Raw genomic sequence first — 56,434 nt, forward strand, 5'->3', positions numbered from 1 at the left:
CCTGAACGCGGTCGGGACGATCGCCATCGGTGGCCGGACACGCTCCGGACACGCCGATCAGGCGCTGGCCGAGGCGTTCCGGCGCCTGCGCAGCCTGCTTCCGGTTCTCGCCGATCCGCAGGCCACCATCCGGTCCGGCCGCGGCCGGTCGCTGCTGCTGACCGGTGCGATCCGCAAGGAAGGCACCACGGCCGTCACCTGCGGCCTGGCCATCGCGATGGCCGAGACGGGGGCGCGGGTGGTGCTGGTCGACGCCAACATGCGGACGCCGGGCATCGGGCGGTACCTGTCGCTGGACAGCTCCCCCGGCCTGGCTGAGGTGCTGGCCGGAACCGCGAAGGTGCCGGACGTGCTGCAGAACTCGCTGGGCGGCCGGGTGACCGTGCTGCCGGCGGGCGAGCATGCGCCGGACCCGGGTGAGCTGCTCGCCTCGCCCCGGCTGGGCGCGACCGTGCGGACGCTGACCGAGCGCTACGACATCGTGCTGGTCGACGGGCCGGCCCTGCAGGGTACGGCCGACGCGGCCGTGCTCGGGCAGGTCACCGACAGCGCCCTGCTGGTGGTGCGCGCCGGGCGGACCAGGACCGCGGACGTGGAGAAGTCGATCGACCTGCTCCAGCGGGTCGGGGCGAAGCTGGCCGGTGCGGTGCTCAACGCGCTGCCGCGCAAGCTGCCGGCGAACGGTTCGTGGCACGCCCCGGCCGGGGTGGGCACCGGGGCGGACAGTCCCGACCTGGTCTTCGGCCTGGATCCGACACAGTCGCCGCGGCTGGACGACACGTTCGTGTCGCTGCCGGTGGTCGGCACGGCACGCGGCCGGGCCCGGGTGGTGGATCCCGAGATCGAGTCCGCCGCCTCCTCGTCCTCCACCGATGAGAAGCCCGAGGTCCCGTCGCAGCGTTCGGCCGCGGCTGCGGACAGCGACGACCCGGCCCCGGCCACGAACGAGGAGCAGCGACGCGGTGAGTGAGCTGCGAGTCGAGAGCCCGGAGGCCGGTGAGGCAGGTCCGCCACGCTCGCGCGACCCGGTCGCCCTGGCCGGTAAGGTGCTGCGCGAGCCGAGCGTTCAGCTGCTCGCCTCGCAGGTGCTGACCGGCGCCGTCGCGATGGCCGCCAACATCCTGATGGTCCGGTCGCTGAGCCCGACGCATCGCGGTGAGGTCGCGCTGCTGCTGCAGGTGGTGTACCTGGCCACCCAGCTGCTGCTGCTCGGCACCGAACGCAGCTTCGTCGCCGCATACCACAACGTCTCACCCGCGCCGGCGGTCCGTGCCTACGCCCGCCTGCTGGCCGTACCGTGCGTGTTCTTCATGGCCGGAGCGGTGATCTGGCAGGTGGCCGCCCCGTCCCGCCTCACGCCGGGCCCGCTCATCGTGGCGATGCTCGCCTGGTTCGCGCTGATCGAGGCGACCAGTCTGGCCACCCGGTCGATCGCGATCGCGGTGGGCCGGGTCCGGGACTTCCTGCTGGCCCGGGTGATCGAGGCGCTACTGCTGCTGGTCATGCTGGTCGGCCTGTACGTGACCGGCGCCAGCCACCCGGAGACGTGGTTCCTGGCCTACCTGATCGCCGGGGCCACGCCGACGGTGATCTACCTGTTCATCTGGCTGCGGCTGCCGGTCGTGGCGGGAAGCACCCCGCTGGATCCGGAACAGAACCGTCTCGTACGCCGGGAGGGTCTGTCGCTCTTTCCCGCGGCGCTGTCCAACATGGCCATGCTGCGGGTGGACCGCCTGGTCATCCCCGCGCTGGCGTCGACCGCCGCGCTGGGCCACTACACGTCGGTCGCCACCATGACCGAACTGCTGGCGTGGCCGGTCCGGGCGTACGCCGACTCGCGTCTGGGCCGGTGGCGGGCCTCGCACAACGACGGCGGACTCAAGGCGGCGCCGATCGTGGTGTTCGCGGCCCTCTACGTGCTGGTCGTGGTCCCGCTCGTGGCCGGTGGCCTGTATCTGCTGATCGAGCCGCTGTTCGGGCACGAGTACGCGGACGCCAAGGTGGTGGTCCTGCCGCTGGTGGTGGCGGCCGGCCTGTACGCGGTATCCCGGATCAGTCTCGGACTGCTGATCGCCAAGGGTCACGGCGGGCTCGTCTCGGCCGCCGAGATCACCGGCTTCGCGGTGAGCTTCGTGGTCTACGTGGCACTGATCCCGCGCCTGGGGATCCTCGGTGCCGCCTACGGTTCGCTGGCCGGTTACGGCGCGTGCCTGATCTTCGCGATCGTGGCGAGCAGGATAGCGGGCCGCCGGTGAAACGCGCCTTCCTCGCCCCCGGCCTGCTGCTGATCGTCGTCGCGATCGGCGGGCGGTACACCCTGGACCGGGCCGGGCTGCTGGAGCTGGCCTGGGTCGACCTGCGGGTCATCGGTCTGGCCGTCGCGCTGGTCGTGCTCGCCCTGGACACCGTCCAGCGGGATCGGGCGGTACGGGAGGGTGAGGGCTGGCTCGTCGTCGCGGTGCTGTTCTTCGTGTTCCAGATCGCCTCGGCGTTGTGGGCGCCGCCGGCCGCCCGGGTCGGCCCGCAGGTTCTCGACCTGGTGCTGCTCATCGTTCTGGTGCTGGCCTTCTACCAGTACTCGGTCGGCGACCCGGAGACCGTGGTCCGCTTCACCTTCCAGCTGTTCTTCGTGGCCGCGATCATCTACGCCCTCGCCGCGATCTTCATCAGCGGCCCCGGTGAGCAGGGCCGTTACTCGGCGTTCGGCGGCGGTCCGAACGTGTTCGCCCGCATCGAGGTTCTCGGGGTGATCAGCGCGATCGCCCTGTTCATGCTTACCGGCCGGAAGCTGCCGCTGCTGGTGATCCCACTGTTCCTGCTGGCCACGGTGCTGTCGGGCTCGCGGGGCACGCTGGTGGCGGGCGGGGTGGTCGGCTTCTTCGCCCTGTTGAAGCTACGTCACCGGATCAGCGCCGGGGCGATCGCGGCGGCCGGGGTGGTGGCGGTCGTCGCGGTGGGCGCCATCTGGGCGCTGGCGCCGCCCGAGTTCACCGACCTGTTCCAGGAACGGTTCGTTGAACAGACCGTGCAGGAACAATATCTCTCCGGGCGGACCGACATCTGGATGGCCGCCGTACGCATGTTCGCCGACTACCCGGTCGCCGGCTCCGGCCTCGACGGCTTCTACGGCCTGATCGGGGTGAACCAGGCCGTCGAATATCCACACAACTACGTGCTCGCGGTCGCCGCCGAGGGCGGGCTGGCCGGGCTCGGCCTGATGACCGCCTCGATCGTGCTGTGGACCCGGGTGGTCCGCGGTGGCGGGGCGCGTCCCCAGCTCACCGGCCTCGCCGTTGCGGCGGCCGTCTTCGTGGCGCTGAGCGGCCTGTTCTCCGGCGACTACTACGACTCCCGGCTGGCGTGGATGTTCGCGGGCCTGGCCGCCGCGGCGGCGCTCTCCCAGCCGGTTGACCACGAGCGGCGCAGTCTGGCGGTGGCCCGATGAGGCGGCGCACGGTGCTGGTCGCGGGGCTCGGTGGCGTCACGATCGCGGGTGCGGCCGGTCTGCACCTCGTCCGCGCCGCCGATGACGTCCCGGAGGTCCGGCAGCCGTTGCCGGCCGCGCCGCCCGCGGTCGAGGAGGCCGCGAAGATCAAACCGGTCGCCTACTGGACCGGCATCTACCTGAAGAGCTGGGACTACTCGTACCAGAACGGGACGCCGCTGAGCCGCTCGAAGGACAGCCGCGACCACTACGACCTGGCGTACGACGTCGACGCGTGCACGGCCATGTTCCGGGCCACCGGTCAGTCCCGCTACCTGGACCGCGGCCTGACGTTCCTGGAGAACGTGATCGCCGCCGCGGTGCCGTCGGCGTCACTGGCGAGGAGTTCGTTCCGGGACCGCTACCAGGGCTGGGCGTCGAGCCGCGCGGGCGGGGGCGGCGACGAGTTCCCGCTCTACGAGTCCTACCTCTGGCGGTACGGCACGAATCTGCTCGTGGCCATGAAGGACCTCGCCGACGCCGGCCATCGGGCCCGCTACGACCGGCTGCTCGCCTTCGCCGAGACGAACATCTTCGACAAGTGGCACTCGCGCGGCCCGAAGAGCCACATCTACCGCGAGCGGACCCACATGGCCGCACACTGGGCGCTGATCGCGATGAACCTCGCCCATCTCACCGCCGATCAGGCCCGCAAGGCCCGGTGCAACGCGGTGGTCGACGAGATCAGCACCCAGTTGCGCGGCCAGTTGCGCCGCAACCCCGCCGAGCCGACCGCCTGGTTCTGGAGCGATGTCTGGGGCTCGGCGAAACAGCCCGGCCAGGACGTCGGCCACGGCAACGGGGTCGTCACCTATGTGGTCGAGGCCCACGACCGCGGCCAGGGGTGGTCCGGCTCGGACATGGCCGCGTTCTCGGCCCTGCTCACCAAGGTCGTCTGGCCGGGCGGGACCACCTATCGGGCTTTCGTCGACGGCACCGGCACCGACAACGGCTGGTGGTCCGACGGTTTCGTGAAGCTGGGCCGCTACGACCCGGCCGTCCAACTGCGACTGGAGAAACACCAGGTGGTGAACGATCAGTTCGCCGCGAACATGGCGCTCAACGCCCGCCTGTTGAAGGCGTGAACGCCGGAAGGAGAAACCCGACATGACGGCATCGCTGCTGGAACCGGCGGCCCGCGAGTGGAAGGAGACGCTCGCGCACGTCGGACACGACATGTACCACGTGCCGGAGTACGTCGTCCTCGACGCACGGCTCTACGGTGGCGCCCCGGCCGCGTTCCACTTCGAGCGCGACGGGCGGCGGCTGCTGATCCCGTTGATCCTGCGGGACATCCCGGACTCGGATCTGCGGGACGCGATCTCGCCGTACGGCTACCCGGGCCCGGTCGGCTCCTGCGAGGACGCGGCCTTCTGGGACCAGGCTTGCACGGCGTTCGTCGCGACGCTGCGGGAGCAGGGTGTCGTCTCGGCCTTCATCCGGATGCACCCGCTTCTCGGGGCGCCGTCGCCGGCCCTGAAGGAGCACGGCGTCGTCGTCCATCACGGGGAGACGGTGTCGATGGACCTGACCGTCTCCGAGGACGAGATGTGGAAGCAGACGCGCGCCGACCACCGCAACCACATCAACCGGGCCAAACGTGCCGGCACGGAGATCGTCTTCGACGACTGGGACCGGCTCGGCGAGTGGGTCGAGGTCTACCACGACAACATGCGCCGGGTGGGCGCCACCTCGTACTACTTCTTCACCCGAGAGCATCTGGCGGCCCTGCACGACGCGGTCGGCGACAAGATGCACCTGGTGGTGGCGCTGGAGGACGGTGAGGTCGTCGGGGGCAACACCTTCTTCTCGTACGACGGGATCGCGACCGGATACGTGTCGTCGACCCGGCGGGCGCCGAAGCGGTACGCCGACGAGTTGCTCTACGACTCGGTGCGCCGCTGGTGCAAGTCCCGCGGCGACGAGGTGTTCCACCTGGGTGGTGGCAAGGGCGGGGCGAACGACTCGCTGTTCTCCTACAAGGCCGGGTTCTCACCGAGCCGGCACGCGTTCCACACCTGGCGCGTCGTCGCCGACCGTGAGGCGTACGGGCGGCTGGTCCGCGAACGCCGCCCGGAGGCCGACCCGGCCGATCTGACCGCCACCTTCCCGGCCTACCGATAGGAGCCCGTCATGCGGATCACCTGTGTGGGCGGCGGCCCCGCCGGCCTGTACTTCGCGACGCTGGCGAAGCTCGCGGACCCCGGCAACGAGGTCACCGTGCTGGAACGCAACCCGGCCGGGGTGACCTGGGGCTGGGGTGTGGTGTTCTGGGACGACCTGCTCGACGACCTGTTCACCTACGACCCGGTCAGCGCCGAGCGGATCTGGGACGCCGCGTACAAGTGGGACGAGTACGAGGTGCGCGCGACCGGCAAACCCACCACCCATCTGGCCGGGTACGGCTTCAGCCTGGGCCGTCACCGGCTGCTCGAGATCCTGGCCGAACGGGCCGTCGAGGCCGGTGTGGAGATCAGCTACTCCGACGAGCTGGCCGACCTCGGCGATCTGCCGCCGTCCGACCTGGTCGTGGCGTGCGACGGCGCGCGCAGCCGGGTCCGGGAGGCGCACGCCGAGCACTTCGGCGCCGAGGTGGAGATCGCCCGCAACAAGTACATCTGGCTGGGCACGCCGAAGGTCTTCGACACGTTCACCTTCGGGTTCGAGGAGACCCCGGCCGGCTGGGTGTGGTTCCACGCCTACCCGTTCGACGAGCACACCAGCACCTTCATCGTCGAGTGCACGCCCGCGACGTGGTCGGCGCTGGGCTTCGACGAGCTCGACGCGGCCGCCGGGACCGAGAAGCTGCGGCAGATCTTCGCGTCCCATCTGGACGGCGCGGAGCTGATCGACCAGCGCGCCGACCTGGGCGGCACCGGCTGGCTCAACTTCCGCCGGGTCACCGCCCAGCGCTGGGACCACGGCAACGTCGTGCTGATGGGCGACTCCGCGCACACCACCCACTTCGCGATCGGCTCGGGCACGAAGCTGGCCATGCAGGACGCGATGGCTCTGGCGGACGCGGTCGCCTCCGGTGACGATCTGCCGGTGGCCCTGGAACGTTACGAGCACCGCCGCAAGGCGGCCCTCGCGCCCCTGCAACGTGCGGCGCGGGCGAGCAGCAACTGGTTCGAGCACATGCCCGAGTACGCCCACCTGCCGGCCCGCCGGTTCTCGTACGCCCTGTCGAACCGCCGGGGTGAGTACGCGACGTGGCGGTACCTGCTGCACATGGCTACGCAGAGCACGGTCCCCCGCACGGTGCTGCGGTGGACGCTGAGCGCCCGCCGGTGGAGCCGGGCGCGGCGGCGCACCGACGCCACGAACGTCACGACCGGACACGCGATCCTGCCCAACACGGCGTAGCGACGCCCGCAGCGAAGGGATGACCGATGGCCGAAGGCGCCCTGTTGGAGCCCGGCGACCCGGCGTGGGAGGACGCGCTGCGGCGCGTCCACCACGACGTCTACCACCTGCCGGGGTACGTGACACTCGACGCCCGCCTGTCCGGGGGTACGCCGGTGGCGTTCCGCTACGACGAGATGGGACAGGTGCTGCTGCTGCCCCTCGTGTTGCGGCCGGTGCCGGGTACCGGGCTGCGTGACGCGGTCTCCCCGTACGGGTACCCCGGCCCGGTCAGCGACGTCCCACCCTCGGACATCGGTTTCTGGACACGCGCCGTCCGGCACATGGCGGCGCTGCTGCGCACCCACGACGTGATCACCGTCTTTGCCCGGCTGCATCCGCTGCTCCCGGCCCCGGCCGGCGCTCTCGCCGCGGCCGGAGCCGTGGTGCACCACGGTGAGACGGTGTCGGCGGATCTCTCGCTTCCGCCGGATCAGTTGTGGCAGGACACCCACCGGACCCACCGCAACCAGATCAACAAGGCGAAACGGGCCGGGGTGCGGATCGTCTTCGACGACTGGGACCTGCTCGAGGCGTGGGTGGCGACGTACCACTCGACGATGCGGCGGGTCGGAGCGACCGACTTCTACTTCTTCGGGATGGATCACTTCCACCGCCTGCGGGCCGCGCTCGGTGAGAACGTCCATCTGGCCGCGGCGGTCCGTGACGGCGAGGTGCTGGGCGGCAACCTGTTCTTCGCCTACCGGCGGATCATGCAGACCCATCTGCAGTCCACGCGGAACGGGCAGATCTGGTGGGCCGACAAACTGCTCTACCACGAGGTACGGCTGTGGGGGCGGGAGCGCGGCAACCTGGTGCACCACATCGGTGGCGGGGTGGGCGGCTCGGACGACTCGCTGTTCCGTTACAAGGCCGCGTTCGCGGCGGGGCGGCAGGATTTTCACACGTGGCGGGTGGTGACCGACCCGCTGGCAGTCGAGAAGCTGTGCGGCACGCCGACCGCGGAAATGATGTCGGGGCGGTTCCCGCCGTACCGATAAAGCCGTCGTTTCTGGTGCAGTATGTCTTTTATGGGACCGCGCACCGTAGACGAGTACGCCGAACACAACGCCCGCCTGCTCGACCGGGCCCGGATCAGCCGCCGCTCGGCCCTGCTGGCCGTGACCGCGGGCGCCGGCGGGCTGGTGTACGCCCGGTTCCGCGAGGCCGAGGCGGTGTTCGCGGCCGCGGGCGGCCGGGCCGGACGCGACGGCGTGGTCGTCTCCGGGCGGCACCTGTCGTTCGTGCCCACTGCCGACGGCACACCGCGCAACGTCATGGCGGTGACCGCACAGCTGGTCAGCAGCACCGGCAAGCTGCCGTCGAAGCTGCGCGCCGTCGTCGAGGTCGGCAGCGAGCCGGGCCGTTACGGCACCACGCACGACGCCGAGATCCGCCATCTGACCGGTGCCGATGCGATCGCGGGCGGCCCGGTGTGCAGCCAGTTCTACATGAAGGCGGTGCTCGACCGGCTCACCCCGGGTGCCGTGCACCACTACCGGATCCGGCTCTCCGACGGCACTGTCAGCGGCGACGCCCACTTCACCGCCGCACCCGCCCCGGCCGCCGCGGCGCCCTTCACGTTCACCGCGTTCGCCGACGTCGGCACCCACACCGCCCCCACCGACCCGCGTCACGCCTGGCACGAGCAGCCGGCCGTCGTACGCCGCGACGGAGGCCGCTGGCCGGCCGGTGTCTTCGACAACAACTCCTACCTGAGCACCGACCCGGTCGCCGGGGCCCACGGCACCGACCCGTGGCCGGCCGTCACTCAGATCGGCCTCATGCGCGCCCAGAAGCCGGCGTTCACGCTGCTCGCCGGGGACATCTGCTACGCCAACCCGACCGGCTCCGGCCTGCCCGCCGACGACTCGATGGCCATGTCCCGTACGGCGCCGCCGGGAACGAGCATGTTCAACCCGTACGTCTGGGACGTCTTCCTGAACCAGATCGAGCCGCTCGCCGCGTACGTGCCGTGGATGTTCGCGACCGGCAACCACGACATGGAGCCCATCCACGGCGATCACGGGTACGGCGGTCACCGCGCCCGGCTGGACCTGCCGTCGAACGGTCCGGGCGGCTGCCCGTCGGTCTATCGGTTCGTGCACGGCAACGTCGGTTTCGTCTCCGTCGACGCCAACGAACTGTCCGCCGAGTTGCAGACCAACACCGGGTACTCGGCCGGGGCACAGGCCCGATGGCTGGAGTCGGTGCTGCGTGAATGGCGGTCCGGCACCGCCGTCGACTTCATCGTGGCGTTCTTCCACCACTGCGCGTACGCGACCTCACACAACCACGCCTCCGATGGTGGCGTCCGCGACATTCTCGACCCGCTGTTCTCCCGTTACCGGGTCGACCTGGCCGTGCAGGGACACAACCACCAGTTCGAACGGACCGACCCGATCAGGTTCGGCAAGAAGACCCGTTCCGCACCGGACGGCTCCACGATCCGGCCCGCCGAGGACGGGGTGACCTACATCTGCGCCGGTTCCGGTGGACGGCCGCGCTACCCGTTCCGCCCGGCGCCCGGTCACGGGGCCCCGGCTCCCGACGGCGTCACCCCCCGCGGCCCGCAGGCACTTCCCGAGGGTGAGCGGTACCGCGGTCACCGCCCGACCGGCCGTGACAACAACACCGAGCACGTGGCCAACAGTTACGTGTGGGCGGCCACTCCGGCGACCACCGCGAAGGGCGGCCAGCGAACCGGGACGAGGGTGCCCGAGTCGGTGAACTGGTCTCAGGTCCGCTACGACGCCTACGCCTTCCTGGCGATCGACGTGGTCCCCGCCGCGCCCGGCCGGACGACCACGATGACGGTCCGCGCCGTGGCCGACGCTCTCCCCGGAAGCAAACAGCCCAGCAGCGAGATCGACCGGATCGTGCTGAGCCGCACCGCGGGACGGGGTCGCCTCACCTCCGGCCTGGTCGCGGCCACCGGGTCATGATCGGCCGCCGCCGGCCCCCTTGATCGAGGGAAGGAAGACCATGCCGTTCACTCACATCGCTCTCACATTGGCGCTGTTCCCGGGCTCTCTGCCGGCACCGCCGCCGGACGGGCTCGCCGACCGGCTGCTCACTCTGAAGGATCTGCCGACCGGCTACCGGCCCGCGCCGCACAATCCGTTCGGCTTCGGCATCGACGCTCTTTTCGACCCGGTCCACAACGCCGGAGATCGGTGCCGTCTGCCGATCGAGACGCCCGCTCGTGACACGGAACCCCGGCGCTCGGTGAGCGCCGTCTTCCAGAACGATGCCGAGGACACGCTGAGCACGGAATCCGTCACCGAGGTGCTCTCCGCCCCGGGAGCGAAGGACGCGACGGCCATCGTCGGCACCGCCGCGGCCCTGCCCGGCCGGTGTCCCTCCTTCGAGACGCCGGGATTCACCGTCTACCTCAAACCGCTGCCGCTGCCCCGCATCGGCGATGCCTCGGCCGCTTTCCAGGCGAACCTCAACCAGAAGGCGATCGGCTCGGAGCATTCCTATATCGATTCGTACATCGCCGACGTCGCCGTCGTGGCGAAGGGCGACGTGTCCGTGACCGTCGTCGTGTTCGGATTCTTCACCGAACACGAGATCTCACTGGCGGAGGTCACCCGCCGAGCCGTGGAGCTCGCCGGCTAGTGGCGGGTCGTCCACCGCGATCGTGTAGTTCTCGACCAGGCCGGCGAGGATCTCGTGGGTTCGGCGGAGTTCGGCCATCTGCGCCTCGATCCGCCGCAGCTCCTCGGTCAGGCGCGCGGACAGCCAGGGCGTGCGGATCGCCTCGTCGGCTACGCACGGCAGCACGTCGGCGATCGCACTGGTGGACAGGCCCGCTGCGAGCAGGGTCCGGATCAGGCCGACCCGCTCGGTGGCCGACTCCGGGTACCGGCGCTGACCACCCGGACCCCGGTCGCTGCTGAGGAGCCCCTGCTCCTCGTAGTAGCGCAGTGACCGCGCGCTGGCCCCGGTCGCGGCGCTGAGGTCACCGATCCGCATGCTGTCTCCCCGGTCACGTCGCCTTGACCCTTACATCAGTGTCAAGTTTTAGCGTCTTCCCATGACGACGACAACCCGCCCCGCCCCCACAGCCGGCCCCATCGCCCTGGCCACCCCGGCCCGCATCGCCGGCCTCGATCTGCCGAACCGCTTCGTGATGGCGCCCATGACGCGGTTCCACTCGCCGGGCGGTGTACCCACCGACGAGGTCGCCGCCTACTACCGCCGCCGGGCGGAGAACGGCATCGGCCTGATCATCACCGAGGGCACTCTCGTCGGACATCCCAGCGCGAGCCACGAGACCACCGTCCCGCGCATGACCGCCGGTGCCGCCGAGGCGGGCTGGCGCAAGGTCACCGACGCCGTCCATGCCGCCGGTGGCCGGATCGCCACCCAGCTGTGGCACCTGGGCAGTGAGCGCCGCCCGGTCGACGGCATCGCCGCCTGGACACCGTCGGGAACCACCGGCGCCCCGGAAGCAGGAGCCGCCGCGGAGTCGCTACCCATGCACACCATGACCACCGGCGACATCGACGTGATCGTCGCCGCCTTCGCCGAGTCCGCCCGGGTCGCGGCCCGCGCCGGGTTCGACGCCATCGAGATCCACGCCGCCCACGGCTACCTTCTCGACGAGTTCCTGTGGCCGGCGACCAATCGCCGCACCGACGCCTACGGCGGCTCCCCCGCGCGGCGTGCGGCCCTTCCGGCCGAGGTCATCCGCGCGGTCCGGGGCGAACTCCCGGTAATCATCCGCTTTTCACAGTTCAAAGAACGCGATTACGAAGCCCGTATCGCCGACTCCCCCGCCGAACTCGAGGCGATCCTCACGACTCTGGCCGACGCCGGCGCCGACGTCTTCCACGCCTCGCAGCGCCGCTTCTGGGAGCCGGCCTTTCCCGGCTCTCCGCTCAACCTGGCCGGCTGGGCCCGCAAACTCACCGGCCGTCCCTCGATCACCGTCGGCTCGATCGGCCTGAGCGGCGACCTCCCCTTCCCGCAGGCCATGTCCCGGCTGGGTGAAGGCCTGTCCGGCGGCGAGTTCGACCTGGTGGCGGCGGGTCGCATCCTGCTCGGCAACCCTGCCTGGGCCCGCCTGGTCACGGAGGGCCGGTTCGCCGAGATCCGTGATTACGAGAAGGCCCACGAGGACGTCTACTACTGAGCCGCCCCGGCCGCCGGAGCGTCGGCGCTCGCCGGCACCTCACCGGGATCCCCGTCGAGAGCGTTGCCGAGCAGCGTCCTCAGCGCTGCGGCATGTTCGGCCAGGGCCCGGCGGCCCGTGCCGGTGAGTCGTGCGGTGGCACGGCGGCCGGTGCGCCGGACCTCGACGTAGCCGGCGTCCTGCAAGCTGGTCAGCTGCTTGCTCAACGCCGAGTCGCTGAGGCCGGTGGCCTCCCGCAGATAGCTGAACTCGACGTGCGCGGCAGGCGCCAGCAGCGAGACCAGCGACAGACGGACCGGGAAGTGCAGCAGCTCGTTGAAACCGGGCGGCCGCCCCCCGGTCATGATGGGTCTCGCGTCGCGGCCGCGGCGCCCTGCGTCCAGCCGATCCCGATGATCCAGACCAGTGCGGCCGCCAGCCCGCCGATCGTGCCGTCCAACGGGACGTCATAGAGCCGCATCACGGAGCCGACGAAGATCGCGGCGACCAGCATGGCACCGATGAGCAGGGCGATCGGCAGGAACCGGAGAGCACCCATCCGCAGCCGCACGCCGGTGGCGAGCTCGAGACGCCGGGTCAGCAGGAGGGTCGCGGCGACACCGGCGACCACCATGCCGGACGCGGCCCAGCCGTGCGTGTCGGCGCTGGCCCACACGAGCGTCAGCGAAGCGGCGGACCCGAGCCGATACCAGATCGGGACGCGGCGTGGGCTCCCCCGTCGCAGCGTCTGCTCGGTGCGGCGGCGCATCTCGTCGAGCGCTTTCGAAGCCTCGTCGACCTCCATGTCGAACACCTTCCCCGTAGGCAACTGTTTCCAGTGAGGAAAATGTACACCCACTCTTTCCTCGAAGGCAAGAGTCCGAGGCGAGGAGCCTTCAAGGACAGGCGGGCCCAAAGTTCAGGCAGGCCCACAGGGGCGGCCCCGAACGACAGGCAGGCCCACGGGAGGCCGACCCCGAGGGCAGACGGGCCCCAGTGACAGGCCGGCCCCAGGCGGGGGCGAGGCAGGCAAGGGAGACCCGCAGGCGGACGAGGGATGACCCAGCCGGTATGACAAGGCGCAGATCAACCACAGGTCATTCATAGAGTTCGATGTTTCGATGCGGTTCCCCCAACGGCAGAAGGAGGAACCACATGCGGGACAACGAAGCCTTCGTACGCGAGGTCCACGACAAGGGCCTGGCCTACGACCTCCCCGTGATGACCAGACGGCGGATGCTGACGATCGGCGGGGCGGGCGCCCTGACCGTGGCCGGCGGCGGCACACTGCTCGGCGGCGCCGAGAAGGCCACCGCGGCCTGCGCCGCCGAGGTCGACTCGGAGACCGCCGGACCGTACCCGGCCGACGGCTCCAACGGCCCGAACGTCCGCGTGCTCTCCGGCATCGTGCGCAGTGACATCCGGTCGTCGTTCGGCACGTCGACGACCACCGCTCCGGGCGTACCGCTGCAGTTCTCCCTGACCGTCCTGAACGCGGCGTGCACGCCGACGGTCGGCGCGGCGGTCTACGCCTGGCACTGCGACCGGGCCGGACGGTACTCGCTCTACTCCTCCGGCGTGACGAACCAGAACTACCTGCGCGGCATCCAGGTGACCAACTCGACCGGGACGGTGACCTTCACCAGCATCTTCCCGGGCTGTTACGCGGGCCGCTGGCCTCACATCCACTTCGAGGTCTACTCGTCGCTGGCCGCGGCGACCAGCGCGTCCGGCCCGATCCGCAAGACGTCGCAGATCGCGCTGCCGGAGGCCGTCTCCAGGACGGTCTACAGCAGCGCGACCGGCTATTCGCAGAGCGTCGCCAACATGAGCCGGCTCACCCTCGCCGGCGACATGGTGTTCGGCGACGACCTGGCCGCGACCCAGATGGCGGCCGTGACCGGTTCGGTGTCGGCCGGTTACACGGCGCGCCTGACGATCACGGTTCCCTAACGCAGGGTTCCGTGCGGGTCCAGCACGTACTTCCGCGCCGCCCCCTGGTCGAACTCCTGGTATCCCCGCGGAGCCTCGTCCAGGGGGATCGGCGTGGCGTTGACGTTGCGGGCGATCGACACCCGGTCGTGCAGGATCGCCATCATGAGCTGATGGTTGTACTTCATCACCGGGCACTGGCCGGTGACGAACGAGTGCGACTTCGCCCAGCCCAGACCGAGCCGCAGCGAAAGCGAGCCGACCTTCGCGGCCTCGTCGACGCCACCGGGGTCTCCGGTGACATAGAGGCCGGGTACGCCGATCGCCCCGCCCGCCCGGGTCAGGTCCATCAGCGAGTTCAGCACGGTGGCCGGCATCTCGGTGGACGAGTCCCGCCCGTGCCCGCGTGCCTCGAAACCGACCGCGTCGACTGCCGAGTCGACCAGCGGCTGCCCGATCGCGGGAGCCGCCCGCCCGAGGATCTGCTGCACCTGCTCGACCGGGTCGCCGTGTGACACGTTGATGGTCTCGCAGCCGAAGCTGCGGGCCTGGGCGAGCCGTTCGTCGTTGAGGTCGCCGACGATGACGACCGCGGCCCCGAGCAGGAACGCCGAGGTGGCGGCGGCCAGCCCGACGGGCCCGGCGCCGGCGATGTAGACGGTGGAGCCGGTGGTCACGCCCGCGCTCACGCAACCGTGGTAGCCGGTGGGGAAGATGTCGCTGAGCATGGCCAGGTCGAGGATCTTCTCGAGTGCCTGGTCACGGTCGGGGAATCGCAGCAGGTTCCAGTCGGCGTACGGGACCATCACGTACTCGGCCTGTCCACCGACCCAGCCACCCATGTCGACGTAGCCGTACGCCGATCCGGGTCTGTCGGGGTTGACGTTGAGGCAGACTCCGGTCTTGCGCTCCTTGCAGTTGCGGCACCGGCCGCAGGAGATGTTAAACGGCACCGACACCACGTCGCCGACGCGCACGTATTCGACGTCCGGTCCCACGTCGACGACCTCGCCGGTGATCTCGTGGCCCAGCACGAGCCCGCCCGGGGCGGTGGTCCGCCCGCGGACCATGTGCTGGTCGCTGCCGCAGATGTTGCTGACGACGGTCTTGAGGATCGCGCCGTGCGGGGTGCGCCGTCCCACGTTCTCCTTGTTGACGCCGGGGCCGTCCTTGACCTCGTAGCTCGGGTACTCGATGTCGCGGACCTCGACGCGTCCGGGACCCTGGTAGACAACCGCTCTGTTGCCCATGGTGCCTCCTTCCGGTCTCCGCCAGTCTTTACCGGAATGTCCCAAGAACAGAACCGTCGGTAGTCGCGGATGATGAGACCCGGCGGATCGGCCGGAGCCGGGCCATGCCCCGCCGCCGGCAGGACCATCCCCGGCCGGTGCCGGCGGTGACGGCGGTCGTCAGCGTGACCTGCATATGGCTCGCGTCTCCGTACGGCCCGGCGCCGCTGCCGTTCGCGGTCGCCGGCCACACCGTCACCCGGCGGCTGCCGTGGCGGTCCGCCGCGATCGCCGCGCCGGTGCTGGCCGCGCACAATCTCAGCGACGGCCCGCAACTGAACGATCCGGCCGCCAGATCTTCGCGGCTGGCCCGGACCGCTGTTTCACGGGCGTCGAGACAGCGGTGCGGCACAGCCGGTGAACATGGACGTCCCCGGCCGCGGCTGGCCGGGGACGTCCGGGGCGGAGGGGGCGTTCGGGTTTTCAGACGGTTACCCCACTTGTGGTCGGGGCGGGCTCGGGGCTGGCGAGCGTGACGCGGGGGCTCGGCTCCTCGCGTGGGATCGGGACCGCACCGGCTCCGGCGGTCGGGCGGGGACGTCGCGGCAGGATGCCTCCGGAACTGCCGCCGCGTCCTGGGTAGATGTGCAGGCCGTGAACCGGATCGGGCACCGCGTCGAGGGCGGCGCGAACGACTGGGAGAGCGCGGAAGGCCGGCCAGATCTCCTCGTCGGCGAACGCGATCTCGAGGAGGACGCCCCAGGAGAAGGCTCGCCAGTGCCACTCGCGGGCACCGAACGAGATGCCGGAGGAGACGATCGTCTCCTGATGCATGTCGCGCCAGCGGCCCGCGGACGAATGCGGCCCGTCAACGATCTCGATCGACCACCAGTGCAGAGTCATATCGACCACCATCACGCCTTCAGGGTGCCCTCGATGCTACTGCCGCACAGAGATCGCCCGGGCGTATTCGGCACATCCGACCCTCAGATTGGCATCCGGAGCGGCCGCTCACCGAGATCTTGAGGACTTGCGGTGGCATTGAAGGCCAAACCTCACAAGATCGCCAAAAAACATGAGGTGAGGCGGCGGCGGGGCGGGGCGGTTCAGGCGGCGGAACTGCCGGAGTGGCGGCCGGACGGCAGGGCCGCATGCCGCCTCGCCGGTAACCGCCGCGCCCGCCGGACAGCGGGCTGTTCCCCGGCCGCCGCACGGGTCTCCGGCAACTGCGGCCCCGCCCAGGCGGGCAGGGCACCGGGCGCGCTGAACGTACGGTCCGGCGGTATCCACAGCGGCTGCGGCGCGTTCGGCGAGCCCCACCACAGGAACGTCCCGTACCCGCGGACCAGCGGCGGCTGCAACGCGGGCCAGTGCGCCTCCGGCGGGATGGCCAGCCGCCACGCCTCGGCGGGGAGCAGCGCTCCGGCACGGGGCGGCGGGACCACGACGGCGCCGGTGCCGGCGGGCACGGATTCGTCGCCGGCCGGTGCGACGGCGGCGGGCGCGGAGGCCAGGACGATGGCGGAGCCGACGGTGACGAGGCCGGCGGCGAGAGCGGGCAGTTCCCAGCCGGACCGTACGGTGTCGCCGATCAGGGTGAGGGCGATGATCGACGGCAGGACGACCTCGCCGGTCCAGTGGACGGCGGTGACCCGGCCGACCTCGCCGCCCTGGAGCGCGCCGGCGTACAGCAGCATGCCGGTCATCGCGAACGCGATCATCGTCCAGGTGACCGGCTCGGTGACGACGGCGACGAATCCGGTGGTGAACTGCCGCATCTCCTCCTCGGGGAACTGCAGGGCGCGGCCGGAGATGGCGGCGCCGCCGAGGGAGAAGCCGCCGACCAGGGCGATCAGCCCGGAACGGCCGGTCTTGGTGGCGCCCCAGCCGAGCAGCCAGAGGATGAGCAGCGCCGACACGAGTCCGATGCGGACCTGTGTGGACGGCAGCATCTCGTGCTGCTGGCCGGCGGAGAGGGCGAGGACGCCGAGGGCGGCGGTGGTGCAGACGATGGCGAACACGTCACGGCGGCGCAGCTTGGAGCCGAGGAACAGCCAGGCGGCGACGGCGGTGACGGCCAGCGAGGAGGCGAGCACCGACTCGACGACGTAGACGGCCAGGTGCTGCAGGGCGACGATGGCGCCGATCCAGGCGACGATGTCGAAGACGATGCCGATCAGGTAGAGCGGATGGCCGAGCGTACTGGCCGTGCTGTGGCTGCGTTTGGCGCCGATGGCCTGCAGGATCGATCCGGTCGCGTAACTGAACGCGCCGAACACGGCCATCCCCAGCGCGAACCAGCTCATGGAGGTCATAGCCCACCTCCCACATGATCACGCTCAGTGGATCGATCGGTCACTCTCGGATCATAGGACCCCGGAAAGATCCATGCGAGCGAATCCTTCGATCGTCTCCACCATCCGCTGCAGATCCCCCGGCGAGCACCGGTGATCGGCGGGCAGCGTCAGCACCCGGTCGGCCAGATCGGCCGCCTCGGCGTCACCGCTCCAGAATCCGTTGCGGTCCTGCCGCCAGTGCACCGGCGCGTAGATGCCGTGCCGCGCGAGATGCGCGAGCAACCCGTCCCGCGACGAGGCGGAGGGGCACAAGAGCTGCAAACGAAAACCTCCGACCCCTAATTTTGTACGGCTGTCGAGCGCCGCCCCCAGCTGAGTCGCATTTCGCGCGCTCGCCTGGCGTACAGCAGAAATGTCGAGAAGCGGCAGCACCGCGGCCGTGACCGCATGGGCCGAAGCCGCACTGCCGAGAAGTTGACGTTCGCCCTGCTGCTGCAGTGTCCGGAACTGATCCTTGGGAACCGGCTGCCCGTCCCGCCAGGCGGCCTTGAGCAGCATGGCCGCGAGCTTGAGATCGGCGCCCCTGGACCCACCGGCGACCGGGCGGGGCAGTTCGAGACCGCGCGGCGACCACAGCAGTCCCCCGTCCGGCAGCGGCAGCGTCTTGCGCAGCGAGGCGACGGCGTAGTGCGCCGCGCTGTCGCGGGACCAGTCGCTGAACGGGTCATGCGAGTGGTCCTCGATCACCGTGACGCCCGGATGTCCGGTGATCCACCCGGCCCAGGGCGCGCCGTCCTCGCGTCCGAAAAGGTTCTGCGTGAGGACCACGTCGCCCGGCCGGGGACGCAAGGTCTCCCAGCGCACGCCGCCGGAGTCGGGCAGGTGCCGGTACCAGGCGATCGACACCTGCCGGGACAGGTACTCGGCGACGCCCATGCAGAAGTACGACGGCACGTGCAGCCGGCCGGCCGGCGCGAGCAGGCGCAGCAGTTCGCTGAGCGCACCGCATCCGGTGGCGAAGAGCTCGCGCCGTCCGGGCAGCCAGCCGGGCAGACCGCCCCGCTCGGGATCGAGCAGGGCGGCCGGGTCCCAGTGGAACTCCGAGCCGATCTCGGACATCGGCTCAGGCGGCACGGCTGACTTCCGGCTGCTCGACGGCAGCCTGCTGGCGACCGATATTGATCTGGTCGACGTGGACCGGAGGCTCGTCCCGGTTCAGGCTGATCGCGGTCCGCCACATGATCTTCAGGTCGAGCAGCGGCGACCAGTTGTCGACGTACCAGCGGTCGAGGACGAAACGCTGCGCCCAGTCGATGTCGTCCCGCCCGTTGACCTGGGCCCACCCGGTGATGCCGGGCTTCACCTCGAGGCGGCGGGCGTCGTCGGCCGAGTAGCAGGCGACCTGCGGCAGCACGTCCGGGCGCGGGCCGACCAGGTTCATGTGCCCGGCCAGCACGTTGAGCAGCTGGGGCAGCTCGTCGAGGCTGGTACGCCGCAGGAAGCGCCCGCACCGGGTGATGCGCGGGTCGTTCTCGACCAGGCCGAACGGGTCGTCGATGCCGAGCTGGGCGCTCATCGCGACCGAGTTGTGCACCATCGAGCGGAACTTGAGCATCCGGAACGGGACGCCTCCCTTGCCGGCCCGGTCCTGGACGAAGAGGACGCCCTTGCCGTCGGCGATCCGGATCCAGGCGGCGATCGCCAGGATCACGGGCGCCAGCAGGATGATCATGACGAGTGCGGTCAGACGGTTGAGACCGTTCCAGATCAGACGCACGATTGTTCTCCCCTTACAGCGACGCTTGCAGCGGCGCTCGCAGCGACGGTCACAGCGACTCGACGGCCGGCCCGGTGAGCCGATGCCGGGTGTCCAGCACGTAGGGCGCGTGCTCGAGCACGAGGTCCAGGTCGAAGGCGTCGTGGTCGGCGAGCAGGACCACGGCGTCGGCGTCGGCGAGCTGCTCGGCGGTGAGCGGCACCATCGCGACCCGGCTGTCGACGTGGGCGTCCTCGACCACATGGGGGTCGGCGGCCCGTACGTCCGCCCCCATCTCCAGCAGCAGCGAGGCGACACGCCGCGCCGGCGACTCCCGGGCGTCGCCGGTGTTCTTCTTGTAAGCCAGGCCGAGCAGCAGGATCGTCGAGCCGTTGACCGACTTGCGCCGCTTGTTGAGCGCGGCCACGAGACGGCGCGCCACGTAGTCGGGCATGTGGTTGTTGATGTCGTTGGCGAGCTCGACGAAGCGGAAGCTCTGGCCGAGCGTCCGCTGGACCCGCCACGACAGGTAGGACGGGTCGATCGGCAGGCAGTGCCCGCCGACGCCGGGACCGGGCACGAACCGCATGTAGCCGAACGGCTTCGACGATGCGGCGTCGATCGCCTCCCAGACGTTGATGCCGAGCTCGTGTGCGTACACCGCCAGTTCGTTGACCAGGGCGATGTTGACGTGCCGGAAGGTGTTCTCGAGCAGCTTGGCCAGCTCCGCGACCTTCGGGTCGGAGACCGGCACGGTCTTCTCCACGACCGACGCGTAGAACGCCTGCACCATCGCCAGCGACGCCGGGTTCATGCCGGACACCACCTTCGGCGTGGTGACCAGGTTCCACTCCCGGTTGCCCGGGTCGATGCGCTCGGGGCTGTAGCCGAGGTGGAAGTCGACCCCGGCGATCAGGCCGGAGCCCTCCTCCAGCAGCGGCGCCACCAGCTCGGTGGTGGTGCCCGGATAGGTGGTCGACTCGAGGGCGACGGTCGCGCCCGGCCGCAGGTAGCGGGCCAGGGTGCGGGCCGAGTCCTCGATGTAGGTCAGGTCCGGGCTGCCGTCGCGCAGCGGCGTCGGGACGGCGATCACCGCGACGTCGAAGCCGGCGCACGAGCGCGGGTCCGACGACGGGTGGAAGGAACCGGTGGCCAGGACCTTCTGCAGGTCGGCCGAGGAGACGTCGTCGACGTAGGACTCCCCGGCGGCGAGCCGCTTGATCCGCTCGTCGTCGACGTCGAAGCCGACCACGGTGTGCCCGACCTCGGCCGCGCGGACCGCGAGCGGCAGCCCCACGTAACCCTGACCGGCGATGACGACCCGCATGGGGGTTCTCTCCTTAAGAATTCTCTTGGCCCGGGGCTTGTGCCTGCGGCTCATGAGCGCCGGCCCGGTGGCACGGCGGCGGTCTCGGGACGGCGCTGCTTGGTGGTGATCACCGGGTGCGGCTTCTTCGGCAGCGCCGGGCTGTCGGCCAGCCAGTGCAGGACGGCGATCAGGTCCTCACGCGGCGACGACGGGTCGAGCAGCGAGAGCACGGCGCCGTCCAGCGGCGGCACCGGCGCCTGTGAGATGAGCGGGTGGTTCGGCCGGTGGTCCGGCTCGTCCGGCCCGAGCAGCACCTCGGCGAGCTTCTCGGCCGGTCGCAGCCCGGTGTAGACGATCTGGATGTGCTGGTCGGCGGCGTCGGCGATGCGCTTGGCCACATCGGCGATGCGTACCGGCTCGCCCATGTCGAGGATCAGCACCTCACCCTTGCTCTCCAGAGCGCCGGCCTGGATGACCAGCCGCACCGCCTCCTGGACCGTCATGAAGTAGCGGGTCACGTCCGGATGCGTGACGGTGATCGGGCCACCGGCCTCGACCTGGGCGGCGAACGCGGTCAGCACCGACCCGCGGGACCCGAGCACGTTGCCGAACCGGACACTGCAGTAGGTGCCGCTCGCGGTGGCGTCGGCGGCCGCGGTCAGCCGCTCGGTGATCCGCTTCGAGTAGCCGAGGACGCTGCAGGGGTCGGCGGCCTTGTCGGTGGAGATGTTGACGAGGCGGTCGACGTTGTGGCGCATCGCGGTCTGCAGGATCTGGTACGTGCCGATGATGTTGGTCTTGAGCGCCTCGGACGGGTGCATCTCCAGCAGCGGCAGGTGCTTGAGGGCCGCGGCGTGGAAGACCACGTGCGGCTTGTGCTCGGTGAACACCTCGTCGAGGCGCTGCTGGTCGCGGATGTCGGCGACCACGAGGTTGCGGTCGTCGAGCTGCCCACGGCCGTCGATCGACAGCTGCACCGCGTGCAGGCCGGATTCGTCGCGGTCCAGCATGACCAGCTTGGCCGGGTTGAACCGGGCCAGCTGGCGGCACAGCTCCGAGCCGATCGAGCCGCCCGCGCCGGTGACGAGCACGCGGCGGCCCTCCAGGTAGCCGGCGACGGCGGCCAGGTCGATGCCGACCTCGCGCCGTCCGAGCAGGTCCTCGTGGCTGACCGGGCGGATGTCCTCGACCCGAACGGTTCTTCCGAACAACTCCACCACCGGCGGTACGACCTTGAGGTCGACGTTGAGCGGCTGTGCCAGGTCGGTCAGCTTCCGGATGAGGTCGGCGCTCGCACTGGGGATCGCGATGACCACGGCCTCGGCCCGGAACTTGCGGACCACCTCGGCCATGTCGTCGCGGGTGCCGCAGACCGGCACGTCCATCACCCGGAAGGTGCGCTTGGCCGGGTCGTCGTCGAGCAGGGCGACCGGGACGTACGGGCTGCGCGGGCTGCGCAGCATGGCCCGGATGACCTGGGTGGCGCCCTCTCCGGCACCCATCACGACGACCCGCGTGCCCTGCTCCGGCGACGGCCGCAGCCGGCTGTCCTGCATCGACCGGACCGTGTAACGCATGCCCGCGGCGAGGACCAGGGTGATCAGGCCGGCGCCGATGATCGCCGAGCGCGGCACCAGACGGCCGAGCAGCGTGTCCAGGAGCAGCAGCGCGGGCGTGGTGACCGCGGCGGTGCGGACCAGGGCGGCGATCTCCTCGAAGCAGCCGTACGCCCAGCGTCCGGTGTAGAGGCCGAAGTGGATTCCGGCCGCGGTGTGCACCACCGCGGCGACCGCGGAGAGCACCACCAGGCCGAGGAAATGGACCTCGGCGACGTCGCCGTCATGGCGCAGCAGCGTCGCGATGAGCAGCGCGGTGGCCAGCGCCGCCGCGTCGGTGACCGCACGCGCCGCGCGGCCTGGCAGGGCTCGGCGGTGCCACGGAACCGGGTGAGGACCCGGGCCGCGCCAGTCGCCGGGAGTCGCGTCGGCGCTGGTGTCGCCGGACGCTCGTCGCCGTACCTGCATGGATTCCCCCTCGTACGATGCCGGCCCGGGCCGGCCGCGGATCCTTCGCTCGGACAAGGCGTGCTTCGAGACAAACTTCAAGACAAAGAGAAGCGAGTCGGCCCAATTGCATTTCCGGACATGAAATGCGCGCCGAGACTCGCTTGCGCAACGCCCCTTTCGACCGATCGCAAAATTAGAGTTGCAGCCGGGGCGGGCGGTTCACAGTAGCAATTGTCATGGGCTATGTGAACAATCCTCACTTTCGCCGTTCTATTGAGGACAGGACCTTGATCGGCATTTGTGGTGGATACTTCCGGGCAGCCTGGGATAGCCATTCGGCGGAGGATGTCATATCGACAGTGAGAAGCTCTCGCCTTAGGCGTGACATCTGCGACTTGAAGTTGTGACGCACTTTCGGCAGCGTCTTCAAGGCGGGTGTCGCAAGCGTTCTGTCGAGAATGCGACCGGGGGACAAAGGATGAGGGTGCTGCATGTCATCAGCACACTGGAACCGGGTGCGGCCGGGCATCAGCTGCGATTGCTGGTGCGCCGGCTGCCGTACGACAGTGAGGTCGTCACGCTGGACACCGGCGGCGGCCTGACCGGTACGCGGGTGCATCGCGTCGGCAGCGCACGGGACCACGACCCGGCCGCCGTGCGGAGACTGCGCCGGCTCATGCGCTCCGGCCGGTACGACCTGGTGCACACCCACCTGTACCGGGCCGGGGTACAGGGCCGCATCGCCGCCCGGCTGGCCGGCATCCGGCACGTGGTCGCCAGCGAACACCACCTGGGCGCCGAGATCATCGAGGGGCGACCGGTCTCCCCCGGCGTCCGGGCGCTCTACCTGGCCGGGGAACGGCTCGGCCAGGTCACCATCGCCCCCTGCCCGGCGATCGCCGCACGGCTGCGCTCGTGGGGCGTACCGGACGAGCGGATCACCACGATCCCGAAGGCGATCGACGCGGGCGAGTTCCGGTTCGACCGGGGCGTACGGGCCGCGACCAGAGCCCGGCTCGGCATCGAGGAGGACCGGGCCGTCATCGGCGGCGTCGGCCGGCTCGAACCGGACAAGCGGTTCGATCTGCTGATCCGCGCGATCACCGAGGTGCCGGACGCGATGCTGCTGCTCGTCGGCGACGGCTCGGCACGCGCCGCCCTGGAACGCCTCGCCGAGATCGAGGGCGTCGCCGACCGGGTACGGTTCGCCGGGCCGGTCGGCCACCCGCGCGAGATGCTGTGCGCCATGGACGTCTTCGCCTCCCCCGACCAGTCCTCGTTCGGCCTGGCCACGCTGGAGGCGGTGGCCAGCGGACTGCCGGCCGTGTACGGGTCGTGCCTGCCGCTCGAGGAACTGACCGCCGCACGCACCCCGGTCCGCGGCACCTTCCGGCTCTCCCAGGACCGCGAGTCACTGCCCCGCGCCCTGCGCACCGAGATGCTGTGTCTCGCCGAACGGCGCGGGGAGCGGCTGCCGGCCCGGTCCGCGGGCGAGCCGTACGACGCCGACCGGCTGGCCGACTCGGTGGGCAGCCTCTACGAGCGGATCTCGGCCCGGCCGGTGAAACGCCGGGTCATCGGACCGCTGCTGGGGTCGCGCGGCCGGTTCGGGCGAAAGAACAGCTTTCCACTGCCCGGCGGAAGCGTGCGTAACGCATGAGCCGGCGGAACGCCAGATAACCGAGCCAGGTGCCGAACGTGTTCGACATAAGGTCGTTCACATCCGCCCACCGGTTGCCGTCCAGGGTGAACAGCATGACCAGTTGCGTCGTCTCGATGGCCAGGCTGACGAGGAACCCGATCCGCACCAGCCGGCCCTCCTCCCGGATGCCGAACAGCAGGAACAGCAGGCCGGCCAGCGGCAGCGTCATCACCGTGTTCAGCAGGAAGTCGAGCGGCCGCATCTCCAGCAGCGGGATGAAGATGAACCGGTACTGGTCCGGGTCGTAGGCGCCGCCCCAGGCCAGATGCATCGGCAGCAGCGTCGCGCCGAGAACGGCCACCGCGTACCACCCGGCGAACCAGCCCAGGGCCAGCCGGGCGGGAGTCAGCAGCCCCCGCCGGTGCAGGAAAAGGCCGGTCACGATCATCAGGGCGAAACCCAGGGGCAGAAGTACGGGCAGCGCCGGGATGTCGAATTGGTGGGTTGGCATCCGTTCCCACGCTACCCGCGCGCCGCGACCGTCAACGGAGCCAGCCCTCCTTACGGGCGATACGAATCGCGTCGAGCCGATTGCGGGCGCGGGTCTTGGAAATGATCGCGGAAAGGTAATTGCGGACCGTCCCACTGGACAGATAGAGACGCCCGGCGATCTCCTTGACCGACTCCCCCTCCGCGGCCAGGCCGAGCACCTCCAGCTCACGGGTGCTCAGCCCGCGATCGGTGTTGAGCGAGGCGGCCTGCAGCATCGGCGACACCACCCGCTCACCCCGCGCCAGCCGGCGCACCGTGTCCGCCAGCATCGCCGGCGAGGTGTCCTTGACCAGGAAGTTGAGCCCGCCGTTCCACCGGCGCGGCGGCAGCATGCCGCGCTTCGACGGGTCGCACAGCAGCAGCATCGAGCACGACGGGATGGCCGCGTGCAGCTGGTCGGCCAGCGGCAGGACCTGACTGACCATGTACTGCGTGTCGATCACGACGACCGCGGGCCACAACTGCGCGGCACGCTGCGCCAGATCACCACCGATCGGCAGGGTGTCGACGTAATGCATGTCCGGTTCGGTCTCGAGGAACGCGCGCACCGCGACGCCGAAGTATCCCTCGTCTCGCACCACAACGACCCGGATCATCACACCACCCTCTGCGATGGACGCCGGCGCCGGCCGGTTCGTCGACCTGTCTGGAACGCAGGAAGCACATACCTTTCTATCGCCCCGTGTCCATTCGGACGATCGCGGGTCGACAGATCTTCCATTGATCGGGGAAAACGGCTGTCCTCCCAGTTCACAGGCATTTCGTGCCAATAGGGATCTCCACTGGACACACACTTAACGTATCGGGCCGGCGCACTCTGCGCACCTGCCCATAGCCGATCGAACGAGTCAGGTATGCCGGATCAACGAATCAGGGAGACGAAATGACCGGGACATCGATCGGTTACCCGTCGGAAACCCGGTCGATGTCCCACTTTTTCTGGACCAAACGTACAACAAACTGATCGATTTTCGCCATTCCGATCACCTGAAAGTGATAACGGTTCCCTCCTTGCAACCGGACCGTTATCCACTCAATTCAAGATCCCTTGAAAACCGAGCCGAACTCACGCGACCGAAAAGGATTACCAATTCCCCCCACCGGGTGACCCGCCCGCCGGCCCGCCATCCACCCATTCCGGACATGCCACCCATTCCCCGCTCAGCACTGTCGCCGCACCTCTCGGCCGCACCTGAGCCATGTATCCGACACCCCGAACCACTCCTCAGGTACGCCCCAGCCCATCACCCAACCGCCGCACCAACCTCCTCCCGGCCCTTCCCCAGCGCGAGGCACCGTGATCCGCCAGACCGCACGCTCCGGCCCACCCACACGAGCGCGAACACCAGCCCCGCCACCCATTCCCGGCCCACCCACACCACCGCGTACACCCGCCCCGCCAACCACCCCCGGCCCACCCACACCACCGCGAACACCCGCCCCGCCAACCGCACGCTCCTAACAACCGCGACCACCCGATCCAGCCGCATCCAGCGCAGATTCCGCTAGAGAGCTTCGTAGTCGGGGTGTGAAGGCGAGCCGCATCGGGTCTCGGATACGGCTCGCGGGTTCCCCGCGGATGGCTGTCTGGCTGAGTCGTCGGCGGTGCTCGGCCCGAGGCCCGGCTCGGTGAAGCCGGCCTGGGCTACGCCTCGCGGCCCGATACCGCCACGTTCCGATGCTGGACGATCAACTACGGCCGTTTTTCAGGTCGGGCTCCGGGATACGGCTGCCTCCCGCGCCGGGAAGGGTTCCCCGGCCACAGCCGGACGATCAAGAGGCGCTGGGAAGGGTCCGCCTGCCACAGCCGAACGATCAAAGACGCCAGGAAGGGCCCGCCACCCACAACCGAACGATCAAAGACGCCAGGAAGGGCCCGCCACCCACAACCGAACGATCAACAGCCACCCGAACCGGCGCCGCAGCTGGCGGGCTGGACCCTGACGACGAAGGGTCTCTAGACCGCACACCTGACCTTCCCGCAACAGCGCGAGCATCGTGCTCCACCGGACCGCATCCTGACACGCCCGCAACAGCGCGAGCGTCGTACTCCACCAGACCTCGCACCTGACCCGCACAGATCAGCGCCGACCTCACGGTGCGCAAGACCGCGTGCCGGTGGGCGGGCCACCTGCCGTCTGCAGCTCTGCGCCGATGGCGCCGCGTATCGGCCGAATCCCTGCAGCCCCTGCGCTGCCGAGGTGAAACCGCAGCGGGCCTGTGCCGGATGATCATCTTGGCCGCGTTTCGGCGGCGAACTGGGGCTACGGCTGTTCCCCCGGCCGGGAAGGGTGCGTGAGCCACTGCCTGCCGATCAAGTGGCACGAAGGACCGCAGGACCGCGGCGACTGGACAACCGCGCATCCCGGACGACTGGACAACCGCGCATCCCGGACGACTGGGCAACCGCGCATCCCGGGCGCGAGACCCGCCCGCCAAACACCGCAAGCCGGTAGCGCCTGCCGGGCAGGTCAGCGCCCGCATCCTGCCGGAGCCCCGCCTGCCCGACTCTCGGTTCGCAAGGCTGCCATACATGCTGATGCCTGCCCGACAAAAGGGATATTAAGCCAGTAAAAAGGGTGAATGGGTAACGGGTTGGCGGGGTTGGCTTGAGCATGTACTCTCCCCGGCAATGAATACCTTCGCTTGTGGAACGGGGGTCTCGTCCGCGCAAGGTGAGTGCTGATGCGCTCCTTGAACGCGGACGGGAAGGCCCGTCTTCTCAGTTGGCGGCGCGTGCGGGAGTTCGCCGTGCCGGCCTCGATGATCGAAACTGCGACCGCCCGCCGGCATGCCGGGGACTGGGCTGGGGCCAGCGCTGCCGCACAGGTCGATGTGGATCTGGACCTTCGTGAGATCGCGTCCCTGTGGGGGCGGGAACTCGCTGCCCTGGTCCGTGCCGATCTCCGGCGGCTCGCGCCGGACCTGCTGCGATGGCATCTGCCACGAACCCTCTCGGACGGCCTGCTACGGCCGGGGCTGACCATTTCGCTGGCCCGGTACTCCGCCAGCGCGGGCGACCGCGTCGAGCGCACCGGCCGGCATCCGGTGGCGGAGGACTGCGCGCACCTGGTCGTCCGCACGGCACCGAGCTGGGCGGATTCCGGGCAGCGGATCAGCCTGGCGCTGTGGGATCCGGCCGTCGGCGATGCCGGACCGCATCCCCGGCCGCAGCCGGACCGGCGTTTCCGGCTCGACCTCCATCCGCACCTGTGGGCCGCCGACCGTGCCCACGACCTGCGCGAACGCTGCGGCGCCGACGAGTTCGCCCATCCGACTCAAGCCGACCGGACGGCCGCGGTCCCGGATGGACGCGGGTATGCCGCGCATCGCTGGGCGGCCGAAGCGGCAATTCTCCGGGCTGCCGACGGCTACTCCGGACCAGTCGCGATCCGGCTCGGCAATGGCCGGCGCGTCCTGCTGTCGGACGGCGAGCCCGAGATGGACACCGCCCCGAGGCGCGGCCGGGCAGGTCGCGGCCGAGGTGAGGCGGTGCTCCCCTATGCGGCGACCTGGCTGGCGCCTGACCTCGAGCTTCTCCAATCCGGGATGATCACCGCCGATCTGCTGCATCCGCTCGTCGCGGAGGCACTGGCGTCCAGGCCGGACCGGACAACCATCGGCGCGGCCGACACCGGACCAGCAACGGCCGAGGTCCGAGCGAAAACGGTTCCCTCCGGGCAGGCAAAGATCGAGGAAGCAGAGAAAACAGCCGACCCCGGGCAGGCAACGATCCAGGCCGCCGGAAAGACAGTCACCTGCGGGGAGGTGACGACCGAGGCCGGTGGGATGAAGGCCGTCCCCAGGCAGGTGCCGACCGAGGCCGGTGGGATGAAGGCCGTCCCCCGGCAGGTGACACCCGAGGCCGCCGGAGAAAGGGCGGAAGCCCAGGCCGGAGCCACCGCGGCCACGGACGACGGGGTACGGCTGGTCGAGTGCTGCGGCGCTGTCCATCGGGTCGGGCTCGTCGGCGGACGGCTGGTGCCGCTCGATCACGATGCCGAGGAGCTGCGCCGGGAAGAGCTGCTCGCCCTGCTCGGCGGGCCGCCGCTGCCCTGCCTGCGGTCGATCCGCACGGCGGCCCGGAATCCGGAGTGCCTGGAAGAGGTCCGCGCCCGGCTGGATCACGGTGATCATGCGGGTGCCTCGGCTCTCGTCGCCGAACTGCTCGGGCCGGAGGCGAAGCTCGAGGGCGCGCTGGGTGAGGCGTTCGCGGCCGCCGCCGAGGGGCGGATCGCGCACGGCCTCTACCGGGCGGGACTGGCGGCACGGGTTCCGGCGGGAGTGACCGTTCCGATCGGCTCCCGCAAGGAACGTCACGGCCGCCGCGGCCGTCACCACCGGCTTCCAAAGCGGACGACCAGGACGGCCACGACGACCAGGACGACCAGAACGAAGACGACGAGGACCGCCGTCCTCCGCTGAGCGCCGGTCATGCAGATGCCGCCACCGGCCACCGGCCACCGGCCACCGGCCACACGAACGCAGACTCCGCAGCCGGGTTGCGGCGATTGCACGTACCCGAACTCCGGTCTTGATGGCCGCCCCGACTCTCAAAGGTGATCGAAACTGATGCTGAACGACCAGAACCTTCCCGTCGCCGCAGACCTTCTCGCCCTGCTGACCGCGACCGGCACCGAACCGCGGCCGGACGGCCAGCTCGAGGCGCTCACCCTGGCCGTCGCCGCGGACCTGCCGGTACTGCTCTGGGGTGAGCCGGGCATCGGCAAGACCGCCACACTCCACCAGCTCGCGGAAGGGCTCGATCTGCCGCTGACCACGGTGATCGCGAGCGTGCACGAACCGTCGGACTTCGCGGGGCTCCCGGTCGTCGGGGACGATCCGGCCACCCAGGGTGTGCCGATGGCGCCGCCGGACTGGGCGGTCCGGCTGGTACGGGCCGGGAGAGGGCTGCTGTTCCTGGACGAGCTGTCGACCGCTCCGCCGGCCGTGCAGGCGGCGCTGCTGCGGGTGGTGCTGGAGCGCCGGGTGGGCGCGTTGCGTCTGCCGCCGGGCGTGCGGATCGTGGCCGCCGCCAATCCGCGGTCGTCGGCCGCCGACGGGTGGGAGCTGAGCCCGCCGCTGGCGAACCGGTTCGTACATCTGCAGTGGGCTTTCGAGCACGAGGTGGTGGTTCGCGGTCTCGGCGGCACCTGGCCGCGGGCGATGCTGCCGGCGCTGGACCGGGCGCGGCTTCCCGAGGCGGTGGCGCGAGCCCGGCGGGCGGTGTGCGGTTTCCTCGAGGCTCGGCCGACGCTGACGCACCGGCTGCCGGACAGTGAGGCGCGCCGTGGCGGGCCGTGGCCGTCGCCACGTAGCTGGGACATGACGTTGCGGCTGGTGGCGTTCGCGGTCGCGTCCGGTGTGTCGCGGGAGGTGCTGTCGATGCTGGTCCGCGGGACGGTCGGGGACGGTCCGGGTCTGGAGCTGCTGGCGTTCATGGACCGGCTGGACCTGCCCGATCCGGAGATGCTGCTGGCCGATCCCCGGGCCGCGGTTCTTCCGGAGCGGGGCGATCTGCGGCAGGCGACGCTCGACGGCGTGGTCGAGGCGGTGCGGAGACGCCCGGACCGGTCGCGCTGGGAGGCTGCCTGGGCTGTGCTGGTGCGGGCGCTGGAGACGGGCGCCCCGGACCTGGTGGTGGTGCCGGCGGCGACGCTCGCGGCGCTGCGCCGCGACGAGTGGCCGGTCCCGGCCGAGATGGAACGCCTGGCCCCGGTGGTCGGCCTGCGCAAACGGGTGGTGGCCGCCCGATGAGAGCCGACATGCAAGCAGGCCCGCGTCCGGGGCGAACCGATGCGGGATCCGGCCAGGCGAGACCGCGGGAGGTCTTCACGGCCGAGGAGTCCGAGAGGTTGTACGCCGCGCGGCTGCTCGCCGCGGAGGCGCGGCCGTACCTGGCGACCGCGTTGTTCGCGCTGAAGCCGCTCCTGTCCTGGCCGGTGCCGACGATGGGCGTCGACCGGTACTGGCGGTGCTACGTCAACCCCGCGTTCCTGGCCGCGACCCCGGTCGAGGAGCTGGCCGGGGTCTGGGTGCACGAGGTCTCCCACCTGCTGCGCGACCATCACGGCCGGGGTGACCGGCTGGCCGCCGAGAAGGACCTGACCGGCTCCGGCGACCGGCTCCGAATGAACATCGCCGCGGACTTCGAGATCAACGACGATGTGTACGGCGACGGACTGCCCCGCCCCCAGGGCGCCGTGGTCCCGGAACTGCTGAACCTGGAACCGGGCCGGCTCATGGAGGAGTACCTGCGTGAGATCGCGCTGGGTCTCTACTGCCGGGAGCTGATCTGGCTGGACTGCGGTGGCGGCGCCGACGGGCGGGGCCGTCCGTGGGAGCTGGGCCCGGACGGCGCGGACGGCCTCGACGAGCAGGAGCGGGCGCTGATCCGGTACCGGGTGGCGCAGGGCATCGTGGGCCGCGGTAACACACCGGCCGGCTGGCAGCGCTGGGCGGAGAAGGTGGTGCACCCGCCGCAGCCGTGGCGTGAGCTGCTCGGCAGCGCGGTCCGCTCGGCCGTGTCGGCGCCGGGCGTCGGTGAGGACTACGTGTACAGCCGGCCGTCGCGGCGGTCGTCGAGCCTGCCGGGGGTGATTCTGCCGAGTCTGCGGCGGCGCCCGCCCCGGGTCACCGTGGTGATCGACACATCGGGGTCGGTGAGTGACAGCGAGCTGGGCACCGCCCTGCTGGAGGTGGCCGCGATCGGCCGGGCCGTCGGCGGCCGGCGTGACCTGGTGCGGGTCGTCTCCTGTGACGCGGCGGCCCATGTGACCGGCGAGATCTGCGAGTCGGAGGGGATCACGCTGATCGGCGGGGGCGGAACCGACCTGCGCAGGGGTTTCACCAAGGCCCTGACCACGCGCCCGGACGTGATCGTGGTGCTGACCGACGGTCAGACGCCGTGGCCGGAGCGGCAGCCGCCGTGCCGCACGGTGATCGGCCTGTTCCCCCGGCCGCGCCGCGTCGACGAGGACGACCCGGATTACGAGCCGGACCTGCCGCCGGCCTGGGCGCGGGTGGTCACGCTCGGCTGAACTGCGAGCCCGTCAGCCGTACTTCAGCCAGGGAAGGCTCGGCCACGGCTCGCGACAGGTCTCGCCACCAGGCGGCTCACCCGCTCCGGAGACGTCGGGGCGGGAAACGGGGGGCCGTCTGGTGGCGTCCACGATCAGCGGGCCCGGCGGTTCCAGGATCAGCGGGTCACGGTGGCTTCCAGGATCAGCGGCGTCACGGTCGCGGCGAGGGCGGCGGCGTCGGTTGGGCTGAGGGCCGGGTCGGCCCGGCGGATCGCCAGCGCCTCGTCGAGTCCGTCGAGCGGGTCGTCACCGGCGCGGGCCAGGAAGCCGGCGAGGAAGCCGGGGACGATCGCGGCGTGCGGATGAGTACGGTCTGCGCCGGCCTGCGCCATGATGATCGCTGTCAGGCAGACGTCGACGGCGGGCCGTCCCTCGGTGGCGTTGTGCCAGTCGATCACGACCGGCCCGGCGGCGGTGAGCATCACGTTCTCCGGATGCAGGTCGCGGTGCAGGATCCGGTCGCCGGGCGCACGGCCGTGCCGGGCAGGCAGTTCATGGAGCCGCCGGTGCAGGCCGGCCAGCATCGTCGCGCCCTCGTCGACGCCGAGCCGCCCGGCCGCGAACGCCTCGGTCATCGTGGGCCCGTCGAGCCGGTCCATGATCATGTCGGGTCCGGCGGCGGAGTGGACGTCCGGCACCGGATATCCGGCACGGGCCAGGTGACGCATCAGCTCGGCCTCGGCGGTGACGTCGTCGCCGCGCCGGTAGCGGCGCAGCACCCGATGCTCGTCGATCGCATAGACGTCGGCCTCACGCCCGGAACCCAGGAGATCCACGCTCATCACCGTAGCCGCCCGCGAACTCACACAGGGGGCGCCGCCCGGTGCCCGGCCGCGGAGAAGGAGCGGCGCCGGAGACGACGCGAGGCCGCCCGGCGGGTGCCGGACGGCCTCGATGTGACGCGACGGTCAGTGCATGATGACCGGGGTGGCGCCCTTCTCGTCGTCGAGCAGGTGCGACACCTCGCGCTTGCGCGGCAGGAACAGTGCCGGGATCAGGGTCAGCAGGACGAGCACGAAGCCGACCGTGAACGTGGTGGCGAACGAGTCGGCCGCGAACTCCAGGCCCCGCTCGAGCAGGCTCTGGTCGGGGAACTGGGCCGCCATCTCCGGGTTCATCTGGGCGCCGATCGCCAGCTGGGCCTCGGTGGTGGCCACCGGCTGACCGGTCTGCGGGTCGGGGATGGTGACCGGCGTCGAGTCGTTCAGCTCGGAGGTGAGGATGACCGACATGACCGCGCCACCGACGGAGCCGGCGATCTGCTGCAGGATGTTGAGCAGCGTCGACCCGCGGGCCACCTCGTGGTTGGTGAGGGTGCGCAGCGCCGACGTCATGATCGGCATCATGGTGCCGCCCATGCCGAGACCCATCACGAACAGCGAGCCGCACAGCAGGACGTAGGACGTGTCCGTGCCGACCTGGGTGAACGCGAAGAATCCGGCCGCGATCAGGAGCAGCGCGAACGGCACGGTCCGGCCGATCGGCACCTTGTCGGCGAGCATGCCGGCGATCGGCATGGTCAGCATGGCGCCGATGCCCTGCGGGGCCATGAGCAGGCCGGCGTGCAGCGTCGACTCGCCGTGGATCTGCAGGAAGTAGCTCGGGAACAGCAGACCGGCGCCCATGAACGCGACGGTGAACACGGCTAGCGTGATCGACGCGACGGTCAGGTTGCGGTTGCGCAGCAGCCGCAGGTCGAGCAGCGGGTGCTTGGGCTTGAACGAGTAGAAGACGAACCCGATCACCAGCAGGGCCCCGGCGAGCATCGGGATCCACACCTTGCCGGCGGTGATGCTCTGCTCCTCGGGCAGCGTGGACACGCCGTAGAGGAAGAGCGCGAGGCCGGGCGACAGCATCAGCATGCCGACGAAGTCGAACGACTCGGACGGCTCGGGCCGGTCCTTCGGCAGCACGAACTGCGCGTAGATCAGCGCGCCGATACCGATCGGCAGGTTGATCAGGAAGATCCAGTGCCAGCTGTACGAGTCGATCAGCCAGCCGCCGAGGATGGGGCCACTGATCGGGCCGAGCAGCATCGGGATGCCGAGGACCGCCATGAGCCGGCCGATGCGCTCCGGGCCGGCCGCCTTCGTCATGATCGTCATGCCGAGCGGCATGAGCATGCCGCCGCCGAGACCCTGCAGCACGCGGTAGGCCACGAGCTGGCCGATGTTGTCAGCGGTGGCGCAGAGCACCGAGCCGATGGTGAACAGCAGGAGCGCGGTCATGTAGAGCCGCTTGGTGCCGAACCGGTCGGCGGCCCAGCCGGTGAGCGGGATGACGGTGGCCAGTGCCAGCGTGTAGCCCGTCATGGTCCAGGCGACCTCGGCGTAGGTCGCGCCGAACTCCTCCTGGAAGGTGGGGATCGCGACGCTGACCACGGTCACGTCGAGAATTGACATGATCGCACCGAGGACGACGACCCCGGCGATCTTGAGAACGGCGCCGTCCAGTTTCGCCGGCGCCGCGGGTTGACTGCTCACAACATCTCCACAGGTAGGGCGGCTTTCCGGAGCCTAGCGACGGGGTACGACAGGGGTCTCAGGATTTATCGCTGCCGCCGGAATCCGCGGGCACCGATCGGCGCGCCCATGCTGAAGCGAGTATTCCCAGGCCATTGGCGGTCCAATGAAGCACGAAGGGTGCCAGAAGACCCCCGCCCACCAGTCGGAGAAAGCTGAGAAGAACACCCGCGAAGGTGGTGAACGCCACTTCCGTGCTGTCCGGAAGATGCCAGAGACCGAACAGTACGGCGGTCACCACGGTCGCCCAGACCGCTCCGTGGGCCTGGAACACCAGTCCCCACAGCACTCCGCGGAACGCCACCTCCTCGAAGACCACGGTCGAGAGCGGAACCCCGACGAGAGCCTTCCGGACCGGGTTCGTGAAGTCGCGGGCGGCCAGGGCCCGGCGCGCCGCCGGTATCAGCAGCGCGACCCCGTAGCCCGCCGCGACCACCAGGGCCGCGCTCACCGCGTACGCCCAGCCGGAAAGGGTGAGTCCCGCCTGAGCGGGAGTGAGGCCGGAGACCGGGACCAGCAGGATCGCGGCGATCGGCCCGATGAAGGGCTGCGTCCGCGCCGGGCCGCGCCGGTTCCAGACCCGGACCGCCACCATGATCAGCAGCACCACAGCGACGGCCATGGATCCGACATTAATCGCTCGACGGCGCTTGCCGATCACACCTACCGTGGTCCCATACCCGCGACCGGAGAGGAGACACGGCCATGCGTTACCGCACCGCCGTCGTCATCCCCGTGTCGCGTTTCGAGCTGATCCTCGTGTCTGGTGTGGCCGGCTCCGGCTGCGCCACCGGGGCTGGTCTCTGCCTGTAACAGGCGCAGTCCGCCACCCGCATCAGACTCGAGAGACACCCATCATGAACATCCGCAACATCGGCATCCTCGCGCACGTCGACGCCGGCAAGACCACGCTCACCGAACGCGTCCTCTTCGCCACCGGCATGACGTGGAAGACCGGCGACGTGCACGACGGCAACACCGTGACCGACTTCGATCCTCAGGAGCGCGATCGTGGCATCACCATCTTCGCCGCGGCGGTCAGCTGCGACTGGGCCGGACACCGGCTCAATCTGATCGACACGCCCGGCCACGTCGACTTCTCCGACGAGGTGGAGCGATCACTTCGGGTCCTGGACGGCGCGGTCGCGGTCTTCGACGGCGTCGCGGGCGTGGAGCCGCAGTCGGAGTCCGTGTGGCGGACCGCCGACCGGTACGGCGTTCCGCGCATCGCGTTCGTCAACAAGCTCGACCGTGCGGGCGCCGACCTCGACGCCGCGGTCGCCTCGATCCGTGACCGGCTCGAGGTGACGCCACTCGTGGTGCAGGTACCGATCGGCCGGGAGGGCGGCTTCACCGGCGTGATCGGCCTGGTGGACCAGCCACCACCCGAGGCCGCCACAGCTCGCAAGGCGCTGGAGGAGGCCGTCGCCGAGCTGCACCCGGACGCTCTGGAGGAACTCGGCGACATGTCCGACGCGACGCTCAAGAGGGCGATCCGTGAGCTGACGCTCGCCCGGAAGGCCGTGCCCGTCCTGTGCGGCTCGGCCTACCGCAACAAGGGCGTCGAGCAGCTGCTCGACGCCGTCGTCGACTACCTGCCCGCACCCGCCGGCAACGCGGACGGCCACCCGGTCGCGCTCGTCTTCAAGAAACGCGAACGACTCAGCTACCTGCGCGTCTACGACGGCACGATCACGAAGGGGGATGTCATGTGGGACGCCGGCTCCGGCCGTACCGAAAGAATCTCCCGTATCGTCCGGGTCCAGGCCGACCGGCACACCGACGTCGATCACGCGGTGGCCGGCGACATCGTCGCCGTGACCGGCCTCAAGGCCGTCCGCACCGGCGCCACCCTCTCCAGCCGGCAGCATCCGGTGGTGCTGGAGGCGCCGCGGACGGCCGAGCCGCTGGTCTCGGTGGCCGTCGAGGCACGCACGCGATCCGACGCTCAACGTCTGCCCGGCGCTCTCGCGGCGCTGGCGGAGGAAGATCCGTCCCTGGGCGTACGCACGGACGCCGAAACCGGTCAGACGCTGCTGTCCGGCCTGGGTGAACTGCATCTGGAGGTGGCCGTGGAGAAACTGCGGCAGGCGACCGGCCTGGAGATCACCACCGGCCGTCCGCAGGTCGCGCTCCGCGAGGCCGTCACCGGTGGCGTCACCGGCGTGGTCTACCGGCACGTGAAACAGGACGGCGGCGCGGGCCAGTTCGCCCACGTCGTTCTGAACGTCGAGCCGGTCGACGGCACCGGCTTCGTGTTCGCGTCGACGGTGACCGGCGGGCGGGTGCCGGCCGAGTACGTGCGGGCCGTCGAGGCCGGCTGCCGGGAGGCTCTGGCGGGCGGCCCGCTCGGCGGCCACCCGGTGGTCGGACTGCGGGTCACGCTCACCGACGGTCAGACACACGTCAAGGACTCGTCGGAGATGGCGTTCCGCGCGGCCGGCCGGTTCGGGCTCCGCGAAGCGCTGCGCGCCTGCAGGATCACGCTGCTCGAACCGGTCGCCGAGGTCACGGTCAGCGCGCCGTCGGACACGCTCGGCGCGGTGCTCGGCGATCTCGCGGCCCGCCGCGGTCAGGTCACCGACTCCTCGGAGCGCACGGTGACCGCCACGGTTCCGCTCGCGGAGCTGTTCGGGTACGCGACCCGGCTGCGCAGCCGCACGCACGGCCGGGGCACGTTCACCAGCCGTCCGGCCGGTTACCGCCCGGCGGCGTGAGTGACGGGCGGGCCCGGGGTTCTCCCCGGGCCCGTCTCACTGCCGTTCGAGGGCCAGCGCCAGCCGCCGCTGCCAGTGCGCGGCGTCGCCCGGCACGCCCGGGTACTCGTCGGCGAAGTTGTCCCAGTCCACGCCGGTCCAGCTCAGCGGCGTCGCCGCGGTGAACTCCAGGGCCTCGTCGCCGAGCTCGGGCAGCAGCAACTCCCGGACCAGCTCGACGTCGACGGTCGTGTGTTCGGCGAGCAGCGTGGCGTCGTACAGATCCTTGCCCTGCGGGTATCGATCGGTGGCCAGCCAGAGCAGCTTCCACGCCAGCGACAACTCGGCCGTCGCTCCCAGGACCAGCGTATTCACACCTGGTAGCGCGACCGGCTCGGGCTCGATCGGCAGCCGCTCGCCGAACACCACGTCGATCTGGACGCTGCCGTCCGGCACGCCGGACGCCGAGAACGGGACGACGAGGCGGCGGCCGTCGGCACGCTCGTACGTCCAGATCTCCGACTCCCCCGCGTCCCCGGGCCGCAGACCCGCCTCGCCCGCGGCCGCCAGGATCCCGTCGAGCAGCTCGCGCGCCCGCCCGCTGTCACTGGTGACGTTCCTGGGCGTGACGACGAAGTCGAGGTCGCCGGGCCGCCGGGCGTCGTCGCCGGTCCAGGCCCGCATGAGCGCGCTGCCCCGCAGCACCAGATGCTCCGCCCATCGGCTGCCGCCGAGCACCGTGAGCAGCTCGTTCATCACCGTCTCCCGGGCCGCGCGCCAGCGTTTGCCGAGCTCCGCGTCGTCGAAGACGGGTTCCCCCGGCCGGTACGCGTCGAAGAGCTGCTTGAGCGCCGGGTCGAACGCGCGCCGCTGATCGACGCCGCGCCCGGCGACCGGCCGGTACATCTCCGGCAGGTACTGGAGCCGGGCGCTGATCGGCCGCCGGGGCCCGCGATTCGGCATGCTCACCCCGCCAGGTCGGCCTGATAGAGCAGGCTCCGGTGGGTCGGCACGTAGCCGAGCGAGTCGTTGACCCGCCGCATCGCCGTGTTGCTGTCGGCGGTGTCGGCGAGCAGCCCGGCCAGGTCCGGGAACCGGCCGCGCACGTGCGTGATCTGCTCGGTCTTCATCCACCGGGCCAGCCCTCGCCCGCGATGCTCGGGCAGCACCCCGGTCCCGTAGTGCTGCCCGTCCCCACCGCCGTCCCCGGCGACGACCACCTCGGTGAAGCCGGCGATCTCGCCGTCCGCGCCGATCGCGGCCGTGGTCAGCAGGATCTCGCCGCGCTTGGCCACCGCCTCGGCGATCATGTGCAGCCGCGGCACGTCCCACTCGTCCGGCTCCCACGCCGCGTCGTCCATCGGCATGTCGTCCATCGCCTTGCGGGACCGCGCGGCCGTCTCGGCCAGCTCGTCCGGAACCGTGCCCTCCCAGTGGATCAGCCGGTAACCACCCCTCTCGGGTTCGGAGACGCCGGTCCAGGAGGCGAGATCCAGGCGGGTGTACGTGAGAGCCAGCACCCGCCGGAGCCCGGCCGCGACACAGAACGCGTCCCCCTCGGACCCTTCCGTGACCACGTCACCGAGCAGCGCCGTCAGCCCCCGCGCGGTCCCGGCCGCGATCGCCTCGTTCAGCAGCCGGGTGCCGACCCCGGATCTTCGCTCGGCCGGATGCACGTTGATCCGCAACTCCCCGGTCTTCGCGGAGGCCGGCGCCCGCAGGAAGGCGGTACCGAGCGGCCGCCCGTCACCGCCCTCGGCGATCCATGCCGGGAAGTCTGAGCCGGGCTCCACAAGAGAGACGATTCGTGAGGTCATGAGGGGTATTCTCGCCCACCTCATCCGCGCCGGGGGATGCCACCGGCGTGGATCGTCAGCACGCTGCACCCATGACAGGGGACGCGAAGACGACCGGCCGACCGGCGAAGCTGGGCATCCTGCTGTCGATGGCCATGTTCGTGCTGGTCGTCGACACGTCACTGATGAACGTGTCGATCTCGGCGGTGGTGCGGGACCTGAACACCACGGCGAGTGGCGTACAGTCCGCGATCGCTCTCGAGGCCCTGGTCTCGGCCGCCTTCATCCTGATCGGTGGCAAGATCGGCGACCTGATCGGGCGCAAGAAGGCCTACGTGCTGGGCCTGCTCGGATACGCGGTCGGCGCGATCGCCATGACCATCGCCGACACCCTGCTGCCGATCGTCATCTGCTGGGCGCTGATCGGCGGCATCGGTGCGTCCCTGCTGCTGCCGGCGATGCAGTCGCTGATCCACGGCAACTTCGAAGGAGCGGAACAACGCCGGGTGTACGCCATGGTCGGCGCCGCGGCCGCGATCGCCGCCGCGGTCGGACCGCTGCTCGGCGGCTTCATCACCACGTTCCTGTCCTGGCGGGTCGGCTTCGCGCTGGAGGTCGTCATCATCGCGGCGGTGCTCTCCGGCATCGGCCTGATCCGCAACGTCGAGTACACCGGCCCGCGCCACATCGACGCCGTCGGCTCGGTGCTGTCGGTCATCGGCATGGGCGGCATCGTCCTCGGCATCCTGGTGTGGGAGGAGGGCGGCGACGCCGTCGTGGCGCTGGTCGTGCTCGGCGTCCTCGGGCTGGCCGGTCTCGCGTACTGGCTGGTCCGCCGTAAGCGCGCGAACCGTCCCGCCCTGCTCGACCCGGACCTGTTCCGGTCGGCGCTCTTCCGGGCCGGCATCACCGGTCAGATGCTGCAGCAGATCGCGCTCGGCGGTCTCATGATCGCCCTGCCGATCTACCTGCAGATGGTGCTCGCCTACAACGCCCTCGAAGCCGGGCTGTCACTCGCGCCGCTCTCGCTGAGCATGTTCGCGGTGGCCCTGCTGGCCGGGAGACGAGCCGGACGACGGCGGCCCGCGGTCATCATCCGTACCGGCTTCGCGCTGCTCAGCATCGGCACCGCGGTCCTCATCCCGCTCGTGCCGCGCGCCGGTTTCGGCTGGCAGCTGCTGATCCCGCTGGCGATCGCCGGTTCCGGGCTGGGGCTGCTGGTCTCCCAGCTCAACAACTTCACGCTGTCGCCGGTCGAGGAGGAGCACGTCAGTGAGGCCGCCGCCGTCAACTCGGCGAGCGGCTCCTTCGGTCTGTCGTTCGGCCTGGCCACCGCCGGCGCGATCATGCTGGCGACGCTGGCGTTCTCGTTCACCGACCGGGCCGAGCAGAGCACCGTCCTCACCCCGGCTCAACAGCAACAGGTCGCCACCGCCATGCAGAGCGACGCCGAGGTGATGACGAACGAGCACCTCGAAGCCCTTCTTCAGGACCAGTCACCCGAGGTACGCGAGGAGATGCTCCGGATCAACACGGAGGCACGGCCGATCGCGCTGCAGCTCGCACTGCTCCTGCCGCTGCTCGCCGGACTGCTCGGCCTGCTCAACTCGTTCCGGATGGCGCGGCTGCCGGACCCGCGCCCGGCCGGCGACGACACGAACCTGCTCGGCTGACCTCTTTCCCGGGCTGATCAGCAACCCATTGTCACCTGCTCGGTACATTCGGATGCCATCATGCCGGGATGCGTTCAACGGTGGCGGCAGTGCACGACGTGGTGACCAGGCTGGAACCGGCCGACAATCTCGAAGGCGAGCACCGGGGACACACTCTCGGCTGGCTCCGGCGTACCGACGACATCTTCCGGCGGGTCAAGCCGGCCGAACCTGTCCAGCACCTGGTCTCGTACGTCGTCCCGGTGGATCCGGCCGACGGCGGCCTGCTCCTGGTCGAACACGTCAACGCCGGTCTGTGGCTACCGCCGGGCGGACATGTCGAGGTCGACGAGGACCCGTACGACACCGCGGTCCGCGAGATCGAGGAGGAGCTCGGCATCATCGCGAAGGTCTCCCCCGAACCGCTCTTCCTGACCGTCACCGAGACCGTCGGCATGGACGCCGGGCACACCGACGTGAGCCTCTGGTACATCGTCGAGATTCCCCGCGACCAGGAGGTGAGTCCCGACGCGGGCGAGTTCCACAGCGTCCGCTGGTGGAGCCGCGACGAGTTTCTCAAGTCCGACCCGGCGCTGTTCGACCCGCACCTGCACCGCTTCCTGCGCAAACTGCCCGGCTGAAGAACAGGGCTAACGCAGGACACGGAAGGTGAGATGGGTGACGCCCCGGCCCTCGATCACCTCGGGATCGTCCAGCCGGATCGGCGTCACCTCCTGCGCTCCGAAGAAACTGATGCCCGTGCCGAGCAGCACGGGCACCAGTGACACGACAAGCTCGTCGAGCAGGCCGGCGTCCAGGTACTGATGCGTCAGCGTCGGCGTTGACACCGACACGGTCCGGTCCCCCGCCACCTTCTGCGCCGCCTCCAGCGCCCCGATGGCGTCCGGATGGAACGAGGTCTCCGAGTCGTCACGCGGCCAGCCACCCGGCACCGAATGGCTCACCACGAAGACCGGACACCCGGCCGGATGCCGCCCACCCCACCCGTCGGTACGGTCGAACAGCCGCCGCCCGCAGATCAGCGCCCCCGCCCCGGCGAGCGAGTGTTTCAGGAACCTGGCGCTCGCCTCGGTCACGTGGAACACCCAGCGTGGGTCGGCGCTCGGCACCTCGACCTCACCGTTCTGATACCAGCCGAAAAGCTCGGCCACACCGTCGTTCTCATCCGCGACGAACCCGTCCAGCGACATGGACAGAGCAGCGACGACCTTGCCCATGGCAGGCCTCCTCACGCGCATCCCTTCTCGCAGGTTTTCCCATCACGGGTGGTTCACGCAAGCCCTTCACGTGCGCATTCGCCCTGCTGAGGCCTTGGTGTGCAGGCCTCGAAGCCATGGACTCCGATATCCCACGCGAACGACAGAGGCCCGTCACCCGACGGACGATGGTGCTCCGAGCTGGAATCGCACCAGCGACCTCCGCCTTGTCGGGGCGGCGCTCTCCTGCTGAGCTACCGGAACGTGGAGGCAGGGGCGGGATTCGAACCCGCGATTTCCGGCTTATGAGACCGGCGAGGACGACCGAACTCCTCCACCCTGCAAGTGCGCCGCCAGGGACTCGAACCCCGAACCCGCTGGTTAAGAGCCAGCTGCTCTGCCAATTGAGCTAGCGGCGCGCACTGCACGTACTGCGTCGGGTCGGCGGGATTCGAACCCGCGACATCTCGCTCCCAAAGCGAGCGCGCTGACCAAGCTGCGCCACGACCCGTGTGTTCCCCGTGTCGCCGGGTGGTCTCGAACCACCGGCCTCCGCCTTATGAGGGCGGCGCTCTGGCCCGCTGAGCTACGGCGACGTGCGGAGAGCGGGAGATTCGAACTCCCGGCAAGGGTTATTACCCCTGCTACGGATTAGCAATCCGCCGCCTTAGGCCACTCGGCCAGCTCTCCACTGTGTTACCTACCCCGTGTTGCGTACCCGGAGAGGGATTCGAACCCCCATCCTCCGCACCCTGAATGCGGCGCCTCTGCCAGTTGGGCTACCCGGGCATGATCAAAACGTGCGTGCCCTCGGCGCGATTCGAACGCGCACCGTCCAGATCCTCGGTCTGGTGCCTCTGCCGTTGGGCCACGAGGGCGGTGAAGCTGCGGGCGGAGGATTCGAACCTCCAACCTCCGAGTCCAGAGCTCGGCGTGCTGCCGGTTGCACCAGCCCGCACAAGAGTGGCTACCGGGCTTCGAACCCGGGACCTCCGCCATGGCAAGACGGCGCTCTGACCAACTGAGCTACAGCCACAATGTTTCCGCGTCCCCGGAGAGATTCGAACTCCCGACACCCGGATCCGTAATCCGGTGCTCTATCCGCTGAGCTACGGAGACATCAAAGTCGTTCGCTGTGGAATTTTCAAAGAATGTGCGTACGAAAAAGCCGCCCTGTCCGGGATCCGGAGGGCGGCGCGCTGATCGCTAGTCTGCTGCTAGCTGCGCCACCGGCCCGGGCGTCGGCCCAGACGGCCCGGACCACTCTGGACGGGAAGACTCGGAAGAACGACGGGGAGACTCGGAAGAAGGGGCATGAGCTGCAGCATCTGCTTGCCGGACATCGTCTCCCCCTCTCGGTTCTCCCGCTCCCGAGTGCGTCTCGGTGGGCGTGAGAACAAAGATAGGCAACCGCCGAGCGCCCGTCCAACGAATTAATCGACAGTTTCTTCGACGGGTTGGAGACTGGCCGGTATGGGTTACCGGATCCTGGCCGAGACCGCGATGGCGGTGCACTTCCTGTTCATCGTGTTCGTGGTGCTCGGCGGGTTTCTGGCATGGCGCTGGCCGAGAGTGATCTGGCTGCATCTGGCCGCGGCGGCGTGGGGTCTGTGCATCGTGCTGTTCGACCTGAACTGCCCGCTGACCTATGTCGAGGACCGGGCGCGGGAGCGGGCCGGGCAGTCGGGCCTGAGCCGGGGCTTCATCGACACGTACCTGACCGGGGTGATCTATCCCGAGCGGTTCCTCGACGAGGTGCGGCTGTTGATCGCGGTGGTCGTGGCGGCGTCGTACGCGGGGGTGCTCGTCAGGTGGCGGCGGCGGGGATGATCGCCTCGACGGTGCGGCGCACGTCGTCGGCTGCCGGGCGGGTCCCGGTGCGGTCGGCGAACATCAGGTGCGTCGTGCCGATCAGGATCGCGCCGAGGACGGCGGTGTCGGCGGTGGCGGGGATCCGGCCGCGGGCGCGTTCGTCCTCGAGGTAGTCGGCGATGATCTCGGCTGCCCGGGTGAGGACGGGGACTCCGGCGGGCCAGGTGTCGCGCAGCCGGGCGCGCAGGCCGTCGCGGAAGGTGACGAGCGCGACGATGGCGACGGCGACGGAGTCGAAGAGGCCGGTCAGGGCGGCGGTGACGTTGCCGGTGACGGTCGCGGTGCCGGCACCCTCACGGAGGAACAGCACCTGGGCGTCCATCCGGGTGGAGCGGTCGAGGACGTACTCGGCCAGGAACGTGTCGAAGTCGGTGAAGTGCCGGTGCAGGACACCCTTGGCGCAGCCGGCGCTGTCGGTCACGGCTCGGCTGGTGAGTGCCTCGGGACCGGATCTGAGCAGGATGCGGTCGGCGGCGTCGAAGAGCTGTTCGCGCACGTCTCGCAGGGCCACACCGGTCGGCACGGGTGCGAATCTAGCCGAGTGGGCAAGCGCCCACTAGAGTGGGCGCATGCCCACTACACCCGACAGGCAGCAGATCGCCCAGTCGTTCGGCCTCGATGCCGAGCGTTACGACCGCACCCGGCCGCGCTATCCGGCGGCCATGATCGAGCGGATCGCCGTAGACGCGCACGACCTTCTCGACGTCGGCATCGGCACCGGCATCGCGGCCCGGCAGTTCCGCGACGCCGGCTGTCAGGTGCTCGGTGTCGAGCCCGATCCGCGGATGGCCGAGGTGGCGCGCCGGTACGGATTCGCCGTGGAGGAGTCCCGGTTCGAGGACTGGGAGCCGCGCGGGCGGACGTTCGACGCGGTGGTGGCCGGGCAGACGTGGCACTGGGTGGATCCGGTCGCCAGCGCCGCCCGGGCCGCCGAGGTGCTGCGGCCGGGCGGGCGGCTGGCCCTGTTCTGGAACACCGTCGAGCCGCCGGCCGAGCTGGCCGCGGCGTTCGGCGAGGTCTACCGGCGGGCGGCGCCGAGCCTGCCGTTCAACCCGTTCGCGGTCGCCGACCCGTACGCGAGTGTCGCGGAGAAGGCCACGACCGGCCTGGACACGGCGTTCGGGACGCCGGAGGTGTGGCGGTACTCGTGGGAGCACGAGTACACCCGCGAGGACTGGCTCGATCAGGTGCCGACCGCCGGCGGTCACGGCCTGCTCCCGCCGGACGAGCTCAAGGCGCTGGTCGAAGGACTGGGCGAGGTGATCGGCGAGCGGTTCACGATGCCCTACGCCACGGTGACGGTCACCGCGACGAGGGCAGGAAGAGGCTAGGGCCGGCGCTTCCGGCGGGGTACTCGAGCAGCGGCACCTTCCCGGCTCGCCAGGCCGAGGTGACCGGCTCGACGATCCGCCAGCACTGTTCGGCGGTGTCCGCCCGTACGGAGAGGGTCGGGTCGTCGGCGAACACACCGCGCAGCACTTCCCCGTACGGTGGAAGATCTCCCGCACCGAAATCGGCGCCGATGGTGACCGCATCGAGCTCGAAGGGATCGCCCGGGCCGTTGATGTTGAAGTCGAGGGCCAGGTGGTCGGGTCCGAAGCCGATCCGCAGCCGATCCGGCTGGTCGCAGCCGGTCAGCCCGTCCGGGACGCGCGGCGGCTTCTTGAAGGTGATCACCGCCTCCTTGCGGCTGTCGCCGACGGCCTTGCCGGAGCGCAGCCGGAAGGGCACACCCGCCCAGCGCCAGGTGTCGACGGCCAGGACGAGCTCGGCGAGGGTCTCGGTGCCGCGGAAGGCGTCGACGCCGGGCTCGTCGGCGTACGACGGCAGGCTGCGCCCGTCCAGGTCACCGGCCGTGTAGCGGGCCCGGAGGCTGCACTCGGCCGGATCGTCGCTCCACGGGCGGGTGGCCCGCAGCACGTCCGCCTTACGGTCGCGGAACTCGGCCGCGGCCAGCGTGAACGGCGCCTCCATGGTGAGCAGCGCGAGGATCTGCAGCAGGTGACTCTGGATCATGTCGGCGAGCGCGCCGGCCTTGTCGTAGTAGCCGGCCCGCCCCTCGAGCGCCAGGTTCTCGTCGAAGACGATGTCGACCGCTTCGACGTGGGTGTTGTCCAGCAGCGGCTCGAAGATCCGGTTCGCGAACCGCAGCCCGAGGATGTTGAGCACCGTCGACTTGCCGAGGAAGTGGTCGACCCGGTGCACCTGCTCCTCCGGGACGAGGCGGGCGAGCAGCCCGTTGAGTTCGGCGGCCTGCTCGCTGCCGGTGCCGAACGGCTTCTCCAGCACCAGCCGGGTTCCGGGCGGCAGATCCACGTCGAGCAGCGCCTCGCAGGCGCGGGCGGTGACGGCCGGCGGCAGCGCGAAGAAGATCGCCACGGAGCCCTCCACCGAGCCGAGCAGTCCTCGCAGGTCGTCGGCGCTGGTGACGTCGGTGCGCAGGTAGCGGGCCCGGTCGGCGACGTCCGACGCGGCCGGGCTGGTGTCGCTCTCGGGCGTCTGCTCGCCGGCCGACTGCGAGGCGGCGCGGGCGCCGTGCGCGCCGAACGAGTCGTGGACGCGCTGCCGCCAGCGTGCGTCGTCCCAGTCGTCGGTGGCGGCGCCGATCAGGGTGAGGCCGGGGACGTGACCGGCGGTGAGCAGCGCGCCGAGCCCGGGCAGCAGGAGCCGGGCGGTGAGATCGCCCGTCGCGCCCAGGATGATCAGGGTCTGGTCCGTCATGGACGGTGGGTACCCCCGGAGGCCGGGCGGTACTCGACCTCGGGGCGTCCGGGTCCGCCGTACCGCGGGCTGCGGATCACCCGGCCCGAATCGGCGAGATGTTCCAGGTAGCGGCGTGCGGTGACCCGGGAGGTACCGGTGCGGACGCCGACCTCGGCCGCCGACAGGCCGGCGGGTTCGGCGCCGCGCAGCGCCGTGAGGATCAGGTCGAACGTCGTGGGGTCGAGTCCCTTGGGAAGGGTGTCGGCGGGGGCGCCGCGCAGGGTGGCGAACACCCGGTCGACCTCGTGCTGGGCGGCCACCTCCACCGATCCGGCGAGCTGGCGGCGGTACTGGGCGTAGCGGTCGAGCTTGTCGCGGAACGCCGCGAACGTGAACGGTTTCAGCAGGTAGTGCGTCACACCCAGGGCTACCGCCTGACGGATCATGGCGATGTCCCGGTTCGAGGTCACCGCCAGCACGTCGGTGCCGCTGCCGGCGGCGCGCAATGCTCGCGCGATCTCCAGGCCGTGCTTGTCCGGCAGGTTCAGGTCGAGCAGGACGAGGTCGATGGCCTCGGCACGGAGCAGGCTCATCGCGTCTCTCGCGGTCAGCGCCACCCCGGCGACCTCAAAACCTGCGACCTTCTGGGTGTACGCACGGTGCGCCTCCGCGATCAGCGGCTCATCGTCGACCACCAGGACCCGGATGGCGTTCATGCGGGCACCGGCAGCCGGACGCTGATCTCGGCTCCCCCGCCGGGCGCGGTGCGGATGTCGTAGCCGCCGCCGTACCGGTCCGCGACCTGGCGGACCAGGGACAGCCCGATGCCGTGCCCGTCGCCCTTGGTCGACCAGCCGTGCCGGAAGACCTCGGCGGCCTGTTCCGGGCGCAGGCCCGGCCCGTTGTCGCGGACCCGGACCAGCACCTCACCGCCTTCCTCGCGCACGAGCACACCCACCCGGCGCGGCAGCGGCGTGTCGGCGACCGCTTCCAGGGCGTTGTCGATCAGGTTGCCGACCACGGTGATCAGGTCACGGCCGCGCAGCAGGGAGCCGGTGAGCCGCGACTCGCTGTCGATGGTGAGCTCGACACCGCGTTCGCCGGCCTGGGCGGACTTGCCGAGCAGCAGGGCGGCCAGGGCCGGTTCGTCGACCGCGCCGACGACCTGGTCAGTGAGCTGCTGGGCGAGGGCCAGCTCGGCGGTGGCCAGTTCGATCGCCTCGTCGGTGCGGCCGAGTTCGACCATGGTGAGAACGGTGTGCAGGCGGTTGGCGGCCTCGTGCGCCTGCGCGCGCAGAGCCTCAGTGAGGCCGCGGACCGAGTCGAGCTCGCCGGTCAGTGCCCGCAGCTCGGTGTGGTCGCGGAGGGTGAGGACGGTGCCGAGCAGCCGGCCGTCGAAGCGGGTCTCGCGGCGGCTGGCGACCAGCACCCGGTCGCCGACCAGCACCGGTTCGTCCACGGTGGGCCGTCGCTCGCCGACCAGTCCCGCGACCTCGGGCGGCAGTGCGTCCGGCTCGTCGTCGGTGATACCGAGCAGGCGGCGGCCCTCGTCGTTGATCAGCGTGACCCGGCCGTCGCGGCCGACGACCACGAGGCCCTCGCGCACGGCGTGCAGGACGGCGTCGTGGTACTCGTACATCCGCGTCATCTCGGCCGGGCCGAGGCCGTGGGTCTGGCGGCGCAGGCGGCGGCTGAGCAGCCACGATCCGAAGGCGGCCAGGAGCAGGGCGGTTCCGGTGGCCAGTCCGACGACCGGCAGCTGGGCGAGCAGGGCCCGGTTGATCGCCTCGGTCCTGATGCCGACCGACACCAGGCCGATGATCTCGCCGCTGCCGGGGTCGCGCACGGGCACGACGGTACGCACCGAGTCGCCGAGGCTGCCGCGGTACTCCTCCACGACCGTGCCGCCGGACAGCGCCGCGTCGACCGTACCGGCGAAGGGTTGTCCGATCAGATCTTCGGTGGGGTGGCTGTAGCGGGTCCGGTCGGGCGCCATCACCACGACGAAGTCGGTTTCGGTGGCGTCCCGGATCGCCTCGGCGTACGGCTGCAGGGTCGCCGACGGATCGGTGTCGTCCAGTGCCGCGGCGACCGCGGGCGTGTGCGCGATCGTCTCGGCCACGGCGATGACCTCGGAGATCGCGGCGTTGCGCGCGTCGTTGCCGGCGAGCAGCACGGCGCCGGTCGTCCCGGTCGCCACGAGCAGCGTCACCACCAGCACCTGCAGGGCGAACAGCTGCCGCGCGATGCTCCACCGTCGTGCCAAACCCCGGCCTCGATTCATTTCGTACGGGTGAACAAAATGACCGTAACCGTGATTACGGCTGAGACCCAGGCCACATTCCTCCCATGACAACCGCTGCCCCGCCGGTCAAGCGCGACCGCACCCACTACCTGTACCTGGCGGTCATCGCGGCCGTCCTGCTCGGCATCGCCGTCGGCCTGCTCTGGCCGGAGTTCGCGATCGAGCTCAAACCGATCGGTACCGGCTTCGTCGACCTGATCAAGATGATGATCGCCCCGGTCATCTTCTGCACCATCGTCCTCGGCGTCGGCTCGATCCGGCAGGCGGCCCAGGTCGGCAAGGTCGGCGGTCTGGCCCTCGGCTACTTCCTCACGATGTCCACCGTGGCGCTGGCCATCGGCCTGGTCGTCGGCAACCTGATCCACCCCGGATCGGGGATGAACCTGGACGCCTCGACGGCCGCGGCCGGGCAGAAGCAGGTCGCCGCGGACACCGCCAAGAGCACCTCCGAATTCCTGCTCGGCATCATCCCGGACAGCCTGCTCGCCCCGCTGGCCACCGGCAACGTGCTGCAGACCCTGCTGGTGGCGCTGCTGACCGGGTTCGCACTGCAGGCCATGGGCGAGCGCTCGGCGGCGGTGCTCCGGGCGATCGGCCTGTTCCAGCGGCTGGTCTTCCGGATCCTGGCGATGCTGATGTGGCTGGCCCCGATCGGGGCGTTCGGCGCGATCGCCGCGGTGGTCGGCGCCACCGGCACCGACGCGCTGATCAGCCTGGCCCAGATCATGCTCGGCTTCTACGCCACCTGCGCGCTCTTCGTCCTCGTGGTGCTCGGGGCGCTGCTCTGGCTGGTCGCCCGGATCAACATCTTCAGCCTGTTCAAGTACCTCGGCCGCGAGTTCCTGCTGATCCTGTCGACCTCGTCGTCGGAGTCGGCGCTGCCCCGCCTGATCGCCAAGATGGAGCACGTCGGCGTGAGCCGCCCGGTCGTCGGCATCACGGTGCCTACCGGGTACTCGTTCAACCTGGACGGCACGGCCATCTACCTGACCATGGCGTCGCTGTTCGTGGCCCAGGCGATGGGTGACCCGCTGTCGGTCAGCGAGCAGGTCTCGCTGCTCCTGTTCATGATGATCGCCTCGAAGGGCGCGGCCGGGGTCACCGGCGCCGGGCTGGCCACGCTGGCCGGCGGACTGCAGAGCCACCGTCCCGACCTGGTCGACGGCGTGGGCCTGATCGTCGGGATCGACCGGTTCATGTCCGAGGCCCGCGCGCTGACCAACTTCGCCGGCAACGCCGTCGCGACGGTGCTGATCGGCACCTGGACGAAGGAGTTCGACCGCGACCGGGCCCAGCTGGTGCTCGGCGGCGACGACCCGTTCGACGAGGAGACCATGGTCGACGACGACCACGGCACCCCGGAGCCGAGCGCGCCCGAGCCGGAACCCGCGAAGGCCTAGCGGGGCCATATCGCTGCCTCGAGCGTCCTGAGACAGCGGTAGGACCCGGCCACGAAGATTCGGCTGTGCAGCACCGCTGTCTCGAGCGTTCTGAGACAGCGGTGCTGCACAGCCGCTCATTTGCGGACGCCGATTTCCCCCGGACGGCACCTGCGTGGAGAATCGGTCGGCGCCGATGATCGAACGCGGGGGCCCTGCATGACTTTCAATGGCTTCATCTCGTACAGCCACGCCGCAGACGGGCGGCTGGCGCCGGCCGTACAGCGTGGGTTGCATCGGCTGGCGAGGCCCTGGAACCGCCGCCGCGCGCTGTGGATCTTCCGGGATCAGACCGGCCTGTCGGTGACCCCGGCGTTGTGGTCCTCGATCCAGGAGGCACTGGACGGCTCGGACTGGTTCGTGCTGCTCGCGTCACCGGAGGCGGCACAGTCGCCGTGGGTCAACCGCGAGATCGAGCATTGGATCGCGACGAAACCGGCGGACCGGATCCTGCCCGTACTGACCGACGGGGAGTGGCGGTGGGACCCGGAACGCGGCGACCTGTCCGCGGACTCGACGGCCGTGCCGGACGCATTGCGCGGGGTGTTCGCCGAGGAGCCGCTCTTCCTCGACCTGCGCTGGACCCGCGACGACCCGAGCCTCAGCCTGAACGATGCCCGGTTCCGCGACGCGATCGCGCAGCTGGCCGCCCCGATGCACGGCCTCAGCAAGGACGAGTTGGAGGGCGAGGACGTCCGGCAGCACCGCCAGGCACAGCGGCTGCGCCGGGGAGCCGTGGCGGCGCTGGCGTTGCTGACCGCTGTGGCGTCGCTGACCGGCGTGGTCGCGGGGCACAACGCCGACCGGGCCGCCGCCGCCAGGGTCGAGGCCGAGCGGCAGACAGAACTCGCCTCGCAGGAGCGCGGCAATGCCGGGCGGTTCGCGGAGGAGGCCCGGCGCCAGCAGGAGAACGCCCGCACGCAGGAGGCTCGCGCCCACGCCGCCGCCGTGGAGACGAAGTCGCAGGAGAAGCAGGCTCGGGAACAGCGGGCCGCGGCCCAACGGGCGGCGGCCGAGGCGAGACGACAGCAGGAGAACGCACGTAAGCAGCAGGAACTGGCGAACCGGTCGCGTGCCCTGGCCGAGGAGCAGGGAAAGGTGGCCCGGGAACAGCGTGCACTGGCCGAGCAGTCCGCGCGGCAGTCGGAACGCCAGCGGATGATCGCGGAGCAGCAGCAACTCCTCGCCGCGCAGGCCACCGCGGAGGCCGAGCGGCAGAAAACCATCGCGCGGCAACAGCAGCGGCTCGCCGAGGAGTCCGCGGCGGAGGCCCGCCGCCAGGAGGCCATCGCCCGGGACAACGAACGAAAGGCGGCGGAGGCCGCCGAGGAGGCCCGCCGGCAGGAGGAGAACGCCGCCGAGCAGAAGCGGTTCACGCTCGGGCGACGGCTGTTCAACAGGGCCACGGCGACCGTCGGTAACGACCCGGCGATGGCGCTGCGGCTCGGGATCGCGGCGGAGAAGATCCAGCCCGGCGCCGAGTCCCGTGCCGAGCTCGCAGCTCTCGTCACCTCCACACGCAAGATCGGCGCCATGGACGAGGTTCTGGCCATGGCCCACGGGGCGGACGGCATCCTCGCCGTCATCGACGCCGACTACACCCTGTCGCTGTGGAGCGTGGCCGACCCGGCCGTGCCCGTCCGCCTCGTCACGCTCGAAGATTTCCTGGTCTTCCCCTTCCTGACCTTCGGCCCCGACGGCAAGACACTCGCCGTCGTCGGCGGATGGGACTTCGAGCCGGTTCTCCTCGACGTCTCCGATCCGGCCGAGCCGGTCACGATCAGCACGGTGCCGCTGCCGAACGCCGGCCGGCCCGTCTTCAGCCCGGACGGGCGGACGCTCGCCGTCGGCGACTTCGAGGGGATGTGGACCCTCTGGGACCTGACCGACAAGGAGAGCCCCGCCCGGCTCGGCCAGATCCAGGGCGCCGGTCTCACGCCGCTCACGTTCAGCCCCGACGGTCTCACCGTCGTGACGGCCGGCGTCTCCGGCGGCACCGGGAGGGTCTGGAACATCACTGATCGCAAGAACCCCATCGCGCTGCTCACACTGGACGGCAAGGTTCAGAGAGCGGCCTTCAGCCCGGTACGGCCTCTGCTGGCCACCCACGACCCCGACGGGAGTCTCTCGATCTGGAACATGAGCAACCCCGCCAAGCCGGAGAAGCTCTCGACGCAGGCGGCCCGCGCCGGCGACGTGATGTTCAGCAACGACGGCCTGACCCTGGCCACCAGTGACGACGACGGGACGGCCCGCCTGTGGGACATGACCGCGGACACGCCGGTCCACCTCGCCGATGTGAACGGCAACGACGGCGCCGCGCTGGCGATGACGTTCAGCCCGGACGCCCGGGTCCTGTCCACCGTGGCGGTCGACGGCTCACTGAGCCTGTGGACAGTCGAGGCGCACGGCACACCGAAGGTCCTCGGCCGGGCCACCGGTGAGACCCGAATCGGGCTGATGGCCGCTCTCAGCTCGGACGGCCGGCGCCTGACCACCGCACACACCGACGGGACGGCTACCACGTGGGACCTGTCGAACCCCGCCCGCCCGGTCGCACGCGCCACCGTACGTGTCGTCCCCGGTTCTCTCGATACGGCGGCGGTCAGTCCCAGCGGTGACCTCCTCGCCGCCGTCCGCTGGGCGTCGGACGGCTTCGTGACGTTGACCGATCTCAGTGATCCGAGCGCGCCGGCGCCTATCGGCAAGGTGCCCGTCGGACCATACGGCTCCACGCTCGCGTTCGGTCCGGACGGCCGGACGCTGGCCATCGGCGAGGGATTCGACGTGACGCTGTGGGATCTCACCAACCCGCGGGACCCTGCCCGGCTTCCCGATCTGCCGGGCGACGATCTGGTCGGACCCATCGCCTTCAGCCCTGATGGCAACACCATCGCCGTCGCCGAGGACCAGACGATCAGTCTGTGGAGCCTGGCCGACCGGTCGGACCCGGTTCGGACCGGGCAGCTCAAGGGGCACTCCGCCTTCGTGAGATCCATGGTTTTCAGCCCGGACGGGCGGACCCTGGCGACCGGCAGCTCGGACAGGACGGCGGCACTGTGGGACATCGCCGGCCCGATCCGCCGCCGGCAGGCGATCCTGACCGGCAACACCACGATGATCGACTCGGTGGCCTTCTCGCCGGACGGCCGCACCCTCGCGACCGGCACCAGGGACTCCGTGCTGGCACTCTGGGATGTGGCCGAGCCGTCCACCCCCCAGCGTGTCGGCGGGCTGAAGCGCACCGAACTCCAGTCGAGGTCGGTGCTCTTCCACCCGGACGGGCGCACCTTGGTGACCAGCGGCCGTGACAGCGGCGGGACACGGGCTGTGCTCTGGGACTACTCGGGGCTGAACGCTCTGCGGGCGGCGCCCTCCAAGACCGCCTGCGCCGTCACCGGTGGCGGCTTCACAGCGGAGGAGTGGGCGGCCTACGTCCCGGAGACGCAGTACCAGCCCACCTGTCCCCGCTGAGACAGCGGTAGCGCACAGCCACCAAGACCCGGCTGTCGCGCACCGCTGTCTCACGGTCGCTGAGACAGCGGTGCGCGACAGCCGCGTGTGCGGGGCGTGCCAGCGTGCTGTGCGGGCGGTGCCAGCGGGGACGGCCAGTCTGCTTCCCATGACGGAAGATCTGGTGGTGCACGCCGAGGGGCTGCGCAAACGATTCGGGAAGACACAGGCGCTCGACGGCGTGGACCTGTCGATGCGCCGTGGCACGGTGCTGGGCGTGCTCGGGCCCAACGGCGCCGGCAAGACGACCGCGGTACGGGTCCTCGCGACCCTGCTGCGCCCGGACGAGGGCCGCGCCTTCGTGGCCGGGGTGGACGTACTCAAGAACCCGCAGCAGGTACGCCGCCTCGTCGGGCTGACCGGCCAGTACGCGTCCGTGGACGAGGACCTCACGGGCGTACAGAATCTGGTGCTGATCGGTCGTCTCCTGGATCTGAGCGGAAGGGACGCGCGTCGCCGGGCCGATGAACTGCTGAACTGGTTCGATCTGAGCGAGGCCGCGCAGCGGCCGGCCAAGACGTACTCCGGCGGTATGCGCCGCCGCCTCGATCTGGCGGCCAGCCTGGTAGGCCGTCCCGAGGTGATCTTCCTGGACGAGCCGACCACCGGCCTCGACCCGGCCAAGCGCGAGGACATGTGGGGCGTCGTGCGCACTCAGGTGGCCAGCGGCGCGAGCGTGCTGCTGACCACGCAGTACCTGGAGGAGGCGGACGCGCTCGCCGACGAGATCGTGGTCGTCGACCACGGCCGGGTGATCGCACACGACACCCCCGACGGTCTGAAGCGGCGGGTCGGCGGGCAGACCCTGCGGGTGCGGCCCTCCGATGCGGCCCGGCTGCCGGACGTGCTGCGGGTGCTCGACCTCGTCGCCGCCGCGGGCACGTCGGCGAGCATCGACGAGGCCGCCGGTTCCCGGCCGGGCGCCGCGTCGGTGCCGGTCACGAGTGACGAGGTGCTCGACAAGTTGATCCCGGCGCTGCGTGCCGAGCGGATCGAGGTCACCGAGCTGGCACTGCACCTGCCGAGCCTCGACGAGGTCTTCCACGCCCTGACCGGACGCACGAAAGCCGAGGAACTGGTATGAGCACTCTCGCCGTCGCCCGCCCCGCCGGAGGTGGCGTCCTCGCCCTGGGCCGGCACGCGTTCGCCCTGGCCAAGCGCAGCCTGATCAAGACGATACGCACGCCGGAGGCGCTGATCGACGTCACGATTCAGCCGGTGATCTTCCTGCTGCTGTTCACCTATCTGTTCGGTGGCGCGATCTTCGACGGGAATCGAGGCCTCTACCTGCAGTTCCTGTTACCGGGCATGCTGGCGCAGTCGCTGGCGATGGGTGGCGTGGCGCTCGGCCAGAACCTCAACGCCGACATCGAGAAGGGCGTCTTCGACCGGTTCCGATCACTGCCGATCTCGCGGGCCGCGCCACTGGTCGGCGCGGTCATGGCCGACGTGGTCCGCTACCTGAGCGTGTGCGTGGTGATGCTCGGCTTCGGCACGATCATGGGCTTCCGGGTGCAGACGGGATTCGTGCCGGCCCTGGGGGCGGTGGCGCTGTCGATCGCCTTCGGGCTGTGCTTCTGCTGGATCTCGGTCTGGGTGGGCATGCTGGCCCGCACCTCCGGCGCCGTGCAGGGCATCATGTTCCTGCTGGTGCTGCCGCTGACCTTCGGCAGCAACGTGTACGTCCCGACCGACACGCTGCCCGGGTTCGTGCAGGGGTTCGTGGCGGTCAACCCGATCACGCCGCTGGTCGCGACGATCCGCGGGCTGCTGGTGGAAGGGCCGGTGGCCGGGCCGCTGACGACGACGCTGATCTGGATGGCCGGGCTCCTGGCGGTGTTCGTCCCGCTGGCTCTGCGCGCCTACAACAAGCGGGCCTGAGTCTCAGGAGGGCAGGGCGGGCCGCGCCGGGTCGGCGAGTCTCTGCGCGGCCGCGGCCTCCAGGGACCAGCCGGCGGCGTACGCCTCGCCGTAGCCCTCGTCGCCGAGCGCGGCCCGGGCCTGCGCCGCCACCGCGGCCACGTGCAGATCGGTGTGGTCGTGCGCCCCGCGCAGCCGGGCCGCCGCGCCGAGCAGGGCCGCCGCGTCCCGGGGCCGTCCGCGGTGGGCGGCCAGGCTGCCGGCGGTGACGGCGATCATCGCGATGATCGGCATGTCCCGGGTCTGTACCGCGGCCGGGTAGGCGCTCTGCAGCGCCTTCTCGGCCGCGTCCGCGTCGCCGCGGCGCAGCGCCAGCGCGGCCCGGATCGCGAAGACGATCGCGGACCCGTGGTCGCCGCCCATCAGCGGCAGCTGGTCGCTGTCCAGGCCGAGGCCGCCGGCGGCCCGTTCGATCAGCTCGGCGGCCCGGTCGAGCTCGTCGAACCACAGCAGCATCCCCGCCTCGAGGGCGTCGACCAGCAGGGCCATCTCCCGTGACCGGGAGCGGTCGGCGCGGGCCCGCGCGGAGGCCACCGCCGTGCGGGCCTCGTCCGGCTCGCCGAGCCGCATGTGCAGGTCGGCCCAGCGCAGGTCGATGAAGATCTCGTCGCCGATGTCGAGCGAGCCGAACTCGGCCGCGAACGCCCGCGCCGCGCGCAGATCGACGAGCGCACCGTCGAGGTCGCCGTCGTACTGGCGCAGCAGGGCCCGCAGTGGCAGCACGTTGGCCTGCCCCCAGCGGTCGCCGAGCGCCCGGAACCCGTCCAGCGCCGCCGTCACGTCCAGTGCCAGCTGCCGCAGATCGCCGTTGTTCTCGGCGATCTGGGCACGGAACATGTGGGCCAGCGCGGACAGCCAGCGGTCCGGCCCGGCGATCAGCTGCTCGACCCGGTGGGTGGCGGCGTCGCTCTCCCCGGCCATGTAGAGCGTGAACGCGGCGATCGCACCGGCCGGGCCGGGCAACAGCGGATGCGTGGTCAGCC

47 protein-coding genes and 11 tRNA genes (2 of these 58 only partly in view) are annotated in these 56,434 nt (G+C 70.6%); 24 read left to right on the forward strand and 34 right to left on the reverse strand.

Annotated features, from left to right (window positions below; all coding sequences use genetic code 11):
- The 9 genes in view from CLV67_RS31355 to CLV67_RS31395 are tightly spaced (at most 40 nt apart) and all read left to right on the forward strand, a layout consistent with a single transcriptional unit that may run on beyond the window.
- A protein-coding gene (locus CLV67_RS31355; protein WP_146169359.1) for a tyrosine-protein kinase domain-containing protein crosses the window boundary here: on the forward strand, nucleotides 1–970 show its 3' portion. The gene continues 608 nt to the left of window position 1, outside the view; 970 of the gene's 1,578 nt are visible here — the last part of the coding sequence; its start codon lies off the left edge, out of view; it ends in the stop codon at nucleotides 968–970.
- Nucleotides 963–2,255, forward strand: a complete 1,293-nt coding sequence (locus CLV67_RS31360; protein ID WP_239166774.1) for a lipopolysaccharide biosynthesis protein — start codon at nucleotides 963–965, stop codon at nucleotides 2,253–2,255. Before CLV67_RS31355 ends, CLV67_RS31360 begins: the two co-directional genes overlap by 8 nt.
- Entirely contained in the window at nucleotides 2,252–3,445 is a 1,194-nt protein-coding gene (locus tag CLV67_RS31365) for an O-antigen ligase family protein (RefSeq protein ID WP_106324860.1), read from the forward strand. Before CLV67_RS31360 ends, CLV67_RS31365 begins: the two co-directional genes overlap by 4 nt.
- The gene (locus tag CLV67_RS31370; RefSeq protein ID WP_106324862.1) at nucleotides 3,442–4,569 is read left to right on the forward strand and encodes a hypothetical protein; all 1,128 of its coding nucleotides are present in this window, start codon (nucleotides 3,442–3,444) and stop codon (nucleotides 4,567–4,569) included. The genes CLV67_RS31365 and CLV67_RS31370 overlap by 4 nt, the downstream gene beginning before the upstream one ends.
- A 22-nt stretch (nucleotides 4,570–4,591) precedes the next feature.
- A complete protein-coding gene (locus CLV67_RS31375) occupies nucleotides 4,592–5,608 on the forward strand; it encodes a GNAT family N-acetyltransferase (RefSeq protein ID WP_106324864.1) in 1,017 nt (338 codons plus the stop codon).
- A gap of 9 nt (nucleotides 5,609–5,617) precedes the next feature.
- On the forward strand, nucleotides 5,618–6,850 hold the full coding sequence (locus CLV67_RS31380) for an FAD-dependent monooxygenase (protein WP_106324866.1): 1,233 nt from the start codon (nucleotides 5,618–5,620) through the stop codon (nucleotides 6,848–6,850).
- A 26-nt stretch (nucleotides 6,851–6,876) separates the two neighbouring features.
- Nucleotides 6,877–7,890: a GNAT family N-acetyltransferase gene (locus tag CLV67_RS31385; RefSeq protein WP_106324868.1), complete on the forward strand. Its 1,014-nt coding sequence runs from the start codon at nucleotides 6,877–6,879 to the stop codon at nucleotides 7,888–7,890.
- A 30-nt stretch (nucleotides 7,891–7,920) separates the two neighbouring features.
- Nucleotides 7,921–9,834: a purple acid phosphatase family protein gene (locus CLV67_RS31390; protein WP_307833895.1), complete on the forward strand. Its 1,914-nt coding sequence runs from the start codon at nucleotides 7,921–7,923 to the stop codon at nucleotides 9,832–9,834.
- Between the two features lie 40 nt (nucleotides 9,835–9,874).
- On the forward strand, nucleotides 9,875–10,513 hold the full coding sequence (locus tag CLV67_RS31395; RefSeq protein WP_106324872.1) for a hypothetical protein: 639 nt from the start codon (nucleotides 9,875–9,877) through the stop codon (nucleotides 10,511–10,513).
- Here the strand turns inward: CLV67_RS31395 and CLV67_RS31400 are convergent.
- Complete coding sequence (locus tag CLV67_RS31400) at nucleotides 10,469–10,870, reverse strand: MerR family transcriptional regulator (protein WP_106324874.1); 402 nt, start codon at nucleotides 10,868–10,870, stop codon at nucleotides 10,469–10,471. The genes CLV67_RS31395 and CLV67_RS31400 overlap by 45 nt on opposite strands.
- Before the next feature lie 61 nt (nucleotides 10,871–10,931).
- Here CLV67_RS31400 and CLV67_RS31405 point away from each other — a divergent pair, with 61 nt between their 5' ends.
- Complete coding sequence (locus CLV67_RS31405; protein WP_106324876.1) at nucleotides 10,932–12,032, forward strand: oxidoreductase; 1,101 nt, start codon at nucleotides 10,932–10,934, stop codon at nucleotides 12,030–12,032.
- On the opposite strand, the gene CLV67_RS31410 is transcribed toward CLV67_RS31405, so the two are convergent.
- Nucleotides 12,026–12,376 carry a transcriptional regulator gene (locus tag CLV67_RS31410; RefSeq protein ID WP_106324877.1) on the reverse strand — a complete coding sequence of 117 codons (351 nt, stop codon included), beginning with the start codon at nucleotides 12,374–12,376 and terminating at the stop codon, nucleotides 12,026–12,028. The genes CLV67_RS31405 and CLV67_RS31410 overlap by 7 nt on opposite strands.
- A complete protein-coding gene (locus CLV67_RS31415; RefSeq protein ID WP_106324879.1) occupies nucleotides 12,373–12,816 on the reverse strand; it encodes a hypothetical protein in 444 nt (147 codons plus the stop codon). Before CLV67_RS31415 ends, CLV67_RS31410 begins: the two co-directional genes overlap by 4 nt.
- Before the next feature lie 350 nt (nucleotides 12,817–13,166).
- Between CLV67_RS31415 and CLV67_RS31420 the strand changes: the two genes are divergently transcribed.
- Nucleotides 13,167–13,964, forward strand: coding sequence for a dioxygenase family protein (locus CLV67_RS31420; RefSeq protein WP_106324881.1), 798 nt, complete (start codon nucleotides 13,167–13,169; stop codon nucleotides 13,962–13,964).
- Here the strand turns inward: CLV67_RS31420 and fdhA are convergent.
- The 7 genes from fdhA to CLV67_RS31460 form a co-directional block, all read right to left on the reverse strand.
- Entirely contained in the window at nucleotides 13,961–15,193 is a 1,233-nt protein-coding gene (gene fdhA, locus CLV67_RS31425; protein ID WP_106324883.1) for a formaldehyde dehydrogenase, glutathione-independent, read from the reverse strand. The genes CLV67_RS31420 and fdhA overlap by 4 nt on opposite strands.
- Nucleotides 15,194–15,655: 462 nt before the next feature.
- Nucleotides 15,656–16,075 carry a hypothetical protein gene (locus tag CLV67_RS31435; protein ID WP_106324887.1) on the reverse strand — a complete coding sequence of 140 codons (420 nt, stop codon included), beginning with the start codon at nucleotides 16,073–16,075 and terminating at the stop codon, nucleotides 15,656–15,658.
- A 203-nt stretch (nucleotides 16,076–16,278) separates the two neighbouring features.
- Nucleotides 16,279–17,487 (reverse strand): hypothetical protein, encoded by a 1,209-nt coding sequence (locus CLV67_RS31440; protein ID WP_106324889.1) that lies wholly within the window; start codon nucleotides 17,485–17,487, stop codon nucleotides 16,279–16,281.
- Between the two features lie 51 nt (nucleotides 17,488–17,538).
- A complete protein-coding gene (locus CLV67_RS31445; RefSeq protein ID WP_106324891.1) occupies nucleotides 17,539–18,588 on the reverse strand; it encodes a hypothetical protein in 1,050 nt (349 codons plus the stop codon).
- A gap of 4 nt (nucleotides 18,589–18,592) precedes the next feature.
- Nucleotides 18,593–19,246, reverse strand: coding sequence for a sugar transferase (locus CLV67_RS31450; protein WP_239166773.1), 654 nt, complete (start codon nucleotides 19,244–19,246; stop codon nucleotides 18,593–18,595).
- Between the two features lie 49 nt (nucleotides 19,247–19,295).
- Nucleotides 19,296–20,552 (reverse strand): nucleotide sugar dehydrogenase, encoded by a 1,257-nt coding sequence (locus CLV67_RS31455; protein ID WP_106324893.1) that lies wholly within the window; start codon nucleotides 20,550–20,552, stop codon nucleotides 19,296–19,298.
- 50 nt (nucleotides 20,553–20,602) lie between these two features.
- Complete coding sequence (locus tag CLV67_RS31460) at nucleotides 20,603–22,558, reverse strand: nucleoside-diphosphate sugar epimerase/dehydratase (RefSeq protein WP_106324895.1); 1,956 nt, start codon at nucleotides 22,556–22,558, stop codon at nucleotides 20,603–20,605.
- A 460-nt stretch (nucleotides 22,559–23,018) separates the two neighbouring features.
- Between CLV67_RS31460 and CLV67_RS31465 the strand changes: the two genes are divergently transcribed.
- Nucleotides 23,019–24,200: a glycosyltransferase gene (locus CLV67_RS31465; RefSeq protein ID WP_106324897.1), complete on the forward strand. Its 1,182-nt coding sequence runs from the start codon at nucleotides 23,019–23,021 to the stop codon at nucleotides 24,198–24,200.
- Here the strand turns inward: CLV67_RS31465 and CLV67_RS31470 are convergent.
- The gene (locus CLV67_RS31470; protein WP_106324899.1) at nucleotides 24,115–24,693 is read right to left on the reverse strand and encodes a VanZ family protein; all 579 of its coding nucleotides are present in this window, start codon (nucleotides 24,691–24,693) and stop codon (nucleotides 24,115–24,117) included. The two genes, CLV67_RS31465 and CLV67_RS31470, sit on opposite strands and share 86 nt — an antisense overlap.
- Nucleotides 24,694–24,724: 31 nt before the next feature.
- Nucleotides 24,725–25,330: a response regulator transcription factor gene (locus tag CLV67_RS31475; RefSeq protein WP_106324901.1), complete on the reverse strand. Its 606-nt coding sequence runs from the start codon at nucleotides 25,328–25,330 to the stop codon at nucleotides 24,725–24,727.
- 2,089 nt (nucleotides 25,331–27,419) lie between these two features.
- Here CLV67_RS31475 and CLV67_RS31485 point away from each other — a divergent pair.
- The 3 genes from CLV67_RS31485 to CLV67_RS31495 all read left to right on the forward strand — a co-directional run bounded on the left by CLV67_RS31485 (nucleotide 27,420) and on the right by CLV67_RS31495 (nucleotide 31,774).
- Nucleotides 27,420–29,159: a hypothetical protein gene (locus tag CLV67_RS31485; RefSeq protein ID WP_146169360.1), complete on the forward strand. Its 1,740-nt coding sequence runs from the start codon at nucleotides 27,420–27,422 to the stop codon at nucleotides 29,157–29,159.
- Between the two features lie 147 nt (nucleotides 29,160–29,306).
- A complete protein-coding gene (locus CLV67_RS31490; protein ID WP_106324907.1) occupies nucleotides 29,307–30,491 on the forward strand; it encodes an AAA family ATPase in 1,185 nt (394 codons plus the stop codon).
- Complete coding sequence (locus CLV67_RS31495) at nucleotides 30,488–31,774, forward strand: vWA domain-containing protein (RefSeq protein ID WP_239166772.1); 1,287 nt, start codon at nucleotides 30,488–30,490, stop codon at nucleotides 31,772–31,774. Before CLV67_RS31490 ends, CLV67_RS31495 begins: the two co-directional genes overlap by 4 nt.
- Before the next feature lie 158 nt (nucleotides 31,775–31,932).
- Here the strand turns inward: CLV67_RS31495 and CLV67_RS31500 are convergent, their stop codons facing one another.
- From CLV67_RS31500 to CLV67_RS31510, 3 genes are all read right to left on the reverse strand, one after another.
- On the reverse strand, nucleotides 31,933–32,592 hold the full coding sequence (locus tag CLV67_RS31500) for a phosphotransferase (RefSeq protein ID WP_373873196.1): 660 nt from the start codon (nucleotides 32,590–32,592) through the stop codon (nucleotides 31,933–31,935).
- A gap of 132 nt (nucleotides 32,593–32,724) precedes the next feature.
- Nucleotides 32,725–34,299, reverse strand: coding sequence for a DHA2 family efflux MFS transporter permease subunit (locus tag CLV67_RS31505; protein WP_106324914.1), 1,575 nt, complete (start codon nucleotides 34,297–34,299; stop codon nucleotides 32,725–32,727).
- A gap of 58 nt (nucleotides 34,300–34,357) precedes the next feature.
- Nucleotides 34,358–34,960: a CPBP family intramembrane glutamic endopeptidase gene (locus tag CLV67_RS31510; protein WP_106324916.1), complete on the reverse strand. Its 603-nt coding sequence runs from the start codon at nucleotides 34,958–34,960 to the stop codon at nucleotides 34,358–34,360.
- A gap of 181 nt (nucleotides 34,961–35,141) precedes the next feature.
- Here CLV67_RS31510 and CLV67_RS31515 point away from each other — a divergent pair, with 181 nt between their 5' ends.
- Nucleotides 35,142–37,055: an elongation factor G gene (locus tag CLV67_RS31515; protein ID WP_282958716.1), complete on the forward strand. Its 1,914-nt coding sequence runs from the start codon at nucleotides 35,142–35,144 to the stop codon at nucleotides 37,053–37,055.
- A gap of 36 nt (nucleotides 37,056–37,091) precedes the next feature.
- On the opposite strand, the gene CLV67_RS31520 is transcribed toward CLV67_RS31515, so the two are convergent.
- Together CLV67_RS31520 and CLV67_RS31525 are read right to left on the reverse strand one after the other, a co-directional pair.
- Entirely contained in the window at nucleotides 37,092–37,997 is a 906-nt protein-coding gene (locus CLV67_RS31520) for a nucleotidyl transferase AbiEii/AbiGii toxin family protein (RefSeq protein WP_106324920.1), read from the reverse strand.
- Between the two features lie 2 nt (nucleotides 37,998–37,999).
- Nucleotides 38,000–38,851: a GNAT family N-acetyltransferase gene (locus CLV67_RS31525; RefSeq protein ID WP_106324922.1), complete on the reverse strand. Its 852-nt coding sequence runs from the start codon at nucleotides 38,849–38,851 to the stop codon at nucleotides 38,000–38,002.
- A 71-nt stretch (nucleotides 38,852–38,922) separates the two neighbouring features.
- Here CLV67_RS31525 and CLV67_RS31530 point away from each other — a divergent pair, with 71 nt between their 5' ends.
- Both CLV67_RS31530 and CLV67_RS31535 read left to right on the forward strand, forming a co-directional pair.
- Nucleotides 38,923–40,503, forward strand: coding sequence for an MFS transporter (locus CLV67_RS31530; RefSeq protein ID WP_106324924.1), 1,581 nt, complete (start codon nucleotides 38,923–38,925; stop codon nucleotides 40,501–40,503).
- 68 nt (nucleotides 40,504–40,571) lie between these two features.
- The gene (locus CLV67_RS31535) at nucleotides 40,572–41,123 is read left to right on the forward strand and encodes an NUDIX hydrolase (protein ID WP_106324926.1); all 552 of its coding nucleotides are present in this window, start codon (nucleotides 40,572–40,574) and stop codon (nucleotides 41,121–41,123) included.
- A 9-nt stretch (nucleotides 41,124–41,132) separates the two neighbouring features.
- Here the strand turns inward: CLV67_RS31535 and CLV67_RS31540 are convergent, their stop codons facing one another.
- The 12 genes from CLV67_RS31540 to CLV67_RS31595 form a co-directional block, all read right to left on the reverse strand.
- Nucleotides 41,133–41,720, reverse strand: a complete 588-nt coding sequence (locus tag CLV67_RS31540) for a dihydrofolate reductase family protein (protein WP_106324928.1) — start codon at nucleotides 41,718–41,720, stop codon at nucleotides 41,133–41,135.
- 168 nt (nucleotides 41,721–41,888) lie between these two features.
- A tRNA-Val gene (locus CLV67_RS31545) sits at nucleotides 41,889–41,963 on the reverse strand.
- Between the two features lies 1 nt (nucleotide 41,964).
- A tRNA-Met gene (locus tag CLV67_RS31550) sits at nucleotides 41,965–42,043 on the reverse strand.
- A gap of 2 nt (nucleotides 42,044–42,045) precedes the next feature.
- A tRNA-Lys gene (locus CLV67_RS31555) sits at nucleotides 42,046–42,118 on the reverse strand.
- Nucleotides 42,119–42,135: 17 nt separating this feature from the next.
- Nucleotides 42,136–42,210, reverse strand: a tRNA-Pro gene (locus CLV67_RS31560).
- An 11-nt stretch (nucleotides 42,211–42,221) separates the two neighbouring features.
- Nucleotides 42,222–42,295 (reverse strand) — tRNA-Met (locus CLV67_RS31565).
- Between the two features lie 3 nt (nucleotides 42,296–42,298).
- A tRNA-Ser gene (locus CLV67_RS31570) sits at nucleotides 42,299–42,389 on the reverse strand.
- Nucleotides 42,390–42,414: 25 nt separating this feature from the next.
- Nucleotides 42,415–42,488, reverse strand: a tRNA-Leu gene (locus CLV67_RS31575).
- Between the two features lie 16 nt (nucleotides 42,489–42,504).
- Nucleotides 42,505–42,577 (reverse strand) — tRNA-Leu (locus CLV67_RS31580).
- 7 nt (nucleotides 42,578–42,584) lie between these two features.
- Nucleotides 42,585–42,657, reverse strand: a tRNA-Gln gene (locus CLV67_RS31585).
- 4 nt (nucleotides 42,658–42,661) lie between these two features.
- Nucleotides 42,662–42,735 (reverse strand) — tRNA-Gly (locus CLV67_RS31590).
- A 10-nt stretch (nucleotides 42,736–42,745) separates the two neighbouring features.
- A tRNA-Arg gene (locus tag CLV67_RS31595) sits at nucleotides 42,746–42,818 on the reverse strand.
- Between the two features lie 354 nt (nucleotides 42,819–43,172).
- On the opposite strand from CLV67_RS31595, the gene CLV67_RS31600 reads away from it, so the two are divergent.
- Nucleotides 43,173–43,529 carry a DUF2784 domain-containing protein gene (locus CLV67_RS31600; protein ID WP_106324930.1) on the forward strand — a complete coding sequence of 119 codons (357 nt, stop codon included), beginning with the start codon at nucleotides 43,173–43,175 and terminating at the stop codon, nucleotides 43,527–43,529.
- On the opposite strand, the gene CLV67_RS31605 is transcribed toward CLV67_RS31600, so the two are convergent.
- Nucleotides 43,507–44,094 carry a TetR/AcrR family transcriptional regulator gene (locus CLV67_RS31605; RefSeq protein ID WP_106324932.1) on the reverse strand — a complete coding sequence of 196 codons (588 nt, stop codon included), beginning with the start codon at nucleotides 44,092–44,094 and terminating at the stop codon, nucleotides 43,507–43,509. The two genes, CLV67_RS31600 and CLV67_RS31605, sit on opposite strands and share 23 nt — an antisense overlap.
- Before the next feature lie 46 nt (nucleotides 44,095–44,140).
- On the opposite strand from CLV67_RS31605, the gene CLV67_RS31610 reads away from it, so the two are divergent.
- A complete protein-coding gene (locus CLV67_RS31610) occupies nucleotides 44,141–44,902 on the forward strand; it encodes a class I SAM-dependent methyltransferase (RefSeq protein ID WP_106324934.1) in 762 nt (253 codons plus the stop codon).
- Here the strand turns inward: CLV67_RS31610 and CLV67_RS31615 are convergent.
- From CLV67_RS31615 to CLV67_RS31625, 3 genes are read right to left on the reverse strand one after another with little or no spacing between them, the layout of a single operon-like run.
- Nucleotides 44,874–46,292 (reverse strand): glucose-6-phosphate dehydrogenase, encoded by a 1,419-nt coding sequence (locus tag CLV67_RS31615; protein ID WP_106324936.1) that lies wholly within the window; start codon nucleotides 46,290–46,292, stop codon nucleotides 44,874–44,876. The two genes, CLV67_RS31610 and CLV67_RS31615, sit on opposite strands and share 29 nt — an antisense overlap.
- Nucleotides 46,289–46,990: a response regulator gene (locus CLV67_RS31620; protein ID WP_106324938.1), complete on the reverse strand. Its 702-nt coding sequence runs from the start codon at nucleotides 46,988–46,990 to the stop codon at nucleotides 46,289–46,291. The genes CLV67_RS31615 and CLV67_RS31620 overlap by 4 nt, the downstream gene beginning before the upstream one ends.
- Nucleotides 46,987–48,540, reverse strand: a complete 1,554-nt coding sequence (locus CLV67_RS31625) for a sensor histidine kinase (RefSeq protein ID WP_106324940.1) — start codon at nucleotides 48,538–48,540, stop codon at nucleotides 46,987–46,989. The genes CLV67_RS31620 and CLV67_RS31625 overlap by 4 nt, the downstream gene beginning before the upstream one ends.
- An 83-nt stretch (nucleotides 48,541–48,623) precedes the next feature.
- Between CLV67_RS31625 and CLV67_RS31630 the strand changes: the two genes are divergently transcribed.
- From CLV67_RS31630 to CLV67_RS31645, 4 genes are all read left to right on the forward strand, one after another.
- On the forward strand, nucleotides 48,624–49,979 hold the full coding sequence (locus CLV67_RS31630; protein WP_106324942.1) for a cation:dicarboxylate symporter family transporter: 1,356 nt from the start codon (nucleotides 48,624–48,626) through the stop codon (nucleotides 49,977–49,979).
- Between the two features lie 198 nt (nucleotides 49,980–50,177).
- Entirely contained in the window at nucleotides 50,178–53,492 is a 3,315-nt protein-coding gene (locus CLV67_RS31635; protein WP_106324944.1) for a toll/interleukin-1 receptor domain-containing protein, read from the forward strand.
- Nucleotides 53,493–53,640: 148 nt separating this feature from the next.
- Nucleotides 53,641–54,615, forward strand: a complete 975-nt coding sequence (locus tag CLV67_RS31640) for an ATP-binding cassette domain-containing protein (protein WP_106324946.1) — start codon at nucleotides 53,641–53,643, stop codon at nucleotides 54,613–54,615.
- Nucleotides 54,612–55,412, forward strand: coding sequence for an ABC transporter permease (locus CLV67_RS31645; protein ID WP_106324948.1), 801 nt, complete (start codon nucleotides 54,612–54,614; stop codon nucleotides 55,410–55,412). Before CLV67_RS31640 ends, CLV67_RS31645 begins: the two co-directional genes overlap by 4 nt.
- Nucleotides 55,413–55,415: 3 nt before the next feature.
- Here CLV67_RS31645 and CLV67_RS31650 read toward each other — a convergent pair whose 3' ends face one another.
- Nucleotides 55,416–56,434, reverse strand: the 3' end of a protein-coding gene (locus CLV67_RS31650) for an AfsR/SARP family transcriptional regulator (protein ID WP_106324950.1). It continues 2,245 nt past the right edge of the window; only the last 1,019 of its 3,264 coding nucleotides appear in the window; its start codon lies off the right edge, out of view; it ends in the stop codon at nucleotides 55,416–55,418.

This window comes from Actinoplanes italicus (genome assembly GCF_003001815.1).
Taxonomy (GTDB): domain Bacteria; phylum Actinomycetota; class Actinomycetes; order Mycobacteriales; family Micromonosporaceae; genus Actinoplanes; species Actinoplanes italicus.

Excerpts from the sequence above, each read along its gene's own strand:
- CLV67_RS31370 (WP_106324862.1), top strand. The coding sequence starts at position 3,442 with ATGAGGCGGCGCACGGTGCTGGTCGCGGGGCTCGGTGGCGTCACGATC.
- CLV67_RS31375 (WP_106324864.1), top strand. The coding sequence starts at position 4,592 with ATGACGGCATCGCTGCTGGAACCGGCGGCCCGCGAGTGGAAGGAGACG.
- CLV67_RS31380 (WP_106324866.1), top strand. The coding sequence starts at position 5,618 with ATGCGGATCACCTGTGTGGGCGGCGGCCCCGCCGGCCTGTACTTCGCG.
- CLV67_RS31385 (WP_106324868.1), top strand. The coding sequence starts at position 6,877 with ATGGCCGAAGGCGCCCTGTTGGAGCCCGGCGACCCGGCGTGGGAGGAC.
- CLV67_RS31390 (WP_307833895.1), top strand. The coding sequence starts at position 7,921 with ATGGGACCGCGCACCGTAGACGAGTACGCCGAACACAACGCCCGCCTG.
- CLV67_RS31395 (WP_106324872.1), top strand. The coding sequence starts at position 9,875 with ATGCCGTTCACTCACATCGCTCTCACATTGGCGCTGTTCCCGGGCTCT.
- CLV67_RS31400 (WP_106324874.1), bottom strand. The coding sequence starts at position 10,870 with ATGCGGATCGGTGACCTCAGCGCCGCGACCGGGGCCAGCGCGCGGTCA.
- CLV67_RS31405 (WP_106324876.1), top strand. The coding sequence starts at position 10,932 with ATGACGACGACAACCCGCCCCGCCCCCACAGCCGGCCCCATCGCCCTG.
- CLV67_RS31410 (WP_106324877.1), bottom strand. The coding sequence starts at position 12,376 with ATGACCGGGGGGCGGCCGCCCGGTTTCAACGAGCTGCTGCACTTCCCG.
- CLV67_RS31415 (WP_106324879.1), bottom strand. The coding sequence starts at position 12,816 with ATGGAGGTCGACGAGGCTTCGAAAGCGCTCGACGAGATGCGCCGCCGC.
- CLV67_RS31420 (WP_106324881.1), top strand. The coding sequence starts at position 13,167 with ATGCGGGACAACGAAGCCTTCGTACGCGAGGTCCACGACAAGGGCCTG.
- fdhA (WP_106324883.1), bottom strand. The coding sequence starts at position 15,193 with ATGGGCAACAGAGCGGTTGTCTACCAGGGTCCCGGACGCGTCGAGGTC.
- CLV67_RS31435 (WP_106324887.1), bottom strand. The coding sequence starts at position 16,075 with ATGACTCTGCACTGGTGGTCGATCGAGATCGTTGACGGGCCGCATTCG.
- CLV67_RS31440 (WP_106324889.1), bottom strand. The coding sequence starts at position 17,487 with ATGACCTCCATGAGCTGGTTCGCGCTGGGGATGGCCGTGTTCGGCGCG.
- CLV67_RS31445 (WP_106324891.1), bottom strand. The coding sequence starts at position 18,588 with ATGTCCGAGATCGGCTCGGAGTTCCACTGGGACCCGGCCGCCCTGCTC.
- CLV67_RS31455 (WP_106324893.1), bottom strand. The coding sequence starts at position 20,552 with ATGCGGGTCGTCATCGCCGGTCAGGGTTACGTGGGGCTGCCGCTCGCG.
- CLV67_RS31460 (WP_106324895.1), bottom strand. The coding sequence starts at position 22,558 with ATGCAGGTACGGCGACGAGCGTCCGGCGACACCAGCGCCGACGCGACT.
- CLV67_RS31465 (WP_106324897.1), top strand. The coding sequence starts at position 23,019 with ATGAGGGTGCTGCATGTCATCAGCACACTGGAACCGGGTGCGGCCGGG.
- CLV67_RS31470 (WP_106324899.1), bottom strand. The coding sequence starts at position 24,693 with ATGCCAACCCACCAATTCGACATCCCGGCGCTGCCCGTACTTCTGCCC.
- CLV67_RS31475 (WP_106324901.1), bottom strand. The coding sequence starts at position 25,330 with ATGATCCGGGTCGTTGTGGTGCGAGACGAGGGATACTTCGGCGTCGCG.
- CLV67_RS31485 (WP_146169360.1), top strand. The coding sequence starts at position 27,420 with ATGCGCTCCTTGAACGCGGACGGGAAGGCCCGTCTTCTCAGTTGGCGG.
- CLV67_RS31490 (WP_106324907.1), top strand. The coding sequence starts at position 29,307 with ATGCTGAACGACCAGAACCTTCCCGTCGCCGCAGACCTTCTCGCCCTG.
- CLV67_RS31495 (WP_239166772.1), top strand. The coding sequence starts at position 30,488 with ATGAGAGCCGACATGCAAGCAGGCCCGCGTCCGGGGCGAACCGATGCG.
- CLV67_RS31510 (WP_106324916.1), bottom strand. The coding sequence starts at position 34,960 with ATGGCCGTCGCTGTGGTGCTGCTGATCATGGTGGCGGTCCGGGTCTGG.
- CLV67_RS31520 (WP_106324920.1), bottom strand. The coding sequence starts at position 37,997 with ATGCCGAATCGCGGGCCCCGGCGGCCGATCAGCGCCCGGCTCCAGTAC.
- CLV67_RS31525 (WP_106324922.1), bottom strand. The coding sequence starts at position 38,851 with ATGACCTCACGAATCGTCTCTCTTGTGGAGCCCGGCTCAGACTTCCCG.
- CLV67_RS31530 (WP_106324924.1), top strand. The coding sequence starts at position 38,923 with ATGACAGGGGACGCGAAGACGACCGGCCGACCGGCGAAGCTGGGCATC.
- CLV67_RS31535 (WP_106324926.1), top strand. The coding sequence starts at position 40,572 with ATGCGTTCAACGGTGGCGGCAGTGCACGACGTGGTGACCAGGCTGGAA.
- CLV67_RS31540 (WP_106324928.1), bottom strand. The coding sequence starts at position 41,720 with ATGGGCAAGGTCGTCGCTGCTCTGTCCATGTCGCTGGACGGGTTCGTC.
- CLV67_RS31600 (WP_106324930.1), top strand. The coding sequence starts at position 43,173 with ATGGGTTACCGGATCCTGGCCGAGACCGCGATGGCGGTGCACTTCCTG.
- CLV67_RS31610 (WP_106324934.1), top strand. The coding sequence starts at position 44,141 with ATGCCCACTACACCCGACAGGCAGCAGATCGCCCAGTCGTTCGGCCTC.
- CLV67_RS31615 (WP_106324936.1), bottom strand. The coding sequence starts at position 46,292 with ATGACGGACCAGACCCTGATCATCCTGGGCGCGACGGGCGATCTCACC.
- CLV67_RS31620 (WP_106324938.1), bottom strand. The coding sequence starts at position 46,990 with ATGAACGCCATCCGGGTCCTGGTGGTCGACGATGAGCCGCTGATCGCG.
- CLV67_RS31630 (WP_106324942.1), top strand. The coding sequence starts at position 48,624 with ATGACAACCGCTGCCCCGCCGGTCAAGCGCGACCGCACCCACTACCTG.
- CLV67_RS31635 (WP_106324944.1), top strand. The coding sequence starts at position 50,178 with ATGACTTTCAATGGCTTCATCTCGTACAGCCACGCCGCAGACGGGCGG.
- CLV67_RS31640 (WP_106324946.1), top strand. The coding sequence starts at position 53,641 with ATGACGGAAGATCTGGTGGTGCACGCCGAGGGGCTGCGCAAACGATTC.
- CLV67_RS31645 (WP_106324948.1), top strand. The coding sequence starts at position 54,612 with ATGAGCACTCTCGCCGTCGCCCGCCCCGCCGGAGGTGGCGTCCTCGCC.